Consider the following 53,325-nt stretch of genomic DNA (forward strand, 5'->3'; position numbering starts at 1 on the left):
CCAGGCGGCCATCGATGGCGGCTTCCACCAGCTCGACCAGGTCCGACTGCAGGCGCAGCATCACTGGCTGCGTTTCCGGGTCGCCAAAGCGCACGTTGAATTCGATCACCTTCGGCGCGCCGCTGGCATCGATCATCAGGCCGGCGTAGAGGAAGCCGGTGAACGGGATGCCGTCGGCGATCATGCCCTGCACGGTGGGGTTCACCACCTCGCGCATCACCCGTGCATGCACCTCCGGCGTCACCACCGGGGCCGGCGAATAGGCGCCCATGCCGCCGGTGTTCGGGCCGGTATCGCCGTCGCCGACGCGCTTGTGGTCCTGCGAGGTGGCCATCGGCAGCGCATGCACGCCGTCCACCATCGAAATGAAGCTGGCTTCCTCGCCGTCGAGGAATTCCTCGATCACCACGCGCGCACCGGCATCGCCGAACGCGTTGCCCGAGAGCATGTCACGTACCGCGTCCTCGGCTTCGGCCAGGGTCATCGCCACGATCACGCCCTTGCCGGCGGCCAGGCCATCGGCCTTGACCACGATCGGCGCGCCCTTCTCGCGGATGTAGGCCAGCGCGGCGTCCACGTCGGTGTGCACGGCGTAGAACGCGGTGGGGATGTTGTGGCGGGCCAGGAAGTCCTTGGCGTAGGCCTTGCTGCCTTCCAGCTGCGCGGCGGCGGCGGTCGGCCCGAAGATGCGCAGGCCGGCGGCGCGGAAGCGGTCTACCACGCCAGCCACCAGCGGTACTTCAGGGCCGACCACGGTCAGTGCCACGCCTTCAGCCTGGGCCAGCGCCAGCAGACCGTCGATGTCGGTGACTTTCACCGCCACGTTGCGGCACTTGTCTTCGCTGGCGGTGCCGGCGTTGCCGGGTGCCACGATCACTTCGGTGACACGGGAGGACTGGGCCAGCTTCCATGCCAGGGCGTGTTCGCGGCCGCCAGAGCCGATGACGAGGATCTTCATGGGACAGGGTTCTCGGGTACGGAAGAGATAAGCCGGGCAGAGCCCGGCTTCGTGATGCGGATCAGTGGCGGAAGTGGCGCACGCCGGTGAACACCATCGCCAGGCCATGTTCGTCGGCGGCGGCGATCACTTCGGCATCGCGCATCGAACCGCCCGGCTGGATGACCGCCTTGATGCCGGCGGCAGCAGCGGCGTCGATGCCGTCGCGGAACGGGAAGAACGCATCGGAAGCCATCACCGAACCCTCGACCACCAGGTTTGCATCGGCCGCCTTGATGCCGGCGATGCGCGCGGAATAGACGCGGCTCATCTGCCCGGCGCCCACGCCAATCGTGCGGTTGTCCTTGGCGTACACAATCGCGTTGGACTTCACGAACTTGGCCACCTTCCAGGCGAACAGCAGGTCGGTGAACTGCTTGTCGGTCGGTGCCAGCTTGCTGACCACCTTCAGTTCGTCGCGGGTCATGCCGCGGTTGTCCGAGGACTGCAGCAGCAGGCCCGAGCCGACGCGCTTGCTGTCGAAGTTGTTCAGGCCATCACCGTGCGGGATGCGCAGCACGCGCACGTTGGCCTTCTTCTGTGCGTATTCCAGCGCGGCCGGCTCGTAATCCGGGGCAATCAGCACCTCAACGAACTGGCGGTCGAGGATGACCTTTGAAGTGGCGGCGTCCAGCGGCTTGTTGAAGGCGATGATGCCGCCGAAGGCGCTGGTCGGGTCGGTGGCGTAGGCCAGCTCGTAGGCATCGCCGTTGCCGGCGCCAACCGCCACGCCGCACGGATTGGCGTGCTTGACGATGACGCAGGCCGGCGTATCGAACTGGCGCACGCATTCCCACGCCGCATCGGCGTCGGCCAGGTTGTTGTAGCTCAGTTCCTTGCCCTGCAGCTGCTGGAAGGTGGCCAGCGTGCCCGGCACCGGGTACAGGTCGCGGTAGAACGCGCCGCTCTGGTGCGGGTTCTCGCCGTAGCGCAGATCCATCACCTTCACGAAGGTGGAGTTCATCTGTGCCGGGTACTCGGCACGCACCGGCACGGCGGCGTCGGTGGCGGTGACCGCCGACAGGTAGTTGCTGATCGCCGCGTCGTACTGGGCGACGCGGTTGAACGCGGCCACCGAGAACGCGAAGCGGGTGGCGGCCGACAGTTGGCCGTTGTTGGCCGCCAGCGAGGCCAGCAGTTCGGCGTACTGCGACGGATCGGTTGCCACTGCCACGCGGGCGAAGTTCTTGGCTGCCGAACGCAGCATGGCCGGGCCGCCGATGTCGATGTTCTCGACCGCGTCGGCCAGCGTGCAGTCGGCCTTGGCGGTGACCGATTCGAACGGATACAGGTTCAGCACCAGCAGGTCGATGGCGCCGATGCCGTGCTCAGCCATCACCGCATCATCCAGGCCCGAACGGCCGAGCAGGCCGCCGTGCACCATCGGGTGCAGGGTCTTGACCCGGCCGTCCATCATTTCCGGGAAACCGGTGACGTCGGCCACGTCCTTCACGGCCAGGCCCGCATCGCGGATCGCCTTGGCGGTGCCGCCGGTGGACAGCAGCTCCACGCCGCGTGCCGCCAGCGCAGTGGCCAGCTCGACCAGACCGGTCTTGTCGGAAACGGAGAGGAGGGCCCGGCGGACGGGCAACAGATCAGCAGTCATGGGACAGAATCGGCAGCGGAGCGGGGCCGATATTGTAGGCGGTGGGGGCCGGTGGCGGGCGCTGGAAGGGGTAATTTGCCGTGGCGATCGACGCAAGGCCGGGTCGGGCACACCGATCCGGCCCGATCCGGGGGCTGGCCTGCGGACCAGAGCAGGGTTGCCGGAATCTGCCAACGATGGGGTAGGCTGTGCCCGCACTGCCAAGGATCAGCGGGTACGGATCATGTCGATCTATGCATTGAAAGGACGTTTCCAGGACCTGTTGCGTCCAGCCGTACGCCGTCTGTACCGCAGGGGGATCACTGCCAATACGGTGACCGTGGCCGCTGCCGTGGTCTCGCTGCTGGTGGCCGCCGCCGTCTGGTGCTGCGCGCCGGCCCAGCCCCTGCTGTACCTGCTGCTGCCGCTGTGGATGCTGCTGCGCATGGCGCTCAACGCGGTGGATGGCATGCTGGCCCGCGAGTTCGGCCAGCAGTCGCGGCTGGGCGCCTATCTGAACGAGCTGTGCGATGTGATTGCCGATGCGGCGCTGTACCTGAGCCTGCTCAGCATGCCGGGCGTGCGCCCCGAGATGCTGTGGCTGCTGGCCTGGACCGCGGCCCTGAGCGAGTACGCCGGGGTGCTGGGGCTGATGGTCGGTGCCAGCCGCCGCTATGACGGCCCGATGGGCAAGAGCGATCGCGCGTTCGTGATCGGTGCGCTGGGCCTGCTGCTGGCGTTTGAGTGGGTTGGCGCGATGACGGTCACTGGCGTGGCCGCGGTCATGGCGGTGCTGTGCGTGCTGACGATGGTCAACCGCGTCCGTCGGGGACTGCGGGAAGCAGCGGTTTCGCCGAATTAATCAAGCAGATACAAAAAGACAATCAGGAGATTGCATGCGTCAGGCGCAGGAACGGGAATTCCACAGCTTCGACCAGGTACCGCTGTTCTACCGGTACTGGGCGGGCACCACCGCAACGCCGGCCACCAAGGCCATCGTGCTGCTGCACCGCGGCCATGAGCACTCCGGCCGGGTCACCCACCTGGTCGATGAGCTGGACCTGCCCGACACCGCCTTCTTCGCCTGGGACGCGCGCGGCAATGGCCGTTCGCCGGGCGCACGCGGCGATGCACCGGGCTTCCCGGCGCTGGTGCGTGATCTGGACAGTTTCATCGCCCACATCGGCGCCGAGCACGGCATTGCGGTGGAAGACATCGTGGTGATCGCGCAGAGCGTAGGGGCGGTGGTCGCCGCGACCTGGGTGCACGACTACGCACCACGCCTGCGCGCGCTGGTGATGGCTTCGCCGGCGTTCAAGGTGAAGCTGTACGTGCCGTTCGCACGCCCGGGCCTGGCGCTGATGCAGAAGCTGCGCGGCAATTTCTTCGTCAACAGCTACGTCAAGCCGCAGTGGCTGACCCATGACCCGGGGCGGGTGGAAAGCTATCGCACCGACCCGCTGATCACCCGGCCGATTTCGGTGCGCGTGCTGCTGGGCCTGTACGAGGCGGCCGACCGCATCGTGGCCGATGCGCAGGCGATCAGCGTACCGGTGCAGCTGCTGGTGTCCGGCTCGGATTTCGTCGTGCACCGTGGCCCGCAGGACCGCTTCTACGAGCGCCTGTCCAGCCCGATCAAGGAGCGTGTGCATCTGCCGGGCTTCTTCCACGACACGCTGGGCGAGCGCGATCGTGCACCAGCACTGGCGCGCATCCGCAGCTTCATCCAGGCGCGTTTTGCCGAGCCGCTGCGCGAGCTGTCACGGCGCGACGCGCACCGTCACGGGCCAACCTTCGAAGAATCCGAGATCCTGGCCTGGCCACCGGAGCGCAACAGCCTGGCCGACCTGCGCTGGCGCGTGGTGCGTGGCGGCCTGCGCTTCGGCGGCACGCTGTCCGAAGGCATCGCGCTGGGCCTGCGGACCGGTTTCGATTCCGGTAGCACGCTGGACTACATCTACCGGAATGAGGCGCGCGGCAAGGGCCCATTGGGGCGGATGGTCGATCGCAACTACCTGGATGCAATCGGCTGGCGTGGCATCCGCGTGCGCGGCCAGCACCTGCAGGAACTGCTGCGCGACGCTGCCCAGCGCCTGCGCGGGCAGGGCACGCCGGTGCGTGTGCTGGACGTGGCCGCCGGCCATGGCCGGTATGTGCTGGAAGCGCTGGGCCAGGGCGAACAGCGCGCCGACCGTATCGTGCTGCGTGATTTCAGCGATCTGAACGTGACCCAGGGCCAAGCGTTGATCGAGCGCCTCGGTGCGGCCGACATCGCCCGCTTCGAGCAGGGCGATGCGTTCGATCCGGCGCAACTGGCCAAGGTCGATCCAGCACCGACACTGGCGGTGGTCTCGGGCCTGTACGAACTGTTCCCCGGCAACGACGCCGTGCTGCGCTCGCTGCAGGGTATCGCCGCAACGGTGCCGGCGGGAGGCTACCTGGCCTACACCGGCCAACCCTGGCACCCGCAGCTGGAATTCATCGCGCGCGCCTTGACCAGCCATCGCGGTGGCGCGGCGTGGGTGATGCGTCGCCGTACCCAGCAGGAGATGGATGAGCTGGTGCGCCTGGCCGGTTTCGAGAAGGTGGCGCAGCGCATCGACGACTTCGGCATCTTCACCGTGTCGCTGGCGCGCCGGACCGCGTGATGGCGACGCTCGCCGCAACCCCGCTGGCCGCGGAAGGGCGCCCCTGGCGGCGCGCCCTGCTGTGGCTGGCCCTGCTGGGTCCGTTCTTCTTCGCAAGCTACGGCTTCGCCAACTGGATGGCCGGCCGCCACGCCACCCTGCCGATGATGGCGTTCGCGTGGGAGACACGCATCCCGTTCGTGCCGTGGACGATCGTGCCGTACTGGTCGATCGATCTGTTCTACGCAATCTCGTTCTTCCTGTGCCGGCATCGCTTGGAACTGGACCGGCATGCGCTGCGGCTGTTCAGTGCGCAGGTCATCGCGGTGGCCTGCTTCCTGCTGTGGCCGCTGCGTTTCAGCTTCGAGCGTCCGGAGATCGGCGGTGTGTTCGGCTGGCTGTTCGATGTGCTGCTGGGCTTCGACAAGCCGTTCAACCAGGCACCGTCGCTGCATATCGTGCTGTTGATCGTGCTGTGGGTGAAGTTCGCGCAGTACCTGCATGGCGTGTGGCGCGGGTTACTGCATGTGTGGGCACTGCTGATCGGCGTCTCGGTGCTGACCACGTTCCAGCACCATTTCATCGATATCCCGACCGGCCTGCTGGCCGGCTGGCTGTGCGTGTGGCTATGGCCGGAGCGGGGCACGCCACCGTTGCGCGCCTGGCACACCGCGCGTGATGCCAGACGTTGGCGATTGGCAGCGCTGTACCTGCTGGGGGCCGCTGTATTGCTGGTGCCGGTGGTGTTTCTGCGTGGCGCCGCGTTGTGGCTGCTGTGGCCGGTGGTCTCGTTGCTGCTGGTGGCGATGGCCTATGCCGGGCTGGGTACGGCGGTGTTCCAGAAGCGCGCCGATGGTCGTCTGACGATGGCTGCACGCTGGCTGCTGGCGCCGTACCTGGGCGCCGCCTGGATCAATTCGCGGCTGTGGACGCGGCGTGCGCCGCAGCCGGTGCCGGTGATGGACGGTGTGTGGCTGGGGCGCATTCCCTCTGAGGCATTGCCGGCCCCCCTGGTGGGCGTGGTCGATGCCTGCGCCGAGCTGTCCTGTCGCGCGCAGGGCGCCGCGTATGCCAGCGTGCCGATGCTGGACCTGGTGGTCCCTGCACCGGAACAGCTGCGCGAAGCGGCCGAGGCCATCGAGCGCCTGCATGCGCACGGACCGTTGCTGGTGTGCTGTGCGCTGGGCTATTCGCGCAGCGCCGCCAGCGTGGCCACCTGGCTGCTGCGCAGTGGTCGTGCGGCCGATGCGGACGCGGCGGTGGCGATCGTGCGTGCTGCGCGCCCTGGCATCGTGCTGGGTACGGCCCATCTGCGTGCCATCACCGACGCGGCAGGAGTGCGCGCATGAGCACGGTTCCCGATCTGGCGACCATGCAGCTGCTGCTGCGGCAGGGGCGTTGGCCGGCATGCCTGTCGCTGGGGCTGCTGCTGGTGGCATTGCTGCTGCTCGGCACCGAGCCGGGCCTGGCGATGATCGCTGCAGGGTTGCTGCTGGCCAGCATGTCTGCAGGGGTGGCCCAGACGTACCACGCGTGGCGGGTTGCGCTGGACGCCAGCCTGCTGCAGCTGCTGCGCGATGAGCGCCTGGACGGCGATGCCGCCGCGCGCCGCACTGATCAGCTGCTGCACGACAGTGGCCTGCGCCGCCCGTCGCCCGATGCGCCCCTGCGGGGCTGGGACGCGCGCTGGGCCGGCATGCGTCGCCTGCTGCTGCGCCAGTACCTGCTGACAGCGGTGCAGTTCGCACTGCTGGTGCTGGCCGTGTTGTGGCCGCAGACGTGAACGGGAGGGACCAATGTTCGCCGAACTGATTGCCCGCGCCTGCAGTGGTGCGATCCATGTAGTAACCGGTGCCCGCGCGCTGTGGATCGGTTGCGCGCCGTCCAGCGAGCGCCGTGTGTACTACGGCAACCACGCCAGCCATGGCGACTTCGTGCTGATCTGGTCGTCGATGCCGCCTGCGTTGCGGCGCCAGGTGCGGCCAGTTGCCGCGGCCGAATACTGGCAGCGCGACGGCCTGCGTCGCTACCTGATCGATGCGGTGTTCAACGGCGTGCTGGTCGAGCGCGAGGCCGGCCATCGCCAGCAGGATCCGCTGCAGGCCCTGCGTGACGCGGTGGACGAAGACTGCTCGCTGATCCTGTTTCCGGAAGGTACCCGCAACGTGGGCGATGAGCCGCTGCTGCCGTTCAAGAGCGGCATCTATCACCTGGCACGGCAACGGCCGGAGCTGGAATTCGTGCCGGTGTGGATCGACAACCTGAAGCGGGTGATGCCCAAGGGCCGGTTCCTGCCGCTGCCGCTGCTGTGCACGGCCACCTTCGGTACGCCGCTGCGGCTGCAGGCCGACGAGGACAAGGCGGCCTTCCTGGCCCGCAGCCGGCAGGCGCTGCTGGACCTGGCGCCGAACGGGGGGCGCGCATGAGTTTCCTGATCGATGTGTCCGGCGACCTGGCAGCGCAGAGCGTGGGCCAGCAGACCGGCCTGCTGTTCGCTGGCGTCGGTGCGGTGCTGGTACTGGCCACGTTGGTGGCCGAAACGCTGCGATGGCGCCAGCGCGGCCGGCCCAGCGCGGTCATCGCCAACCTGGTGTCGCGCATCCGCGCGTGGTGGGTAATGGCGATCGTGGTCGGGCTGGCGCTGTTCTTCGGCCGCGCCGGGGTGATCGTGCTGTTCGCGATCATCTCGCTGTTCGCACTGCGCGAGTTCATCACCCTGGCGCCGACCCGCTCAGGCGATTACTACGCGCTGCTGGCCGCGTTCTACATCGTGCTGCCGTGGCAGTACTACCTGGTGTGGATCGACTGGTACGGCATGTACACGCTGCTGATTCCGGTCTACGCGTTCCTGTTCCTGCCGATCCTGTCGACCATCGGCGGCGACACCACGCACTACCTGGAGCGGACCGCTAAGGTGCAGTGGGGGCTGATGATCTGCGTGTTCTGCATTTCGCATGTGCCGCTGCTGCTGAACCTGCACGTGCCGGGCCATGACCCCTCGCGCAACGTGCTGCTGTTTGCTTTCCTGGTGATCGTGGTGCAGTCCTCGGACGTGCTGCAGTACATCTGGGGCAAGTTGTTGGGCAAGCACCTGATCGCGCCGAAGCTGTCGCCGTCGAAGACGGTGGAGGGCTTCGTCGGCGGCGTGCTGAGTGCCAGCGCACTGGGCGCGGCGCTGTGGTGGATCACCCCGTTCACGCCGCTGCAGGCGTTCGGCCTGTCGCTGCTGATCAACCTGATGGGGTTCTGGGGCGGCCTGGTGATGTCGGCGATCAAGCGTGACCGGGGCATCAAGGACTGGGGCCACATGATCGAGGGCCATGGCGGCATGCTCGACCGGCTGGATTCGGTGTGCTTCGCCGCGCCGGTGTTCTTCCACGTGGTGCGGTATTACTGGAAGGCGGGCGGCGGCGGTTGATTCTGCCGGGCTTCCATCCACGCATGGGGCGGATCTACCGGTAGTGCCGGCCGCTGGCCGGCAACTGCAACATCCTGCCACCGTTCGTGGGGTTGCCGGCCAGCGGCCGGCACTACCCGTGCGCGTTTACGCGCTGATGCCGTATTCCTTCAGCTTCTTGCGCAGGGTGGCACGGTGGATGCCCAGCATCGCGGCGGCGCGGCTCTGGTTGCCTTCGCAGTGGTTGAGCACTTCCACGAACAGCGGGATCTCCATCTCGCGCAGCACGATCTCGTAGACATCGTCCGCGTCGCAGCCATCGAGGTCACGCAGGTAACGGCGCACGGATTGGGCGACATGTTCACGCAGCGGTGGCCGGGGAGCGCCACGACTGTTGTCAGGACGAGAGAGGACAGCGTTCAAGGGGGTTCCCGATTCGGTGGGCCCGTGCGCGCGGTGCGCGCGGCCGGACGAGGTGGTGGCGGCCAGTCTAGCGCGAGCGTGCCCGGCCTGCCACGGCCGGTCGCCTTTTCACGTTCAGAGGAAGTCGAAGGTGAATGCGACGGTGGATGCGGCGGGCTCCTGCACACGGAAGGCGACGCGCGCGCTCTGGCCCGGTTCCAGCAGGGCGGCGCCGGGGTTCTCGCCAAGGTACTGCGCAGGCGTGAACACACCGCTGCCGATCACCCGGCCATCAGCATCGGACAGTGACAGGCGCAGGTCCGGCCAGGCCTGTGCCCAGCGTGCGTCGTTGCGGATGCTGGCCTGCACCTGCAGCACGCCGGCCTGCCCGGGCAGCGGCCGGATCTCGCGGCTGGTCATGGTGAAGGCGGTGGGTTCATGCCAGGCCGGCAGGCTGCAGCGCAGGAGGCCGCAGAGCGTGCCCAGCCAAGCACGGTTGCCAGCGTCGGCGGCCAGCCGCGCACGGTCGGCCAGCACGCTCTGCAGCACCAGCAGCAGCGCCAGCCCTGCAACCAGCAGCCAGTGCCAGCGCGGTGCCGGCAGGCCGCGGGGGCGCGCACTGCCAAGGAAACTCGGCGCGTCAACGGCGGCCGTCGTCGCCGGCACTGCAACCGGTGCCGACGCGATGGCCGCAATGTCATCAACGATGACAGGCGCATCGTCGTGTTGCATCTCCGCCGCCACATGCGCCGCTTCGGCGGGCCCGGCTGGCACCTGCATGGCAGGCGACGCGTGTTCTTCCGGTTCCTGCGTGCGCGCATCGGTCGCAGGCACGGGCGAACCTTCCGGGGCGGTGCGCAGGAAGGTTGCCAGAGGGCGTCGCGGTGGGTTCGGCTCGGACATGCTCAGGGTGCGGGCTCGGATCCAGCAGTCATTCAACCACGATCAGGCGCGGCGCACGCCGGTGATGCGCATCCAGTCGCCATCCTGGGTCGCCTGCAGGTCGTCGAACCATTCGGCATAGCGCTGCAGCAGTTCACCTTCCTGGCCGTGCAGGATGCCGGACAGGGCAATACGGCCGCCGGCAGCCACGCGCGCGGCCAGCAGCTCGGCCAACGCGTCCAGTGCCGAGGCGAGGATGTTGGCGACCACGATCGGGTAGGTGGCGACCGGTTCGTCCGGCGGCAGGTACACGTGCATGCGCGCCTGCTCGCCGTTGCGCTCGGCATTGTCGGCGGTGGCGACCAGGGCCTGCGGATCGTTGTCCACGCCGATGGCCTCAGCGGCGCCCAGCTTCAGCGCGGCAAGCGCAAGGATGCCGGAGCCGCAGCCGAAGTCGAGCACGCGCTGGCCCTGCAGCAGGCCATCCACGGCCAGCTGGTCCAGCCAGCGCAGGCAGAGCGCGGTGGTCGGGTGGGTGCCCGAGCCGAACGCCAGGCCCGGGTCCAGCCGCACCACGGCGGCGTCGGCAGCCTGTGCGGCCTCCGGCAGTTCATGGTTCCACGGCACGATCCAGGTGCGGCTGCCGAAAGCCATCGGCTGGAACTGGTCCAGCCAGGCGCGTTCCCAGTCCTCGTCCTCGACCGCGCGGAAACTGCCGCTGCTCCAGTCCAGTTCCGGGTCGAACGCCTCCAGCGCGGCCAGCAGCAGCAATGCGTTGCTGTCGGCGGGAAACAGCGCGCTCAGCACCAGGGTGTCCCATAGCGGGGTCTCGCCCACGCCCGGCTCGAGAATGGCCTGTTCGTTGCTGGTATCGGCCTCGGCATCAAGCAGCGTGACGGCCAGTGCGCCGACATCCTCCAGCGCATTCTCATAGCGGGGCTGGGTAGCTTCGGTGCAACGCAGGGTCAGTTCCAGGAACGGCATGGCGGTGGGAGGCAATCGCGGGAAAGGGGGCCATGCTAGACCATCGGAGCGTCTCCGTATTGCCTGAGATGCCGTTCGGAGATGAACGGAACCGATTCAGACAGGCCTGGCGGGCCTTGCTAAACTTGCTGCTTTCCTGTGCGCCATGAACGCTCACTGCCGCCAATGGCCTTTGCTCCGACCCTTAAAACCTGGTTGCTCGTGCTGCCGGCGGTGGCCGTGCTGGGCGTGGCCGGGTATCGGGCCAGCGGCCATGCCGGGTCGGTACCGGTGACCGCAGGCGAACTGCCGACGGCGCAGGTTGCGGCGGACGATGCGGCGCCCCTGCCGGTCGTGCCGGAAGCGTTGGCGCGTCGCCTGGCGGCGTTCGAGCGCGGCAACGCGCTGCCTTCGGGCCTGCCGCTGGACCTGCGCGCGGACATCGAGGATGCCACCGATCTGTACGCCTATGCGCAGCGCCTGCGCGTGCAGGCCGACGACGGCAATCACGAGGCGCGCTGGATGCTCAGCCGGGTCTACGACTACTGCGCGCAGTACGCCATCGATCCAGGCGGTTATCGGTTGGACAACAATGTGCTGGCCGGGCTGGGCCTGACCGCTGCACCGGCGATGGTGCAGGCGCGCGAGCGCGTGGCGCAGCGCTGTGGCGGCTTCGTGCCGGGCGACAAGCTGGGGTCCGCGCTGGTGCTGGCCGAGCGCCGCAAGGCGGCCACGCAGGGCAACCTCGCAGCGGAAGCATCGCTGTTTGCCGAAGGCGAGCCGCTGAATGACAGCCCCGAGTACCGCCGTGACCTGGTCGAGCGGGTGCGCACATCGCGCGATCCGGAGGCCTTCATGGCCATTGCACCGGGCATGGGCGTGCGCGCGGCGGGCGACCAGGCGCTCACTGGCCTGGTCGCGGGAGAACAGCTCAGTGAACTGGCGTGGCGGGTTGCGGCCTGCGAGCTCGGTCTACCGTGTGGTGCCGACAGCGTGCTGGTCAACAGTTTTTGCGCGAATGGAGGGATCTGTTCGCAGGATGGGACGCAGGATTTCCGGGATTTCGTGTATGACGCTGCGGTTTCGCGGCAAGGTGCGGGGAAAATGAAGCAGTGGATCAAGCGATTGGTTGGAAAGAGGGGCGGGCAATGAACTACCGTCGATTCCTGCATGGGGCCAAGTTCTGGTTCTGGGTGGCACTGTTCGTGGCCTATTCGGCCGGCGCGGTCGGGCTGTTGATGATCGACACCTATGAAGATCGTTACCGGCATCTGTCGAAAGTGGAACTGACCACGGTGAAGGCGCAGGAAGATGTGCGCCGCGTGGGTGCCAGCCAGGTCGCTGCGGTCTATCGCGCGCAGAGCGGCATGCCGTTCGCATCGTTGCCGGCAGGCAGTACCTTCCAGGTGGTGTGGCCCGATGGGTCCACCGAGACGATGGTGATCGTCGACCCGAGCTCGCCCAATGGTGTACGCCCGCTGGCGAATTCGCAGATCCCGGCCGAAGCTGCCGACAAGCGCTGATGCACCTGCCGTAGAGCCGAGCCCACGCTCGGCTCTACGGCAATGGAAAAAGGGCGGGGATATCCCCGCCCTTTTCATGTCCAGTACCTGCTGCCGATCAGGTCAGTGCGATCGGCTTGTTCTTGCGCTCGGCAAGACGCTTTTCCAGGTAGTGGATGTTCTGGCCACCGGCCTGGAAGCCCTTGTCGCGCATGATCCGCTGCTGCAGGGCGATGTTGGTCTTGATGCCGTCGACCACCATCTCGCTCAGCGCCACCCGCATGCGGGCGATGGCGGTTTCGCGGTCCGGGCCGTGCACGATCAGCTTGCCGATCATCGAGTCGTAGTTCGACGGCACGCGGTAGCCACTGTAGATGTGGGTATCCACGCGCACGCCGGGGCCACCCGGCGGATGGAAGCCGGTGATGGTGCCCGGGCTCGGCACGAAGGTTTCGGCGTCTTCGGCGTTGATGCGGCACTCGATCGCGTGGCCGGTCAGCACCACGTCGCTCTGCTTGATCGACAGCTTCTGGCCGGCGGCGATCTTCAGCTGCTCGGCCACCAGGTCGATGCCGGTGACCATTTCGGTGACCGGATGTTCCACCTGGATGCGGGTGTTCATCTCGATGAAGTAGAAGCGGCCGTCTTCGTACAGGAACTCGAAGGTGCCGGCGCCGCGGTAGCCGATGCGCACGCAGGCTTCGGTGCAGACCTTGCCGATCTGCTCGCGCTGTTCGGCGGTGATGCCCGGTGCCGGTGCTTCTTCCACCACCTTCTGGTGGCGGCGCTGCATCGAGCAGTCGCGCTCACCCAGGTGGATGGCGTTGCCCTGGCCGTCGGCCAGCACCTGGATTTCCACGTGGCGCGGGTTCTCCAGGAACTTCTCCATGTAGACCTCGCCATTGCCGAACGCGGCCTTGGCCTCGCTCTTGGTGGTTTCGATCGAGGTCTTCAACGAGGCCTCGGCATGCACCACGCGCATGCCGCGACCGCCACCGCCACCGGCCGCCTTGATGATGACCGGGTAGCCGATCTCACGGGCGATCTTGGTGTTGGCGACGATGTCATCGCCCAGCGGGCCGCCCGAACCGGGCACGCACGGCACGCCGGCCGACTTCATCGCGCGGATGGCTTCGACCTTGTCGCCCATCATGCGGATGGTGTCAGCCTTGGGGCCGATGAAGATGAAGCCGGATTCTTCCACGCGCTCGGCGAAGTCGGCGTTCTCCGACAGGAAGCCGTAACCGGGATGGATCGCCTGCGCGTCGGTGACTTCAGCGGCGGCGATCAGCGCCGGAATGTTGAGGTAGCTCTGCGGCGACGGCGCCGGGCCGATGCAGACCGACTCGTCGGCCATGGCCACATGCTTGAGGTTGCGGTCGACCGTGGAATGCACGGCCACCGTGCGGATGCCGAGGGTGTGGCACGCGCGCAGGATGCGCAGCGCGATCTCCCCTCGGTTGGCGATGACGACTTTGTCGAGCATGGCGTGCCCCTCAGCCGATCACGAACAGCGGCTGGTCGAATTCCACCGGCTGGCCGTTCTCGCCGAGGATGGCGACGATGGTGCCGGACGTGTCGGCTTCGATCGGGTTGAACATCTTCATTGCTTCGATGATGGCCAGGGTCTCGCCTTCCTTGACCTGCTGCCCAACGGTGACGAAGGCCGGCTTGTCCGGTGCGGACGACGCGTAGAAGGTGCCGACCATCGGCGAGCGCAGCACGTGGCCTTCCGGCAGTGCAGGGCCCGGCTTGGCGGTACCGCCGGTGGAGGCTTCGGTTGGCGACTGCATCGGCATTGCCTGCGGTGCCGGGGCGGCCGGAGCGGCGTACACCGGGGCGGCGACCGGGGCGGCATAGCCGGCCACCGGGGCACGCGACAGGCGCACCGACTCTTCGCCTTCCTTGATTTCGATTTCAGCCAGGTTCGACTCTTCCAGCAGGTCGATCAGCTTCTTGATTTTGCGCAGATCCATGAGGGCCTCTTTGGTTTCTATCTAGGTGAGGAGAGCGCCGTGGGCGCCCGGGTCGACAATCAGGTGGCGGATACCCGCAGCAGCGCCGCGTCCATCGCGTAGCGGTAGCTGTCGGCACCGAAGCCGCACACCACGCCCACCGCCTTGTCACTGAAGTAGCTGTGCTGGCGGAACGGTTCGCGGGTATGCGGGTTGGACAGGTGGATCTCGATGAACGGCACCGCCACCGCGGCCAGCGCATCGCGCAGGGCAACCGAGGTGTGGGTGAAGGCGGCGGGGTTGATCAGGATGAAAGCGGTTCCGTCGTCGCGCGCGGCCTGCACGCGGTCCACCAGCACATGCTCGGCGTTGGACTGCAGGCTCTCCACCGCGTGCCCGGCGGCCGATGCCTGGCTGGCCAGGGCCTGGTCGATGTCGGCCAGCGTGGTGTGGCCGTAGACCTCCGGCTCGCGTGTGCCGAGCAGGTTGAGGTTGGGGCCGTGCAGGACCAGCAGCTTCGCCATGGGATCCGGAAGACGGGAAAGGGCGGCAGTCTGGCGGAACCGGCGGATGCTGTCCAGTTCGGCGAAGTTTGCAGCGTTTCAATCGAACGTTTGAAATCTGCCGGAGCGCTTGTGGCCGTATGGCGGGCGCTGGATCAAGGCGCGCTGAATGGCTCGCAGGCCGGGGATGCATGCACGTAGGCCGACGATGGCGGCAGGCATGGGCAGGGCTGATGCTGTCATGGGTGGTGCTGCAGTAGATCCACGCCACGCGCGGATGAGGCCACCATTCAATAGATCCACGCGATGCGTGGATGGAGGACGTTCGGTACGCAGCACGCTACGCACCCACCGAGGGGCAGCCCAAGGTGCGCCGCACGCCTACTGCCCCCCGCCACGCCCCCGCTCACGTCTCCAGCGGCACCGTCGGCACCACGTTCGGGAACACCTCTTCCAGCGGTTCCCGTTCTCCAGGCTTCGGTGCCGGCCAGTTGTAGGCATTCACCGGCTGCGCGCGGTTTACCCACAACGCGTAATACAGGTGGTCGGCGCGGCCATCACCGGTATTGGGGTGGATCAGGATGGTCAGGCCCAGGCTGTTGAGCTGCAGCCAGGGCACCAGCACCGGCAGCAGGTCGTTGGTGAAGCCGAAGTAGAACGACGGGGTGACGTGCGGCCCGCGTGGTTCCAGGTTCCAGTTGCCCAGCTCCACCGGGAAGCGCTCGGCCGCCCAGCGCCGCAGCAGCGCAGCCTTCTCGAAGCTGTCCTCGTCGAAGTAGATGTGCGCGTGATAGCTCTTGATGTCGGTGTAGGCGCGTGGGGTCACGGGCAGGGTGGCCTCGCCGGGACGCACGCTGGCCGGGCGCGGGGTCGGTTCGCTGGCCGTGGCCTGGCCCCAGGGGCTGCGCCCTTCCGGTGCTGGCGGCACGATGGCACGGAAGCCGGGGCGGCCAGGCTCGGTGGTGTTCACCGCGTCGTTGCCGCGCGGTGCTGCGGCGGTGGTCGAGGCACTGGCCAGGCCGCCAGCGGCCAGACCCGCCGAAGCGATCAGGCGGCGCCGTGCCGGCGAAAGCAGGTCGGCCCAGTGGGCGTCATCATCGCCGGCGTCGGTGAGGGTCTGCGGGTCCGGGTGCATGAAGGGCTCCGTGGCGGCATCGTGTGGGCAGGCAAGCACGCTCGGGCACCCGCATCCACAGCGTCCAATAAGCAGGGGGCATCACCTCATGCAGGTGCGCCCCGTTGTCGTTGAGCGTGGCCGCTGGGCGGGCTAGGGTGCAGGTCTGCCGCCCCGGAGCCCTTCCATGATCTCGCCCGATGCCGACACACAGCAAAAGCGCGCGTTCTTCCGCCAGCTGCACGCGCAGGGTTGCTTCGTGCTGCCCAACCCGTGGGATGTGGGCAGTGCCCGCTACCTGCAGCGGCAGGGCTTCCAGGCACTGGCCACCACCAGCGCCGGCTGCGCCTGGAGCGAAGGGCGGCCGGACGGAGCGGTTTCGCTGCAGGCCACGCTGGCGCATCTGCGCGTGATGGTGGCAGCGACTCCATTGCCGTTGAATGCCGACTTCGGTGATGGCTTCGGCGCCACGCCGCAGGCGGTGCAGGAGGCGGTGGCCGCGGCGATCGACACCGGCATTGCAGCATTGTCGATCGAGGATGCCAGCGGCGTGGCCGATGCACCGCTGCGTCCGATCGACCAGGCGGTCGAGCGCCTGCGCGCTGCCCGTGCAGCCATCGACCGCGCGGGTGGCGACGTGCTGCTGGTCGGCCGCGCCGAGAACTTCTTCGTTGGCGTGCCGGATCTGCAGGACACCCTGCAGCGCCTGCGTGCCTACGCAGAGGCCGGTGCCGACGTGCTGTATGCACCTGGCATCAGCACGCGCGAGCAGATCAGCGCGGTGGTCGCCGCTGCCGGGTCGAAGCCGGTGAACCTGCTGGTCGGTGGACCGACGTCGCTGAGCCTGCAGGACATCGCCGCGCTCGGCATTCGCCGGGTGAGTCTGGGCGGCGCACTCGCCCGTGCCGCGTGGGGCGGGCTGATGCAGGCGACCCAGCCGATCGTGCAGGACGGACGCTTCGATGGCCTGCAGCAGGCGGCCTCCGGGGCTGCCTTGAACGCGCTGTTCCGCTAGATCCACGCCGTGCAAGGCGGGAGGGGCCGGCGACTACAGCGCCTCGATCTCCCGCTTGGGTAAGGTCACGTCGGGTTCCAGCGCTGGCAGCAGTTGGCGAAGCAGGTTTGGATTGCCCTGCAGCCCGGTGCCATCCAGATACGTCCAGCCGGAACCACCAACGCGGCGCACGGCCACCATGAACGTGGTGCTGCGCATTGGGGTTTCACGCACCCGTATCAGGGATTGGCGTGGCACGAAGCAGACTTCTTCCTCTCCGGCAGCATAGGTCCGGGTCGGCACACCTACATCTTCGCTGATGATCACTACACCGGCGTTGTGCTGCTTCTTCAACGCATCACGGGTGATCGCCTGGAAGGCGTCATCGCCGCCGGCCAGTCGCTTGAGGCTGGGATGGGTACGTTCGATGAGGAAGTCCGCATCGCCGCGGGCGTATGCAGCCATCATGGCGCGCACATCTTCGCGCAGAGCCTTCGCATCACTGGGACTGAGTTCACCTGCGAAGGCGGATGGCAGCAACAGCAACAGCGACAGCAGCATCAGCATCGTCAGGGGCAGGCGTCGATCCATGTTCGGGTGTCTCACAGGGCACCGCCGCACTATACGGTGGATGCGAAAACAGCGTCCCATCGATGGCGCTGGTATCCCGAAAATCACTACTTACTATTGGTAGGTATTGATTTCTGGAGACCCCCCATGCACAGCCTCATTGTCATCGCCCACCCTGAACCCGGTTCGCTGACCCATGCGATGGCGCATCGCATCGGCGATGCCATCAATGCTGCCGACGCCCGCAACACCGTGGCCTACGCCGATCTGATGGCCGAAGGCTTCGATCCGCGCTTCAACGCCCAGGACCAAGCCTTGTTCCGCAGCACCGGCGCGGTACCGGCCGACATCGCCGCCGAGCACGCACGGCTGGAGGCCACCGATACGCTGGTGCTGGTGTTCCCGTTGTACTGGTGGTCGTTCCCGGCACTGCTGAAGGGCTGGATCGACCGTGTCTTCACCAACGAATGGGCCTACGCACAGGACGCGCAGGGCAAGCTGGTGAAGAAGCTGCAGCGCCTGAACGTGCATCTGGTGGGGCTGGGCGGTGCCGACGCAGCGATGGTCGAACGACGCGGCTACGATGCGGCGATGAAGACGCAGATCGACATGGGCATCTTCGACTACTGTGGCGCACGCGTGCTGACGTCCGACCTGCTGCTGGATGCCGATACCGGTGCGGCCGGAGCGCATCTGCAGACCGCGCTGGCGATCGGCCGTAAAATAGGCACTCCGATGCGCTGATCGCCGTGTTCCGCCGATGCCCGCCAACGCCGCTCCCACGCGCCGCCGATTGACCCGCGAGCAACGCGCCCGCCAGTTGCTGGACGTGGCCTGGGCGCTGGTGGGTGAAGAAGGCACCGACGCGTTGACGCTGGGACGGCTGGCCGAGGCGGCGGGCGTGACCAAGCCGGTGGCCTACGATCACTTCGTGACCCGCAACGGCCTGCTGGCCGCGCTCTACGATGACTATGACGGGCGGCAGACGGTGGTCTTCCACGAGCGTATCGGCCGCGCCCGCGCGCAGCTGGCCGACCGTGCGGCGGCCATCGCCTCCGGCTACATCGACTGCATCCTCAGCCAGGGCAGTGAAGTGCAGGGCATCCTCGCCGCGCTGGTGGGAGCGCCGGAACTGCACGAGGTGCGGCGGCGTTACCAGCAGGACTTCATCGACAACTGCGACGTATGGCTGGGTCCGTTTGCCGCCGATGGCACGGTGCCACTTGCTGGGCGCTGGGCGATTCTCGGTGCGGCTGAAGCCCTGTCCGAAGCCGTGGCGGCAGGCGCGCTGGACAAGACCAACGCCGAGGCCGAGCTGCAGCGGCTGATCGTGGCGACGGTCAAGCGGCGCTGAGCGGCTTCGGGCGTCAGGCCCCGGCGGTGGTGCTGGCCAGCGTGGCGAATCCTGCCGCCAGCTGATCGCGCACTAGGGCATCGCGCGCGTCGCGGCTTTCAGAACCCAATACCACGGTGATCAGGCGTACCGGCTGATCCCGCCCGGGCACTGCCCGGCATGCGGTGGCGGCCAGGCAGAAGCCTGCTGCCTGGGTGTAGCCGGTCTTCAAGCCATCCACGCCGTCATCGCCAAGCAACGCGTTCTGGTTGTTGCGGCTGAAGCTGCCATGCACGAACGCGCGCTGCGCGGTGATTGCCCGTATCTGCGGATGGTCATTCAGCAGGCAGGCGGCCAGCACTGCCATGTCGCGCGCGCTGGATGCATGGCGCGGCGTGGTGATGCCGGAGACGCTGGCGAACCAGCTGCTGCGCAGGCCGAGCTGGCGTGCGTGCCGGTTCATGCGCTCCAGGAACGCAGGCTGCGATCCGTCCGGGTGGCGCGCGATGGCCAGCGCCGCGTCATTGCCGGAGACGATCATCAACCCTTCCAGCAGGCGCGCGAGCGTGACCGTTTCGCTGGGCACCAGGCCCATGCGCGTTTCATCGTCGGCGACCGCATGCACGTCGCCGGCGGCGATGGTGACTTCGGCGCCCCACGAGCGCCCGCGCTCCTCGACACATTCGTAAGCCGCGTAGGCGGTCATCAGCTTGGTCAGCGAGGCCGGCTGCCTGGCGATATCCGCGTTGTGCTGGTGAATCACCGCGAAAGTTGCCGCATCGAGGGTGATGGACGACAGCGGTGCACGCGCAGGAGCAGGAGACGGCATGGAAGCGACGATGGCAGTGGGGACCCAGGAGGATAGTGTGCGGCGGCTGCACGAAGCTGAAATAATGCAACGATATAACGTATCGCCATTGTGGGCCGCCGATGGCCCGACGGGACATCCGATGACTGCACGCATTCCACGCCGCTGGCTTCATTCTTCGTTGCTGCTCGCGCTGGCCGCACTTGGCGGCTGCCAGCCCAGCCTGCGCGCCGAGGCTGTTTCCACCGCCGAAGCCGGTCCGCTCAATGTGATCGTGATGATCAACGACGGTGCCGGCTGGGGTACCTGGGACGCCGCCGCCTACTGGCAGTACGGCAGCCGTGACGGCGCACCCTATGCGGATTTCCCACTGCGCCTGGCGGTGACCACCTTTCCGTTGAACGCGAGCAGCCAGCCGACCGGTGACAACGCGCAGACGCTTGGCTACGACCCGGGCAAGGCCTGGGATGACGCGCCGGTTCCTGCGCAGGACCTGCCCTTTGCGGGCTACCAGTACCTGGCCGCGGTGGCTACCGACAGTGCGGCGGCGGGCACTGCGCTGTCCTCGGGGATCAAGACCTACAACAACGCCATCAACTTCAACAACGATGGCCAGCCGGTCGAGTTCAATACGCTGCGCGCCAAGCGCCTGGGCATGGCCACCGGCGTGGTCACCTCGGTGCCGTTCGCGCATGCCACGCCGGCCGCGTTCGCGGCGCAGAACGAATCGCGCAGCAACTATCACGCCATCGCACACCAGATGCTGGCGCAGGGCCACATGGACCTGGTGATGGGCACGGGTGGCCCGGGCTACAGCGTCGACGGCCGCGCCTGCCATGAAGGTACGGACGCGGCGAAGGCGGAGGGCTGTGTGAGTCCATGGGAGTGGGTGTCGCAGCAGGATTGGCAGCAGCTGGAAGCGGGCAGCACCATCGGCGGCAATCCGGCGGGACCGTGGCGCCTGATCCGCAGCAAGGAAGCGTTCGCCGCACTGGCGCAGGGACGGTTGCCGGCCGACCGGCCGCTGATCGGTGTACCGCGCGTGGCCAACACACTGCAGCAGGCGCGCCAGCTGCAGGTGCTGGGCAAGGATGCAGCCACGCCTTCGGGAGTGAGGAAGATCGACAGCGTGCCCGATCTGGCGACGATGACGCGTGGCGCACTGCAGTTCCTGCAGCAGCGCTCGTCCAAGGGGCTGTACCTGATGGTGGAAGGCGGCGCCACCGACTGGGCCGCACATACCAGTGCGTGCGGCACCGAATGGCATTACGGCCAGTGCAGCGATCAGGCGCAGTATGGCCGGCTGATCGAAGAGACCGTGGAGTTCAATGACGCGGTGGCGGCGGTGGTCGACTGGATCGAGCGCAACGGTGGCTGGGAGCGCAACCTGTTGATCGTCACCACCGACCACGACAACAGCATGCCGATGGGCCCGGATGCACACAACGTGGCTTTCGCGCCGGTACGCAACAACGGTCGCGGCCGCATGCCCGGAATCAGCTTCCGCCCCACCGGCAACCACTCCAACGCGCTGGTGCCGCTGTGGGCCAGGGGCGCCGGCGCGGCGCTGCTGGGCAAACGCGTGCGGGGCGTCGATGCCGGCTACCGTCAGCACGTGCGCTGGAACGACGGCAGCTACATCGACAATACCGACGTGGCTGCCGCAGTGCAGGAAGTGCTGCAGCGTCCACGGTAACGCCCGGTTGCACGCGGGCTGTTGTCGAGGCAGCCTGCGTACATGCAGTCGGATATCCGCATCGACGGTCGTGTCTTCGCCTACGTCTTCCCCTGTGCGTGGGAAGACTACGCGAAGATTGGTTTCTCACGTGATCCGCTTGGGCGCATCAGCGCATTGCACCGGCGTTGGTTCGAGTTCTTCGATCTCGACGCCGGTGCGCTGGTGGAAGCGGAAAGCGAGCGCGATGCGCGGGATCTGGAGCTGCAGCTGCGTTCGCCGTTCAAGGCGCACCGCGCGCCGGCGCCGATGACGGTCCAGGACAAGGCTGGAGGCCGCACCGAATGGGTACGTGGTGCCAACCACGCTTTGTCGCTTGCGGTTGCCGGCCTGGGCGAACAGGGCTATCGCTGTTATCCACTGAAGGGATGGCTGCGAGCCGCGCTTCGCCTGCGCATGGACCGGCTGCACGACTGGGCGGCGGTGCAGCTTCCCGAAGAGGAAGGCCTGCGGATCCCCGGTGGCCCCGGCGAAAGAGCGCTGCGTGACACCCTCGACGGTTGTCAGGCATTGGACATCGATCCGATCCCGTGGCTGCCTGAACACGTCCAACGCTGGTATGCAGGTTGAGGAGCGTTCAACGGGCTCGCGGCGGCTGAACCGGCGCGGCCGGTTGCCGCGCGCACTGCGGGGCAGGTGTGGACGGGCTGGCCAGCTGGCGTGCCAGCTCGGCGCTGGCCACGTGGCCCTGCAGGAACAACAAGCCGCCGAAGATGTTCATGAGCGTGCCTCCACTTGAGTGGATTGCACGATACGGGCAGCATGGACGGGCAAAAAGCGACATTTCCGCAAGCATGACTTGAGAGAATTTCAAGCCTTATGTCCCGCCCTCCGCTCCATGCCCTCCAGGGCTTCGTGGCTGCCGCCCGGCTTGGCAACCTGTCGCGCGCGGCGGCGTCGATGAACCTGACCGTCAGCGCGCTCAGCCACCAGATGCGGCAGCTGGAAGAACGGCTCGGGCAGCCGCTGCTGATCCGCCAGCCGCGTGGTATCACCCTTACCCTTGAGGGGCAGCGCCTGCTCGAGCAGGTGGGGCCGCATCTGGATGCGATAAACGAAGCCTTCCAGCCCTATGCCGCGCGTGCCGAGCACGTGCTGACGATCAGTGCGGTGCCATCGATGGCATCGGCCTGGCTGGTGCCGCGCCTGGGTCACTTCGTGGCTGAGCATCCGCAGATCGAGATCAACCTGCAGTCGAGTGAGCGCCTGATTGATTTCGAGCGGCAGCGCCAGTTCGACGCCGCGCTGCGGCTGGGCAGCGGGCAATGGCCGGGCCTGGTGGTGGAACCGCTGTTCGACGAGTGGCTGGTGCCGATGGCGAGCCCCGCGCTGATCGAGCGCATGGGGGGCATCGACCGTTTACCGCTGACCCAGTGGCCGCTGCTCGGTGATCCCGACGGCGCGTGGGGCGCCTGGTTCGCGTTGAGCGGGCAGAGCCCGCCATCGCGCTTCGTGGCGGTGCTGGATGATTCGGAGGCGCACCATCGCGCCGCACTGGATGGCGTAGGCGTGGCCCTTGGCCGGGTGACCCGGGCACGCCTGCTGCTGGAATCCGGCCAGCTGGTCGCGCTGTCCAGCCAGCGCCTGAAGACGGCGTGGCCGCATTGGCTGGTGTACCCGCAGCGCTCGGCCAGCCATCGCGGCTTCCTCGCGTTCCGCGACTGGCTGCATGCGCAGGCCGCCGAGCATGTGCAGCACATGGCGGACGCGCATCTGTAACGCCGCGCGGTGCTCGATCTCGGCTCTACAGTCAATGCACCAGGGTGACCGCCTGCCCGGCACGCGCGAACGCTTCCTCCAGCAACGGGCCCGCCTTGATCGCTTCCACTTCCTCAAACAGCGCCCGCAGCGCATTGGCCGGGCGTGAGGCCGGTGCCGCCACTGCCTGCTGGATCGCGGTGAAGCGATCGGCCAGCACCCGATGGCCGGGATGTGCCTTCGCCCAGGCCGCCAGCGGCTGGCGTACACCGGCGGCGGCATCCAGGCGGTGCTGGTCGAACAGGGCGATGGCCGCTGCCGAGGTGTCCGCCCGCTCGATCGTGGCATGGCGCAGTTCCCGGCTCAGGAACAGGTCATAGGCCGCGCCACGCCCCACCGCGATGCGCAGTCCGTCGCGGTCGAGGTCGGCCACTTGCTGCGCCGGGCTGTCTTCGCGCACCAGGTAAGTGCCTTCGATCTCCACATACGGAGCGCTGAAGGCGATGCGGTCGGCACGCGCCGGATCGATCGCCAGGAAGGCCAGATCCCAGCCGTCTTCGCCCGCTGCGGCGACCACCGAGGCTGCGGCATCGTGGCAGGTGAAGCGTGCCTGCACCCCCATCCGTTGCGCCAACGCGGTAGCCAGTTCCAGCGAGGGGCCGCGCGGTGAGCGCGCATCGCCCTGTGCCAGCACCGGGTTGCCCAGGTTGATCGCCACGCGCAGGAAACCGTGCGGTGCCAGCGTACGTCGGTGGTCGGCCAGGGACATGCAGGACTCCACGGGGCAGGGGAGACCCAGCATGCCAACAACGGTGTCCGCGTGGCGTGGACTCAGCCGCGCGCGGCGAAGGTGCCGTGGAAGCCCAGTGGCACCGCATACGGCAGCCACGCCTGGGCCAGCGGACCGTCATCCACATGGCGCGCATCCAGCACGGCCAGACCGCTGCGCTGGTTCACCGGATCGAGCAGGGTGCCGATCAGCCAGCCGTCATCGGCGTTGCGGCTGCCCGGGCGCGGTACGAACACATGCTCTTCGGCCATGATGTCCGCCCCGTAGTTCCAGAGCTGGCGGCGCCCGTGCTCGATCTCGAACGCGGCCACCGCGTTGAAGTACGGCGCAGTGGCCGTGCCGTCGATGGTCGGCGCATACAGCCGTGCGCCACGTGTGTTCGCCGAGCGCGGGTCGAACAACGGGAACTCCACCGCGCTGATGCCCAACGTCTGCCAGCGGGCCTGTCCACGACGCAGGTCCAGATGCAGCTCGACCAGGCTGGCGCCACTGTTGGCCGCGTGTGCGCCATCACCGGCCATCGCTTCCTTCATCGGCGAGCGCGCCTCGTTGATGTCGTCGTGGCGCACTGCGCGCAGCACGATGCCGCCATCGCGGGTGAACGCGTCGCCGAAGTGGTAGATCGCCGCGAACGGGGCCTCGAACCATTGCGCCTTGTCCGGCGCATCCTTGGCGACCACCGCGATGCGCACCGGACGCTGCGGTGCGAACTGCATGCGCTCGAAGAAGCTGCCACCTGCGCCGGTGAAATCGAACGGCATCATCACGAACAGCAGGTGCTGGTCGGTCATCGCGAAGGCATGCAGGTAGCCATGCTCGGGTGTTTCGATCACATTGGCGCTGCGCAGCTGGCCGTCCGCACCGATGTGCCAGACCAGCAGGCCATGGCCCCCCATCAGGCTGATCGAGCCGAAGTTCCAGAGGCTGCCGTCGTGGTCGGTCAGCGGGTGCGCCGAGAACGGCAGCGCCGCCAGGTCCGGACGCCAGGTGACAGGGCCAAGCGTCTGCAGCGAATCCGGGTCCACTTCTAACGCCGAACCGGATTCGCACAGGGCGAACAGGCGGCCATTGATCATCGTCACCGAGGTGTTGGCCACGTTGGCATCATCGTTGTTGCGTACCGCCAGCGCACCGGGAACGCTGGTGCCGGCGGCCGGATATTGGAAGCGGCCGGCCTTCTGTTCACGGGTGAATTTCGGCGTGGCGACCATGCGCCCGTGATGGGTCAGGCTGCCATCACCATTGAAGCGCCAGCCATGCACCATGCCGTCGCCGTCGAACCAGTGGTCGTAGCGGAAGCCATCGCGCTCGGTCCACGCCGGACCGTTGCGGTACAGCGTGCCAGCCAGGCCTGACGGCAGCTTTCCCTGCAACTGCACGGTGGCCGGACCGAGGCTTTCGCTGCCGACGCTGCGCCAGCCGAGCAGCCACGGGTGTTCCTGCATGCCCTGCGCGAACCGCGCCGGGTCGCCGGCGAAGGCGGGAGCGCTGCGCAGCGCGGTGGTGCCCAGGGCCAGACAGGCACTGCTGCTGAGCAGGGTACGAAGGAAGCGGCGACGGTCCATGGTGGCCTCGGGTCTGGATGCAGGAATCAGCGCAGGGTGATGTCGATGGCGGTGCCGGCGGCCGGTACGTCGACGCGCGCCTCGTCGAAGGTCGGCTTGCGCATCACCTGCGGGTTGTTGCTGAAGCCGTAGCCCTCCACCGGCATGCCGACCAGGTTGGTGTCGAGCTTGCCGTTGTCGTTCTCGTCGTGGGTGAGCAGCACGGCATAGCTGCCGGCCGGAACGCCCTTGAACGTGAAGTGGGCGCTGTCGCCGCTGGGCGCCGCCTGCTGGGCCTGCACGGGCCTGGCCTTGCCGTCCCAGGCGGCGGCGCTGTCGACCAGCGCAACGCGCAGGGTGCCGGTCTGCACACGGACGTCGTGCACGGTCACGGCCAGGTCGGCGGCGTGGGCACTGCCGGCCAGGGCCAGGGCAGTCAGGGCGGTGCTGAGCAGGGCGGTGCGGATCATGGCAGTGGCTCCGGAAGTGTGTGTGGCGGTGTGGCGCCAGTCTGCGTGCGGCCCTGCACCGGGTTCAGGGCCAGTGGTCATCGATTCGACGTGCCAGAAGTCACTTTCTGCGCCGGACCCATTGCCGCCGGCGTGCGCGGCGGTCAGCATCTGGCCATGCCCAGCCTGTTCCGCCATCTGTTGCGTCCCCTCAGCCTCGCCGGCCTGGCCACCGTGCTGGTGGTGGGCCTGTCATTCGCGGTGCAGCGCAACGGTGCCGGGCTGAGCCTGCTGCTGCTTGCCGTGTTCCTGCTGCTGTTCGTGGTGCACGGCTGGGCGTCGGTGCCATCCCGCGTGCGCGCTGTCGCGGCGGTGTTGCAGGCGTTGCTGGCGGTCGTGCTGGTTGCGCTGCAGCCGCGTACCGGCACCGCACCGGTACTGCTGGTGGTGCTGGTGGCGCAGCTGGCCGAGCATTGGCCACCGCGCTTCGTGCTGGCTGTTGCACTGCTGGCCAACCTCGCCATGTATCTCGTGCTGCGCTACAGCGGCTTCAGCCAGCCGCTGCTGGTGGTGCTGCTCTATGGCGGCTTCCAGGCCTTCGCCGCACTGACCGCACACTATGCCCGCAGCACGGCGCTGGCCCGCGATGACCTGGCCCGCGTCAATGCCGACCTGCTGGCTACCCGCGCGCTGCTGGCCGACAGTGCACGCGACGCCGAGCGCCTGCGCCTGGCGCGCGAACTGCACGATGTGGCCGGGCACAAGCTCACGGCGATGCGCTTGAACCTGCGTGCCCTTGCGGCCGACCCTGTGCTGGCCAGGCGCGAAGGATTGGTGCTGGCCGAGCAGCTGTCCGGCGAGTTGCTGGCCGACATCCGCCAGGTGGTGCAATCGATGCGCGATGATCGCGGCCTCGATCTGGCCACCGCATTGCACGCGCTGGCCGCGCCGTTCCCGCGCCCGAAGCTGCAGCTGCAGATCGGCGAGTGCGTGCGCGTGGTTGACCCGCTGATGGCCGAGATCGTGCTGCGCCTGGTACAGGAAGCGCTGACCAATGCCGCCCGGCATGGCAACGCAGACACCGTATGGCTGACGATCAACGAAGAGGATTCCCGGTTGCGTATCGACATCCGTGACGACGGCCAGCGCGCCGAGCGTATCCGCGAGGGCAACGGCATCGCCGGCATGCGTGAGCGCCTGGGCGCAGTGCGTGGCCAGTTGGAACTGGCCCGCACCGCACAGGGCGGCATGCACCTGACCGCCTGGGTGCCGGCATGAACGGCAGCGCGATCCGTGTTGCCCTGGCCGACGACCAGGCGCTGGTCCGCGCCGGGCTGCGTGCGTTGTTGCAGGGGTTGGGCGTGGACGTGGCGCTGGAGGCCGAGGAGGGCCAGGCGTTGCTGGACGCGCTGTCCACCCAGCGCGTGGATGTTGTGCTCAGTGACATCCGCATGCCCGGGATGGACGGCATCGAGGCAGTGCGCCAGCTGCGCGCGCGCGGCGATGCCACGCCGTGGCTGCTGCTGACGACCTTTGATGAAAGTGACCTGCTGCTGCGTGCCAGCGAGGCCGGCGCACAGGGCTTCCTGCTCAAGGACGCCGCACCCGCAGACCTGCGCGAGGCGATCGAGCGCGTCGCCGCTGGCGAAACCCTGCTGCTGCCGGTCAGCACCGAGCCGGTACGCGCCCGCTACCGCTTCCACGATGAAGCACCGCCCACCGATACCTTCGGGGAACGCGAGGTGGCGATCCTGCGCTTGCTGGCCGGTGGCTACAGCAACAAGGAGATCGCGCGCAGCCTGTTCCTGGCCGAGGGCACGGTGAAGAACTACGTGTCCGCCATACTCGACAAGCTGGGCACCCGCGATCGCACCCGTGCGGTGCTGAAGGCGATTACCCTGCGCATCATCTGAGTGGACCGAGCAAGGAGTGCCAGTGAACCCGATCCTGCATGTGGAAATCCCGGCCAGTGACCTGGACCGTGCCATCACGTTCTACCAGCGGTGGCTGCAGGTCGCGGTGGACGAACCTGTGGTGCTGCACGACTGCCGGATGGCCTACCTGCCGTTCTCCGATGAGGCCGCCGGTGCCAGCATTGCGCTGGTGCTCGGCGCGGACTACCGGCCTTCCGAACAGGGGGCGCGCGTCTACATCGGCGTCGATGACCTGGATGCGAGCCTGGAGCGAGCACTGCAAGCGGGCGCCGAGCTGTGCTTCGGACCCGCCGATGCGGGCGACTGGCGCGTGGCCGAGATCCGCGACAGCGAAGGCAATCGCATTGCGCTGCAGGCGCGCGCTGCTCTGTAGAGCCGAGACCACGCTCGGCTGCTGTTGGCCCAGCCGCTCCAGCTCAGCCGAGCATGGGCTCGGCCCTACAAGGTCGCGGCGCGCGAGCGCTGCAGCCAGTCATTGATGGCCGGGTCCAGTCGCGGGTCGTCCGGTAGCTGCATGCCGAAGCGCTGTTGCAGCACGGCACGCACATCACCCACATCATGCAGCGGGCGCTTGTCCGGTGCCTGCCCGGGGCGATACTCGGTGTAGTTGCCGCTGCCGATGGTGCGGCGCCAGTCCGGCCCGGTCAGCGACGCGCGCAGCTGCCCGGGGAAACTGGAATCGGGATGGGTGCACACGTACCAGTTGCCCACCACGTTGTCGATCGGTGCCGGCGCCTGCAGGTCGAACCGATACATCGCCCGCCAACCATCGTTGGACTCGGCCGACAGCACGAAATCACCCTCGTCGGGCAGGCGCTGCAGCAGATAGCGTTCGTGCGGCGTGGCCTGCGGCTGCGGATCATGCAGGCGCAGCGGCACGGTCGGGGTCAGGCTGCCGAAACCGGCATCCACCAGCCAGTCGCCGCTGTCTACGTTCACGCGCAGCAGCAGGTGGGTACGCGCGGTCAGTTCGCCGTCCTGGGCGGCCAGCAGTACCCGCGCGCTCAATGGCTGCGCATCGAAGCCCAATGCCTGCAGCAGCGCCAGCAACCCGCCATTGAGTTCGAAGCAGTAACCACCGCGGCGCTCGTCGAGCAGCTTGCGCTGCACGCTGTCCAGGTCGATCGGCACCGCATCGCGCAGCAGGCAGCTGAGGGTCTCGAAGGGCAGCAGTGCGTTGTGGCGCTGCTGCAGCAGGGTCAGGCCGGCCAGGGTCCGCGGTGGCGGTGCATCCAGCTGCAGGCGCTGCAGGTAGCGGGGGACATCGAGCGTCGTCATGGAGACACCGGGCGGGGGAGGGATGTCCACTGTGCTCCCCCAACCGGGGTTGAGGTCAAGCGCGGCGGCCGTGTCATGCCTCCGTCGCCTGCACCCGGTACAAAGGCCGCGTCCACCAGCGATGGGGGGACGCAGACGAAGAAAGCGCTAAAGTTGTCCTGAGTCAGGCCGATACAGGTGCGTCTTTCCGCCTGGAGTCTGTCATGTCGGCCGTTGTCCCCCACCTCCGGTCCCTGCGCACGCGCCTTGCTGCGTTGCACTCGGCGTCCCCCGGGCTGCTGCGCTGGCTGCAGCCACATCGGCTCAGCGTGGCCAACAAGCTCAAGGCCACACTGTGGATCTGCGGCCTGGGCCTGGTGGCGATCGCTGCTGTCTACGCCTGGACTGGCCATGCCAACGCACTGGCTGCGCGCAGCCAGGCCAGCTACCAGCGCGGCAGCGATCTGGCTGCCAGCCTGTCCACGCGGGTGGCCGAAGCGCGTCGCCTGCAGACCCAGTATGCACGCAGTTTCGATGATGCCGACCGCGCGCAGCTGTTGGCCACGCAGAAGGCGTTGCAGACCGATCTGCAGGCGCTGCGCGCGATGCCGATGGATGCGGGCCGGCGCAAGGCCCTGCAGGCGCTGACCGAAGCCGCCGACGCGTTCTCGCAGGGTGTGGCCGCCCTGTTCGAACGGGTCGACGAGATGGGCCGTGGTGATGCCGGCCTCGCTGCGCAGCTGCAGCAGGCCGCCGACACCCTGCAGGCGCAGGTGGATGTGCAGCAGCGGCCCGCGCTGGCGCTGTCCCTGCAGAAGATGCGAAGGCAGGAGGCACTGCTGCTGCTCGACGGTGATTCCACCCACGCCGACCGCGCCAGCGAGGAGAAGCTGCCGTTCGACCTCGCGCTGGCGGGCCTGCCTGCGGATGTGCAGGACACCCTGCGCACCGGGATGGAGGCGTATCAGGCCGCACTGCTGGGGTATACCGCTGCCCGCGTCGGCCTGGATGTGGAAGCGCAGTCGCTGCTGGATACCGCCACGGGCGTAGCGCCGGCGTTGGCCGCATTCCAGCAGGCACAGGTGGCGGCGCTGGGCAGGGCGCAGGCACGCCAGCAGGCCGGCGCGCGCACCATGAGCGTGGTGTTCGCACTGACCCTGCTGCTGGTGGCCGGCGTGCTGATCACCAGCCTGGTGCTGGTGCTGCGTGCGGTGCGCCAGCCGATCCAGGACACCCTGCGTTTCGCCAGCGACATCGCCGACGACCGTCTCGAAACCACCCTGCGCGTCTACAACGCCAACGATGAAATCGGCCAGCTGGCCCAGCGCCTGGTCGACATGCAGCAGCGCCTGCGCGCGCGCATCGAGACCGAGCGTGCGGTGGCCCGCGTCAACACCCGCGTGCGCCAGGCATTGGACAGCGCACAGGCCGGCTTGATGGTGATCGATGCCGAAGGCCTGGTGGCGTACGCCAATCCGGCGCTGCTGCAGCAGCTTGCACTCCGGCTTGAAGATCTGGTGGGGAGCGATGCGGTACGCCTGCATCCGGCACTGGCCAGTCTGGCTTGCGTGCGCCAGCGCGAGGAGCGCGAGATCGGTCATGCCGGCGTCCGCTACCAGTTGATCGCCAATGCCATCACCGACGAAGGGCATTTCCTCGGCGTGGCAGTGGAGTGGCGCAGCCGCGCGCTGGAAACGCTGCTGGAAACCGAAGTGGCAGCACTGGTCGACGCCGCCGCACATGGCGACCTGCACGGCCGCATCGCGCTGGAGGGAAAACAGGGCTTCGTGCGCACGTTGTCGACCAGCATCAACCGCCTGCTGGCGACCTTCGAGACCAACCTCGGCGATCTGCAGGCGCTTCTGGCGGCGCTGGCCCGTGGTGACCTCAGCGTGCGCATGGAAGGTGAGCTGCAGGGCGTGTTCGCACGCATGCGCGACGATGCCAACGCCACGGTCGCGCAACTGGGCCGCATCGTCACCCGCATCCAGCAGGCGACGTCCAGCCTCGACACCGGTGTGGGTGAGATCGTTGCCGGTCACCATGATCTGTCGCAGCGTACCGAACAGCAGGCGGCCAACCTTGAAGAGACGACAGCGTCGATGCACGAGTTGACCGACACCGTTGGCCGCAACGCCGATGCCGCGGGCCGCGCCGATGCCCTGGTGCAGGGGGCGGCCGCGGTGGCCCAGCGCGGTGGCGAGGCCGTCGGCCAGGTGGTCGCGACCATGCATGGCATCAGCGAGGCCTCGCGGCGGATCGGCGACATCACCCAGCTGATCGATGGCATCGCTTTCCAGACCAACATCCTCGCGCTGAATGCCGCGGTGGAAGCAGCGCGCGCAGGTGAGCAGGGCCGCAGCTTCGCCGTGGTGGCTGCGGAAGTGCGCCTGCTGGCCCAGCGCAGTGCCGAAGCGGCCAAGCAGATCAAAGGACTGATCGAGGATTCGGTGGCGCGTGTTGGCCAGGGCAACCAGCAGGTCGAGCAGGCGGGCATCACGATGGGCGAGATCGTTGGCAGCGTGCAGCAGCTGGCCGAGCTGCTGGCCGGTATCCGCAGTGCATCGCAGGACCAGCATGCCGGCATCGCGCAGGTGAAGCAGACCATCGTGCAGATGGAAGCCAGCACCCAGCGCAACGCCAGCCTGGTGGAAGAGGCTGGTGCCTCCACCGCGCAGATGCAGGCGCAGGTACACGCGCTGGCCGAAGCGGTGGGCGCGTTCCAGTTGCAGTCGATGCCACAGGCGCGCGCTGCGGCCTGATCGTGCTCCGGTAGTGCCGGCCGCTGGCCGGCACTACCCTTGTGGCTCAATACACGTCGCGACGGTAGCGCCCGGTCTCCAGCAGCGTTTCCACTTCTTCATCACCCAGTGCTTCGCGCAGCACCTGGTCCACGCCTTCGGCCATGCCCAGCAGCGAACCGCAGACGTGGATGACCGCACCACGCTGCATCCAGTCGCGCAGGGCATCGGCTGCTGCACGCAGGCGATCCTGCACATAGCCGCCCTCACCATCGCGCGAGAACGCCAGGTCCACCCGCGCGAGATGGCCATCGGCCTGCCACGCTTCGATCTCATCGGCGAACAGGAAGTCGTGCGCGCGCTGGCGTTCGCCGAACAGCAGCCAGTGCCCGTGTTCACCTGCATGCGCGGCTTCGCGCAGCAGGCTGCGCAGGCCCGCGATGCCGGTGCCATTGCCGATCAGCACCATCGGCGCACCGCCAACGCGATGGAAACCGGGGTTGCGGTGCACGCGGGCCACGATGCTGGCACCGACCGGCGCATGCAGCGACAGCCAGCCCGAACCCAGGCCGGTGCGTCCGGTTTCGTCATGGACCAGCCGCACCACCAGTTCGACCGCACTGTTATCCGTACAGGATGCGATGGAGTACTCGCGCCCCGGCAGCAGTGGCAGCCCTGCCAGCCAGAGGCACGCATCCTGCACCGCCAGCGCAGCATCGGCATCGGGCAGCTCGCGCTCGCTGGCCAGCGCCAACAGCGTGCGCGGCTGGCCGTCAATCAGCAGCGGCTGCTGGGGATCCAGCCCATGTGCCTTCAGCACCGCAGCGGCGTGCCGCGCGTTGTGGCGGGGCGCGATGTGCAGGATGTCGCCCGCCTGCCACTGCACATCGGCCGGTGGCGCAAGACGGATGCGCCAGATGGCGCCGCCCATGCTGCCTGGATTGAGGCGGTCACGGCCGAGCAGGCGCCACTCGTGCATCTGCGTCGCGGCCGGCAACACGCTGTCATCGGTGGCGATGCCGGTCAGCGCGCCGAGATGTTGCTGCCACTGGCGCAGCGCCGGTATCGCGGCGGCATCGACATCGATGCGCTCGAACAGCGCACGTGCGCCGTTGCCCAGCAGCCAGCCATCGAATTGGCGGCCAAAGCCGCAGTAATGCGGGTACTGGCGGTCACCCAGGGCGAGCAGGCCGAACTGCAGGCCCGACAGATCGGGCGCTTGTGCCAGCAGCCGCCGCGCAGCGCCCCGTGCCGCATCCGGCGGTTCGCCATCGCCGAAGGTGCTCAGCACGAACAATGCCTGCGCAGTGCGCGCGAGCTGCGTGGCATCGACCCGGGCCAATGGCAGTACCTGCACGCCATGGCCAGCGGCCTGCAGCTGCGCGGCGGCACGCCAGGCCAGCTGCTCGCCCAGCCCGCTCTGGCTGGCATGCACGACCAGCCAAGGTGCGCGGCCATCATCGGTGGCAACCGGCAGCGACCGGCGCAGCCCGCGCGCGGCACGCTGGCTGCGGCGGCGGTCCAGGTACAGCATCCAGCCGGTGATGAAGAACAGGCTCATGGCCAGACTGCTGAGCATCACCACGACACGCCCGGGCATGCCGAAGTAGCTGCCCGAGTGCAATGCGAACACGCTGGTGGCCAGCTGCGCGCCGGCGCCCTGGCGCGCGTAGGGGCGCGAATCGAGGATTGCCCCGCTGGCCGGATCCAGCTGCAGCAGATCATGTGCACGGTCATGGTGGCCACCGCGCTGTGACGGATCGCCAGCCATCACCCGCACGTTGAGCGCCTGGCCAGGCTTTTCCGGCAGGCGCAGGTCGATGTAGCCGGTGTGCACGCCGGGCAGGGCATACAGCGTGGCTTCGATGCGCTCCAGGTTCAGGGTGGCGCCGGTGGCGACCTTGTGCTTGGCGGCCGGTGCGACGCCAAGCAGCGTATTGGCGGCACTGCGATACCAGTCGAAGGACCACCACAGGCCGGTCAGCGCACTCATCAGGTAGATCAGCAGCACCCAGGTGCCGACCACCGAGTGCAGGCTCCACAGGAAGCCACGGCCGCTGCGTTTCCATTCCACCGCCAGCCAGCTGCGCCAGTGCCACCAGCGGCGCGGCCAGCGCAGGTAAAGACCGGACAGGGTGAAGAACAGCAGCGCGATCGCACAGCTGCCGGTGATCCACTTGCCGCGCTCGCCCGCGGCGAGGTGGCGGTGCAGGTCCTCGACGAAGTCGAAGAACGCCTGCCCACGCAAGGCACTGAAGCGCTCGCCGCTGTACGGGTCGAAGTAGACCCAGTGTTCCTTGCCACCAGCGAAGCGTGCCACCGAGGGCCGCTGCCCGGTGGCGTCCACGCGCAGGCGCTGCAGGGGGCGATCACCGCCGGCCTGCAGCAGCGGCACCAGTTCGCTGAGCGCAAGTGGAAGCTGGCCATCGGCATGGTGCTCGGCGATCTCGGCGAAGCCGGGATTGGCCGCCCGCAGCAGTTCGTCCTCGAAGGACAGCGCGGCGCCGCTGAGGCCCATCACGGCCAATACGGCACCGGCGGTGATGCCCAGCAGCCAGTGCAGTTGGAACAGGACGTTCTTGAACATGGAAGGAGGAGGGCCTGGAAGGCTGCCGCCCGCATCCTGCGCAACAGCAAATGAGAATTAGTCGCGGAATTCTCCGTGGCGGACGGGCTACGGTCAAGGAGGGTTTTGTTGCAGGGCTTTGCAGCCCTGCACCCGCTACAAGCCGGAGCAACGTCAACGTCAAAAGCTGGCTTCCCGTGGGTTGGCGGGGTGGGTCCGGTTGAGGGGGACGCTGCAAGTCCCCCTCCGGGGCCCGGCCCAGCCGCTGGCGGCTGTGCGTTCGGGCGCTTGCGAAGCAGTGCTTCGCAAGCAAAGCGCCCTCACCCATGTAAGCTCGGTCGCCGCATCCATGCGGCTCACGCCCCCTCAACCGGACCCACCCCGCCTTCGACAGTTTCCTGCGATCTGTCGGAACGGCGTTCTGCTTTGGTAGGTGCCGACCGTTGGTCGGCACGGGGTCTGATTCCGTTCTGAATATCGATATCTGACAGATGTGTCGACCAAGGTCGACACCTACCAACAGCCGCCGGAATCTGTCGAAGGTGGGGCGGTGTGGCTGTGCAGGACCGTTGGCGCCATGGATGGCGCCATCGAGCCCCCACGGACGGGTTTACGGCGTGTCCTGCACAGCCACAGCGCCCCGCCATCCCACGGGAAGCCCGCTTTGGCTTTGGCTCTGGCTGTTGCCGTTGCATTGAGCAGGGTGCAGGGCTGCAAGCCCTGCAAAAAACACCCTCACTTCACCCAGCTGTCGATCTCGCCGTGGGCGAACGGTCCCAGCTTTGCCTTCACCAGCCGCCCCTGCGCATCGAACAGCACGCTGTAGGGCAGCAGGCCCTGGGTATTGCCCAGCTGCACGCTGGCATCGCGCGGCCCCGGGGTCTCGATCACGATCGGATAATCCACCGGTACCCGCTGCAGGAAACCGCGCACGTCCTCCGGCGTATCCAGCGCCAGTCCCAGCACCTGCACACCGTGCTCGCCCTGGATATGTGCGAAACGCGCCAGTTCGGGCATTTCTTCAACGCAGGGCGCGCACCAGCTGGCCCAGACATTGATCAACAGCGGGCGACCGCCAGCGTGCTGGCGCAGGTCCAGCGGCCGGCCTTCAAGATCGGGCAGCGACAGCGCGGGCAGGCTGTCGCCGACCTGCAGGGCAGGTGCCGCAGCCGCCACAGCAGGCGCCGCTGGCATGGCCTCAGGCGCAACCGGCGCAGGAGCCAATCGATGCCCGGCCCACAGGCCGAGGCCGGCGGCCAGCACCGCTGTCCACAGCAGCGCTGGCCGTTGCCACTTCATCGTGCGGTGCGCAGCAGCGCTTCCTCCACCACCGCCTGGGTCAGCAGGGTCGGCAGCACGGTCGGCGGCGCGCCGGGGCCGTACACCACGTACAGCGGTACGCCGACGGCCTTGTGCTCTTCCAGGAACGTGGTGATCTGCGGATCGACGTTGGTGTAGTCACCGCGCATGTACACCGCGTTGGTGCGCTTGAGCAGGTCCTTGAACTCCGGCCGCGACAGCACGGCACGCTCGTTGGCCTTGCAGCTCACGCACCAGTCGGCGGTCATGTTGACGAACACCACGCGGTTGTCGGCGCGCAGGCGGTCCAGCAACTGCGGCGAATACTCCACCACGTTGTCGCTGGCGGCCTGTGCGGCGCGTGCCGGCGCTGCCAGCTGGGTCACGCCCCAGGCCGGTACCAATGCGCCGATCGCCAGCAGCACGCCGAGCAGGGTTACTGCACGCGAGCCGGTCCAGCGGTTGCGCTCGAACAGCCACAGGCCGAAGGCGAACAGCAACAGGCCACCCAGCACCAGCGCCATGCCGTCCACGCCGCGCTGCTTGCCCAGCACCCACAGCAGCCACAGCGCAGTGGCGTACATCGGGAAGGCCAGCACGTGCTTGAGCGTTTCCATCCACGGGCCGGGCTTGGGCAGGCGGCGCGCCAGCGCCGGCACGAAGCCGATCAGCAGGAACGGCAGCGCCAGGCCCAGGCCGAGGAACAGGAACACGGTCATCGCCTTCAGCGGCGGGGCAATGAACGCGTAGGCGATCGCGCCACCCATGAACGGGCCGACGCAGGCACTGCCGACCACGCAGGCCAGCGCACCGGTGAAGAAGTCACCGGCCGGGCCGCTGCGGCTGGCCAGCGACTGGCCCAGGTTGCCGATGCCGCCGCCCAGGGTGAACACGCCGGACAGGCTCAGGCCTACCGCGAACATGATGTAGGCCAGCGCCGCCACCACGCCCGGGTGCTGCAGCTGGAAGCCGATGCCGACGGCGTTGCCGATTGCGCGCAGGCCCACCATCAACGCACCGATCACCGCGAATGCGACCAGCACGCCCAAGGTGTACCAGAGCGCGTGGCTGCGTGCGCGCTGTGGGCTTTCGCCACTCTGCGCCAGGCTCAGGACCTTCAGCGACAGGATCGGCAGCACGCAGGGCATCAGGTTCAACACCAGGCCGCCGGCCAGCGCCAGCAGCAGCACCCAGACGAACGAACGGTCCGGGTTCGGTGTGGTCGCCGGCGGGCGCGTACGCAGCGCGTTGTCACCGCGCGCATCGGCGGCGAATTCATTGCCGTCCACGGTGCCTGCGACGGCCGGGGGGGCGGCATCCGTATTGGGCACCGTCGGCAGCAGGCGCAGGGGGGCGCCGTTGGCGCCTTCGCGTGGCGCCGCAGCCAACGGGCTGATTACCTCGTTGCGCGGCGGTGCCTGGTCGGCGCTGGCGCTGACCTTGCCGGCCGGGATCGACAGCTTCACCCGGCGGGTCATTGGCGGGTAGCAGATGCCATCGGTCTGGCAGCCCTGGAAGGTCACCACGAGGGTGCCGTCAACCGCGTCGGCAACCGTGCGCCGCAACGGCAGCGGCACTTCCACCTGGTTGAAGTACACCGAGACATCGCCGAAGTGCTCGTCGCGATGCGACTGCGCGGCTGGCCAGCGCGGCGTGCCGGCCTGCACGCCGGTGCTGCCTTCCAGCTTCAGCGAGGTGCGGTCGCGATACAGGTAGTAGCCCGGTGCCGGACTGAAGCGCAGCAGCAGGGTGTTGCCGTCGCTGGCGATGGCATCGAAGCCGAACGCCTGCTCCGACGGCAGCGGCAGCGCCTGGCTGTTGCTGGCCGCACCCGGCAGGCGCAGGCCGCCGCTGTTGCCGGCACCGGCCAGTGGGTTGTTGAACGGACTGGCCGCACCGGCGCGCGCGGCAGGGGCCGCGGCCTGTGCACCGCTGCCGGGCAGGGTGACCTGCACCACGCGCTTCTGCGGCGGGTAACAGACACCGGCATCTGCGCAGCCCTGGTAACGCACTTCCAGGCTGATGGTGCTGGCGGCCTCGGTCGGCGTGCCGGGCAGGGTGGCCTGCAGGCGCTCGCGATAGGTTTCGACCTCGCCGAAGAAATCGTCGTGGTGCTTGTCGCCCTTGGGCATCTGCAGCGCGCCGGCATTGAAGGCCGGGTCGGCCCTGACGCTGGTGCGGTGGCGATACAGGTAATAGCCGGGCGCGATCTTGAACTGCAGCTGCACCTGGCCCCGTTCGGGGGCACTGGCGGTCAGCGCGAACGCCTGGTCCACCGGCAGCAGATCCTTCTCATCCAGGGCGAAGGCGGGCAGCGAGAGCCACATCAGGGCGCACAGGGCGGCGCCACGCGCAAACAGAGTCTTCAATCAGTGTCCTCCCGGGTCTGTGCCCGGATCCAGTCCAGATACGCCGGCAGGCCGGCCCGGGTTTCGACCGCGATGCACTCCGGGAGTTCATACGGATGCAGTTCGACGATCCGGGCGATTGCGTCATTGACGCGACTCGCGGTGGTCTTCACCAGCAGCTGCAGCTCGGCGTCGGTGGTCACCTCGCCCTGCCAGCGGTAGGTCGACTGCGCGCCATCGAGGCGGGTCACGCACGCGGCCAGGCGCTCGCCAACCAGCGCGTGCGCGATGCGCTCGGCACTGGGCCGGTCCGGGCAGGTGGTCAACAGCAGTAGGACGGGATCGACGGTCGACATGGCCGTCGAGTATAGGGCCGCCGCCGGGTCAGGACCCGGCGGCGGCCGTGGACCGCTGCGTTGCGCGGTCAGTTGGCCAGCTGGCAGGTGGCCGGCTTGGCCGAGGTGAACAGGCCAGGGGTCGCCCACTCGGGGTGGTCGATGAACGGGTTGCGGTTGCCCTGGAAGCTGTAGATCACGTCATTGCGCGCACGCTCGGCATCATCCGGCGGGTCGGACAGGTGCCAGTCGATCAGCGTCGACAGCAGGCCCATGTAGGCCGGCGAGCTGCTGGTCTTGACGATCCTGCTGCGGTCGTCGGTCAGCTCCAGGTCCGGCTCGGACTGGCCAGTGGCTGCATCCTTGCCGCCCTCGTAGCGGATCGCCATGTACATCACCGCACGCGCCATGTCGCCCTTGCGCTTGCCCCACACCTCGAACGTGCCGGTGTTGCCGTCCGGCGTGCGCACCCAGTTGGAGTTGCCCGGATAGCCACCACTGCCGCCACCCTGGCCGTTGTTGGCCTCGGTGGCGCGCTCGCCGCAGCTGGCGTCGCACTTGCCGAACGGCTTGTTGCCACGGTCGGCGTTCCACTGTGCATCGGTCAGGTACAGCATGTGGGTGTCGGTATACGGCGCGTACGGCAGGCCCTTGTCACCCGTAGTGGTGGCAAAACCCAGCGAGTTCGGCCAGGTGTGCTCGCGGTTGTACTTCAGGCCACTGCCGCTGCCGGCGCGATCGGTCACCTTGGCGTAGCTGCGGTTGCGATACGCGTCGAGGATGCGGTTCGGGTTGTTCGGGTCCTCGTCGGCGATCTCCAGGATGGTCCAGGTACTGGTGCCCGAGCCGCTGTACGGGTAGGCGGTGTGGCCCTTGATTGTCGCGTGCAGCGAGCAGCGCAGCTGGCTCGGGCTGCTGGTGTTGACCTTGGAGTAGTAGCCGGCCGGCACACCCGGGTTGCCCGGGTCCGGATTGCCGCCGGTGCTGGCCACGGTGAAGGCGATGCGGCTGTCGGCCGCCGGGTGTGCGCCCTGCAGGTCGGTGATGCGCGCGGCGCGGATGTCGAAGCGGCAGGCTTCACCGGCCACCAGCGCGGTGTTGGTGGACAGCTTCACGCTGCGTCCGCTGGCCGGGAAGGTCAGCGGCACGCTGCCGGAGGTACCGCAGCTCAGCGCGAACGCGCCGCTGGCCAAGTTCACCGTCTCGCTGAACACCACTTCCAGATCGGCGGCGGCCGGGAAGGTGCTGCTGCCCTGCGCCGGGGTGGTGGTGGACACCGACGGCGGCGTGTTCGGGCCCGGGGTGCCGCCGCCACTGAAGGTCTGGCCGTTGTTGCAGCTGCCGAAGGTCTGCCTGGCCGACTCGGCCCAGGTGAAGTGGGCGTACTGGCTGCCGCTGCCGGTCAGCTGCAGCGAGGTGCCGGGAGCCGTGCTGTTGGTCTCGGCCACCGGAATGTTCTGGCTGGTCATGCCGGCGGCAGGGCCACCGGAGGCGGTGATGGCGCCCTCGTAGCTGAGGAACTGGACCACCTTGCCGCTGGCGTCGACCAGGGCGACGCCGTCGTTCGGGCCGTTCTGGATGCCGTTGGTCGGGTAGTTGACCACGGCGATGCTGGCGCTGCCGCAACCGGCGGCGGTGCCGGCCGGGACCGGGTTGTTGGCGTAGACCGTGGCGGCCGAAGGATTGCTGCCGTTGTAGAGGTAGAGGCGGTAGCCGGACAGGTCTTCACCTGCGGTAGCGACCACTTCGATGGCTTCGCCGACGTCACCGGCGGCGGTGCTGTCGTCGTAGTGCAGTTCGTTGATGAAGACCTCGGCCTGGGCCGGCGCCGCGGCCAGTGCCAGCAGGCAGGCGGCGGCAAGCGGGGACAGCAATCGCATCGACTACTCCTTGTGATTGGGAATGCCTGACCGAGCCTAAGGCCGATCCAGTGACACTTTGTCGTAAATGAACGTCAGATATCTGACAGTGCGACGCTTGTCACCGAAATTGTCCAGGACCGACGCCTTGGCCGAGGCGCGCGGGTGGAAAAATTTTTTTCATTCCGCCCTTGAAAGGGGGCGGCGGGGCTCCATCTCTGCCCTGCTCCCGACGTTGTCGGGTTTCTTCACGTGCGGTTCTGGCACTCGCCTGGGGTGAGTGCTAACATCGCCGGACTTTTTTAGACCAATCAATCACTTAAGAGGTCTCCTATGAGCATCAAGCCGCTGCACGACCGCGTTGTGGTCAAGCCGATCGAAGCCGACGAAATCTCCGCCGGTGGCATCGTCATCCCCGACTCGGCCAAGGAAAAGTCCACCAAGGGTGAGGTCGTGGCCGTCGGCCCGGGCAAGCCGCTGGACAACGGCAACGTGCGCGCGCCGTCGCTGAAGGTCGGCGACAAGGTCATCTATGGCCAGTACGCCGGCAGCTCGTACAAGAGCGAAGGCGTCGAATACAAGGTCCTGCGCGAAGACGACGTGCTCGCCGTCATCGGCTGAGCCTCGGCGCGACCTGTTTCAACCTGATCCCAAACTCCCAGCCGCCGGGCATCGTCCGGCGCTACCAATGAGGTAAATGCAATGGCTGCCAAGGATATTCGTTTCGGTGAAGACGCCCGTTCGCGCATGGTGCGCGGCGTCAACGTTCTCGCCAATGCCGTCAAGGCCACCCTGGGCCCGAAGGGCCGCAACGTCGTGCTGGAAAAGAGCTTCGGCGCCCCGACCATCACCAAGGACGGCGTCTCCGTCGCCAAGGAAATCGAACTGGCTGACAAGTTCGAGAACATGGGCGCGCAGATGGTGAAGGAAGTTGCTTCGCGCACCAACGACGATGCCGGCGACGGCACCACCACCGCCACCGTGCTGGCCCAGGCCCTGATCCGCGAAGGCGCCAAGGCCGTTGCCGCCGGCATGAACCCGATGGACCTCAAGCGCGGTATCGACAAGGCCGTTTCGGCCGCCGTCGCCGAGCTGAAGAACATCTCCAAGCCGACCGCCGACGACAAGGCGATCGCCCAGGTCGGTACCATCTCGGCCAACTCGGACGAGTCGATCGGCCAGATCATCGCTGACGCGATGAAGGAAGTCGGCAAGGAAGGCGTCATCACCGTTGAAGAAGGCTCGGGCCTGGACAACGAGCTGGACGTGGTCAAGGGCATGCAGTTCGACCGCGGCTACCTGTCGCCGTACTTCATCAACAACCAGCAGTCGCAGACCGCTGACCTGGATGACCCGTTCATCCTGCTGCACGACAAGAAGATCTCCAACGTCCGTGACCTGCTGCCGGTGCTGGAAGGCGTCGCCAAGGCCGGCAAGCCGCTGCTGATCGTGGCCGAGGAAGTTGAAGGCGAAGCGCTGGCCACCCTGGTCGTCAACACCATCCGTGGCATCGTCAAGGTCGTGGCCGTCAAGGCTCCGGGCTTCGGCGACCGTCGCAAGGCGATGCTGGAAGACATGGCCGTGCTGACCGGCGGCACCGTGATCTCCGAAGAAGTCGGCCTGTCGCTGGAGAAGGCCACCATCAAGGACCTGGGCCGCGCCAAGAAGGTGCAGGTCTCCAAGGAGAACACCACCATCATCGACGGCGTCGGCGACAAGGCCAACGTTGATGCACGCGTGGCGCAGATCAAGACCCAGATCCAGGACACCTCCTCGGATTACGACCGCGAGAAGCTGCAGGAACGCGTGGCCAAGCTGGCCGGCGGTGTTGCCGTGATCAAGGTCGGCGCCTCGACCGAAATCGAAATGAAGGAAAAGAAGGATCGCGTCGACGACGCCCTGCACGCCACCCGTGCGGCCGTTGAAGAAGGCGTGGTTCCGGGCGGCGGCGTTGCCCTGGTCCGCGCGATCACCGCGCTGGCCGGCCTGAAGGGCGCCAACGAAGACCAGAACCACGGCATCCAGATCGCCCTGCGTGCGATGGAAGCCCCGCTGCGCGAGATCGTTGCCAACGCCGGTGACGAGCCGTCGGTCATCATCAACAAGGTCAAGGAAGGCACCGGCAGCTTCGGCTACAACGCCGCCACCGGCGAGTTCGGCGACATGCTGCAGTTCGGCATCCTGGACCCGACCAAGGTGACCCGTTCGGCGCTGCAGAACGCGGCCTCGATCGCTGGCCTGATGATCACCACCGAAGCCATGGTTGCCGAAGCTCCGAAGAAGGACGAGCCGGCCATGGGCGGCGCCGGTGGCATGGGCGGCATGGGTGGCATGGGCGGCATGGACTTCTAAGGTCCACGCCCGCGTCGGACGTTGCCGGCCCTGGCCGGCGCGTCTCCCCGATGCAAGGAAAAACCCCGCCGCGAGGCGGGGTTTTTTTGTTGCCCGGTTGCCGCCATGGCGCCGCGTCGCTACGCTCGCAGACCATGCCTACCTCGTTCATCGTCGTCGACGACTTCCTTTCTCCAGCCGATGCACACGGCCTGCGCCAGGCCGGCCTGGGCCTGACCTACCCGGCGCAGGAGGGGGCATTCCCCGGGCGTAATTCGCTCGAACGGCTGGAGCTGGACGGCCTGTCCGAGGCCGCGTCGCGGTTGGTCAACGAGCCGCTGCGGCCGGTCAATCCGTTGCAGTCGCACGGCAAGTTCCGGCTGACCCTGGCCAGCGATGTGGGTCGCGCCAAGGTGCACACCGACCATTCGCACTGGTCCGGCATCCTCTACCTCAGCGCCCCGGAGCACTGCGAAGGGGGTACCGAGTTCTTCCGCCATCGCCGCACCAACACCGAGCGCATGGCGCTGAACGCCCACGAGCTGGCTGCGCTGGGCTACGCCAACGGCGGCGACATGCATCGGGACATCATCGAGCGCGACAGCGTCGACGACAGCCAGTGGGAAATGACCATGCGCATCCCGATGCGCTTCAACCGTCTGGTGCTGCTGCGCCCGTGGTTCTGGCATACCGCCGGCCCGGCCTTCGGCGACCGGCCGGAGAATGGGCGGCTGGTCTACCTGATGTTCTTCGAGCAGGCGCGTTGAAGGGAGGTCATCCACGCATGGCGTGGATCTACTTCACGAATGCCTTCGCTGCGCCGTACTCCCACTGCCACGGTACGCCGATGTCGCCGAGCACGAAGGCCACCAGCGCCGGGAAGGTCGCCTCGGCGCGCACATCGTTGCCCAGGATCACCACGCAGCGCTGCTGCTGCTCGACGCACACCAGCGTATTACCGACCGCATCATCGTGGCCGCCCTTGTAGAAGCCCGCGCCTTGCGGGCCACGGAACGTCACCACTCCCAGGCCGGCCGCCAGGTCCTTGCGCTGCAGCGCCTTCGGCAGCTCCGGCTGCAGGGTGGGGAACTGGCTGGCGGTGGTGATCGGCAGCTGCGGCCGCACCAGCTCCTTGCGCATCGTCGCTGACAGCCCATCGCCGCGCACGTAGCCGGCGGCGAAACGGGCCATGTCGGCGATGGTGGTATCCATCGAACCGGCCGCGCGCACGCGGCTGCGCTCATCGTGCGGCTCGGCGGTGCCCTCCATGGTCCAGCCGTCGGCCAGGTTGGTGGCGAAGTCCCCGCGCCACATCATGCTGGTGCGGGTCATGCCGAAGCGGTCGAATACCCGCTGCTGCATCAACGCACCCACATCCTCGCCCAGCCGTCCGCGTTCGATCACGAACTGCAGCAGGATCAGCCCTTCGCCGGAATAGCCGTAGCGGCTGCCTGGATCGAAGTGGAACTTCAGCCGGCCGTCCGGTTCAAGAAACCCGAAGTTGGCAAAGCCACTGGCATGGTTGAGCAGCAGGCGAGGGGTGAGCTGGCGCCAGCGCGCATCATCGGCCAGCACGCGGTAGTCGGCGTACTTCTTCGTTTCGGGCGGATAATCCGGCAACGGCTTGTCCAGCGCTGTGGCGATGCTGGCATCCAGATCGATCCTGCGGTCCTGCGCCAGCTGCGCGACCAGATGGCCGAATGCCATCTTGGTCAGCGAGGCGGCGTACATCACCGTATCGGTGCGCAGTGGTTCGCCTGCGGTATTGCGCTCGCCGTAGGCGGCGACGTGCACCACCTTGCCGCCGTCGATCACCGCCAGTGCCATGCCGCGCGCCTGTGCGGCCTGCATCAACCGCTGCGCTTCGGCGTCGATGCGGGCCGGCGAGGGTACCGGGGGAGGTGCAGCCAGCACGGCCAGCGGGAACAGCGTCAGCAACATCAGGGCAGCACGGCACATGCGTGGAACTCCTGGTGGGGCGCACGGCGATGCTACGCCAGGCTGCCGCTGGCGTCATTGCCGGATGTCAGCTGGCCTGCGGCCGGCGCAGGCAGATCCGGGACGCGCCGGCACCAATGTCCACCTGGCCGCCGCGCATTGCATCCGCACCAAGGATCAGCGCCGGCCGGCCCTCCAGGCCGATCGCCTTGAACACTGGCAGTTCGCTGATGCGGACCTCCATCGAGGGGTGCTGCCAGCCGTTGCCGGCCATGCCGGGCAGGGTGTACAGCCAGGTTGCCTGCTTTCCGCCGCCCAGGCCTTCGGTGCCCTTTTCACGCACCCGCACCCGTGCGTCGCTGCCGTCGGTGCGCAGCCCCAGTGCGCGGGCTGCTTCGGCGTTGAGGACGGTCTGCGCGGCACCGGTGTCGACCACGGCGATGGCGTCCACCGAGGGCGCGCCCAGTGCAAGCATGATGAAGCCGAACTGGCGCAGGCCGTCAGTGCGTCCGGGCAGCGCATTGGGCTGGCAACCCGGTCCTTCCAGGTTCAATCCGCCGGGTGTCCACAGCGCCAGTTGATTGCGGCCGAAGTCCCAACGGGTGTCCCAGCGTCCGGTCAGATCGTTGCCGATCAAGCCGTCAATGGCCGGATCATCGTCCTTCGGCAACGACGACAGATCGACCTTCATGGCTTGGGCCTGCAGCTGCCAACTGCCCAGCTGCCAGGACGTTCTGCGTATGCGCTGCAGCCGCGCGGAGGCTGCACTTGCCCCTTGGGCCTGTGATACCTCCGCATCCGCATCTCCCAGACCGTAGCGCCGCACGACGCGGTCATCGACCAGCGTGGCGCCTGCCGCGCTGTCGACCACGAAGCGCAGCGGTTCGGCACGCCCGTCCAGCGACACGGCCACGGCCGGATGACCGCCCTGCATCCACATCGGCAGGATGTGTTCGGGGGAATCGGACGCCAGCGCAGCCAGCGGGGCAGCAAGCAGGACGAATGGGATGAGGCGCAAGGCAGGTCTCCGCAGTGATCATGGGTGACCATTGGCGCGCAGTGGCGTATCGCGGGAATATCGGCGTTGATACCGTCCTGATACAGACCTGCCTGATACTGCCTGCATGACGACTCCCGCCCGTGTCATCGTTGTCGATGACGACGCCAGCATCCGTGATGCCATCGCCGATTGCCTGTTGCTGCATGGCTACCAGGTACGGGTGGCAGCGGACGCGACGGCGCTGGACGTGCTGCTGCAGGTCGATCGCCCGGACGTGATCATCCTCGACTGGATGATGCCCGGTGAGGATGGCCTGTCGGTCTGCCGCCGGCTGCAGGCACGGGCCATTCCGATCCTGATGCTGTCGGCGATGGGCAGCGCACCGGACAGGGTGATCGGCCTGGAGATGGGCGCGGACGACTACCTGGCCAAGCCGTTCGACCCGCGCGAGCTGCTGGCGCGGGTACGCGCGCTGCTGCGCCGGCAGGACAAGCTGCGCGCGCAGGTAGCCAGTGAACTGCGCTTTTCTGGTTGGCGGTTGCTGCCGGAACAACGTCGCCTGCTGGCGCCGGATGGGAACGAGCTGGTGCTCAGCCGTGGTGAATTCAGCCTGTTGCTGGCGCTGGCCGAACGCCCCGGGCGGGTACTGGGGCGCGAGCAGCTGCTGCAGCTGAGCCGTGGCGAGCCGAGTGACAGCGTCGACCGCGCGGTCGACCTGGCCATCAGCCGCCTGCGCCGCAAGCTCGGGCAGGCCTCGCCCGGTGCGGAAGCCCTGGTGCAGACATCGCGTGGCGAAGGCTATCGCTTCCACGCCGAGGTACAGGTGCTGTGAACAGCCGGTGGCCGACCGCGCGTTGGATCACGATGCTGGCCCTGGCCAGCCTGCTGCTGGCGACACTGGTCAGCGTGGCCGTGGTTGGCTGGATGCCTCGGCCCGCGCCGCCACCGATGCGGTTGGACCAGGCCGTGCAGGTGCTGCGGGGGGAGCAGGCCGCGGCACCACTGGGCCTGCATCTGGCGACGCAGGATGCGCCACCAAAGGGCAATGCCAGTGACTGGCTCAGCCAGTTGGCGGCGCTGCAGATGGGTTTGCCGGCGAAGGAGGTGCGCCTGGTCTGGAGCGGACAGGGCAAGGCGCCTGATGTGCAGGTCATCGAAGGCGGCGAGGTGCTCGACGGCACGGCGCGGGTCGGTGTACTGAAGGCGCAGGCCGCGCTGCTGACCGCGATGCAATGGCCGCCGTTTGAACTGGGCGTGCGCCAGGCCGATGGCCGCTGGCGGGTGGTCGGCAGCGATCACAGTGATCTGGCAGCTTGGCGGCGACAGGTGATACTGGCGCTGCTGGGCGGTGCCGTGTTGCTGGCGCCGCTGGCGGCGTGGGCATCGATCCGGCTGGGGCGTCCACTACGACGCTTGGCCGATGCCAGTGCACGCGTGGACCTGCAAGCCGACACGCCCCTGCCGGATGATGGCCCGCGCGAGGTACAGATGCTGGCCGCCGCGATCGGCACCGGTCGAGAGCGCCTGCGTGCGCAGGCCCAGGACATGACCCATATGCTGGCTGCAGTGGCGCACGACCTGCGCACACCATTGACCGGCCTGCGACTGCGCGCCGAGTTCGCGCCCACACCACAGGCGGCCCGGATGGTGGCGGACATCGAGCGCATGGACACGATGATCGAGCAGGTGCTCGATTACGCACGCGGTGAACTGCAGCCGTTGCAGATGCGCCCGCTGGATCTGGCCGCGCTGCTGGAGGAGTGCGTGCAGGCAGCGTTGCTGCGCGGTGTCGAGATCTCCATCCAGGGGCCGGACAGTCTGCCCTGGCACGGCGACGCGCTGCTGCTTCGGCGCGCGTTCGACAACCTTATCGACAATGCCGATCGCTATGCCGGGGCGGTGGAACTGCGACTTGCCGTGGTTGAGCGAGGGGTCCAGCTGGAGGTGATGGATCGGGGCCCAGGTATCGCCGAGGGCGACCGAGTACGCCTGCTGCAACCGTTCCAGCGCAGCGAGCGTTCTCGTAGTCGCACCACCGGTGGAGCGGGACTTGGGCTGGCAGTGGCCGCCAATGTGGCGAGGCGGCACGCGGGCGAACTGCAGCTGCTGCACCGGGAGGGCGGCGGGCTGATTGCGTGCCTGCTGCTGGGAAAGTTCACCTGATATCGGCTGTGGTTTACAGGCAGCGGCTGTTCGGCTGTATGATTAGGCGCCTAACCATATCGCGTGCGTGAGATGATCGAAGCCAAGCACCATGCCCTGATCGAGGAAGCGCAGCGACGCGGTCACGCCAACATCGCGCCGCTGCGCCTGTGTTTCCAGCTGCTCTCGCTGTCCTCGTCGATCGATCGCGACTGCGCCGCGCGGCTGGCACCGCATGGGCTCAGCGAGGGTCGCTTCATCGTGCTGTTCCTGTTGCACGGGGCCGGTGGCGCACTGCCGCCGCATGTGCTGGCCGAGCGCGCCGGCGTGACCCGCGCCACCATCAGCGGCCTGCTCGATGGCCTGCAGCGCGAAGGCCTGCTGCAGCGTCGCAACGATGACGGGGATGGCCGCCGCCTGCAGATCGTGCTGACCGCACCGGGAAAGCGTTTGGCCGAATCGCTGTTCGAGCAGCACACGCAATGGATCGGTGGGCTGTTCAACGGCCTGGATGCTGATGAACAGCAGCAGCTGTCACAGCTGCTGCACAAGGTCTGGCAGCACACGGACGCCGGGCGGGAATCCGCAGCATGAGCACGGCCATTCCTGCGGAACGCCGGCAAGCACTCAACACCGGCCGCGTCCCCGCCACCCATCTGGCAGAATGCCTGGCAGTGGATTTTGCCGCGCTGCTGCAGGTGGTGGCGCCTGCGCTTGCACCGGAGGCGCTGCAACGCATGCGGGACGCCTCAGGCAAGGGCATCACGCTGCGCATGGCCCTGGCTGCGCAACTGCTGCGTGAGGCGGGGCAGGGGGCGCCTGCGCTCTGGCAGCATCACAGCTCCGATACAGTGCGCGGCTGGGCCTGCTACCTGATCGGCAGAGATGCCCGCGCAACGCTGGCAGGGAAGCTGCAGCAGATGCGCACACTGGCCGATGACCCCCATTTCGGTGTGCGCGAATGGGCGTGGCTGGCACTACGCACGGACATCGTTGCCGCACCACTGCAGGCGCTGGAGCACCTGCAACCGTGGTCACAGGAAACATCGCCGTACCTGCGCCGCTTCGCCTGCGAAGCACTGCGTCCGCGCGGTGTCTGGGCCACGCACATCGCACTGTTCAAGCAGCACCCGGAACATGCATCCGCGCTGCTGGAAGCACTGGCCGACGATCCGGAACGCTATGTGCAGGATTCGGTCGGAAACTGGCTCAACGATGCCGGCAAGACTCAGCCGCAGTGGCTGCGCCAGCTGTGTACGCGTTGGCAGCATGAGCGCCACAGCGACGCCAACGCCTACATCCGCAAACGCGCGCTGCGCTCGCTCCGGTAGTGCCGGCCGCTGGCCGGCAACCCCCGAACCCTCAAGGAAGAACCACCATGTCGCACACCTTCATCGAGCTCTACACCGCCACCCCTGCCTGGACCACACTTCCGCCCGAGCAGCGGAACGCCTTCTTCGCCCGTATCGGCGCCGGCATGCAGCAGTTCGATCCGGTCCGCATCACGCCGCTGGCGATGGGCCGCATTGCCTCGGGCGTACCGCACGGCAGCGATGAGCAGTTCTATGCGGTCTGGCGCTGCGCAAGCCGCGAGGAGGTCGACGCGTTGATGGCCGGCATTGCCGCTACCGGCTGGCATGAGTACTTCACCACCACCCAGGCGGTAGGCGCGATGGACAGCATGGCCCAGCACCTTGCCGACCTGGCCGCCTTGTAGCGGGGCGGCAGACGCCGGCAGATCCCGGTGCTGGGCATGGGTGGCACATGCGCCTGTCACCCAGACGCGGTAAACAGGACATTGCCCATTTCCATCCGCAGGAAGGTCGATCATGCAGAGCACGCTCCAGGTCACGCTGTTCGGCCCTCTTGGCGACAGCCCGGCGTTGCAGTTGCCGGGGCTGGAGGGGCCGTCGGTGGCCATCCAGGAATCGGCCCTGCGGCGCTTGGTTTCCGATCTTTACACCGCGCGTTCCCTGCTCAACCCCGAGCAGCTGGACGAGGCCCGGCAGGAACTGGATCGCGTGCTGGAACGCTGGGCCGACATCCATGAGGGCCTGCTGCTGGACGTGGAAGTGCATGGCAAATGAGCGACGTTGCGTGGTTGCCGCCGCGTGGGCAGGGCCGGCGCGCATCTCGCTGAACCGCGTCCCCAGTTGCGGATGAAACATTTTGCACTGCGCAAAAGCTGTGCTATCAATACAACCCATGAACGCAGCCGCCACCCGCTTTTACTGGTATTACTTTCCGAAGCCACTGGCGGAGGAAGGACTGCGCTCACCCTGAAGAAAGCTTCAGACGCATTCCCGAAAGCCGCCAGCGAACCTGGCGGCTTTTTTCATGCCGCCACGCTGGGGACCCCCAACGTTCCGGAGACCTCCCCCAATGCCCCCGCACACCGACGACCTGCGTATCCGCACCATCGAACCGCTGACACCGCCTGCCCAGCTGCTGGCGATGCTGCCGTGTGACGATGAAGCCTCCGACACCGTCAGCGCCTCGCGCGCGGCCCTGCACCAGATCCTGCATGGCCGTGACGACCGCCTGGCAGTGGTGGTTGGCCCATGCTCGATCCACGACCCGAAGGCCGCCATCGAGTACGCCCAGCGCCTGAAGCCGCTGCGTGACGCGCTGGCCGGGGAACTTGAAATCGTGATGCGCGTGTACTTCGAGAAGCCGCGCACCACGGTGGGCTGGAAGGGCCTGATCAACGACCCGGACCTGGATGGCAGCTTCAGGATCGACAAGGGCCTGCGCATCGCCCGTGGCCTGCTGCGCGACATCAACAAGCTCGGCCTGCCGGCCGGTGTCGAGTTCCTCGACGTGATCTCGCCGCAGTACATCGCCGATCTGGTGGCCTGGGGCGCCATTGGTGCGCGCACCACCGAAAGCCAGGTGCACCGCGAACTGGCCTCGGGGCTGTCGTGCCCGGTCGGCTTCAAGAACGGCACCGATGGCAACGTGAAGATCGCCGCCGACGCGGTGGGTGCGGCCTCCAATCCGCATCACTTCCTGTCGGTCACCAAGCAGGGCGGCACCGCCATCGTGTCGACCACTGGCAACCCGGATTGCCATGTGATCCTGCGCGGCGGCAAGCAGCCGAACTACGATGCAGGCAGTATCGCCGAGGCCTGCCAGGCGCTGGCCAAGGCCAAGCTGCCGACGCGCCTGATGATCGACGCCAGCCATGCCAACAGCCTGAAGAACCCGGACAACCAGCCGAAGGTGATCGAGGACATCGCCGTTCAGTTGGAAGACGGTGAACAGCGCATCGTCGGTGTGATGATCGAGAGCCATCTGGTCGGTGGTCGCCAGGAACTGGTGGAAGGCCAACCGCTGGTCTACGGGCAGAGCATCACCGATGGCTGCATCGACTGGGACACCACCGTGACGGTGCTGGAGCGACTGGCCGCGGCCGTGCGCGCCCGTCGCGACGTGAAGGTGTCCGAAGCCGCTTGAGTGCGGCACGTGTGTGGATGGCGGCCAGCGCCTGCGGGGGTGCGGCCGCGATCAGGGCCGGTCGGAGTTGGAGACCGGCCCATCTGCACCGGCGATGCGCCTGGCGCTGCGCATGAGCGACAGCGCCAGGTACATCGCCGGGGTGGTGCGGATTCCGCCGCGCGAACCTCAATGCACTTCGTCGTGGTACACGAACTTCGGCATTTCCCAGCGGTAGTGGATCGCCAGCAGGCGCAGCGCGAAGCCGCCGCCGAGGCAGCACAGGATCGCGGTGGCGTCGGCCACGCCCCAGTGCAGCAGCAACAGGTAGGCCGCGCCGGTCAGCAGCGCGATGATCGCGTACAGCTCCTTCTGGAAGATCAGCGGCACCTCGTTGCAGAGGATGTCGCGCAGCACGCCGCCGAACGCGCCGGTCAGCATGCCGGCGATCAGCACGATCGGCATCGCATGGCCGGCTTCGCGCGCAATCGAGCAGCCGATCAGGGTGAAGGCGATCAGGCCCAGGCCATCGAGCACCAGGAAGGTGCGGCGGAAGTGGTGCATCCAGCGCGCCACCCAGGTGGCGATCAGCGCCGCGCACACGGTGAAGCCCAGGTACTCGGGATGCTTCACCCAGCCCAGCGGGTAGTGGCCGAGCAGGATGTCGCGCAGTGAACCACCGCCGAGGGCGGTGACGCAGGCGATCATGACCACGCCGAACAGGTCCATGCGGCGGCGGCCGGCGGACAGCGCGCCGGTCATGGCTTCGGCGGAAATGGCGATCAGGTAGATGATGGACAGCAACATGGGGCAGGCTCCGGGCGCGGTGGGGCCGGCCATGCGCGGACGCCGCCATTGCCTGCGCAATGACGGAATGACGATGACCGGTGCCGCTCCCGCTGTCCTTTTGCCTGAGAGTTCAGCGGCATGGGCCGCGTGCCCCTTCGGCGGATCGTCCCGGGCATGCCCGGTGACCTCTCTCCAGCTCGGCGAGTCGAATGCATGGTTGGTGGGATTCCAGCCCACCGGCCTGAGCGATCATGGGAGCCTGCGCCTTCGGCGGGCGCCAGCGCGGCGCCTCTCTCCTGCATTCGGGCGCCAGTATATCCGCTGCAGTGCAGCACGGCATAATCCGGGCATGGCCCCGTCCCTCCGCCCGTGGTTCCTGTACCTGCTCGAATGTCGCGATGGCAGCTATTACGCCGGCATCAGCACCGACGTGGACGCGCGTTTCGCCGCCCATCAGGCTGGCAAGGGCGCGCGCTACACCCGGGCCCGGCCGCCGCTGCGGGTGCTGGCCGTGCGCGAGTACCCGGACCGGGCCGCCGCCTCGCGGGCCGAATGGCAGCTCAAGCAGCAGCCGCGCGAACGCAAGCTGGCCTGGCTGCAGGCGCCGGATCCTGCGCTTCTGTAAAGCCGAGCCCACGCTCGGCTGTTGTTGCTGCTGCCTGATGGTGAAGCCGAGCATGGACCCGGCTCTACAGTAGATCCACGCCATGCGTGGATGGGCGCTTCCAGTCATGCCATGATCGCCACACCCATCGACACATGGATCCGTCCGATGAAGAACTGCGGGATACTGCTGTTGACTGCCTGCGCGGCCCTTCTGGCCTGCACCCAAGCACCGTCGCCACCGCCACCGCAGCATGGGCAGATCGGCACCGCTGCTGAGCTGGCTGCGTATGGCCCGAGGACACCCGAACCGATCCACCTGCGTCGTGACCGGGTCCCTCCCGATCTGGTCGATCTGATCCCGTTCGCGGAAAAGTGGGGGATCGGCGATGACGTGCTTCGCAATGAAATGCGGGAGCGCGCCACTGACGCGGAAAAGCAGGCATTGATGAATGCGCTGGCGGGGCGCCATGCGCGCATCACCGCCTGGTTGGACAGCTTCCCGCAGGGGCAGCCCATGTCTGAAGAAGCCGCTGCGTTCATGTACATGCAGCTGGGCACCGACGAAATGGGCCTGATGCCGTAGATCCACGCCATGCGTGGATGCGGCTTGCATATGCCATGATCGCCCAGCCCTCAGCGCTGGAGACCCGGATGTCCACCGTCGCCCTGTTGTTCGCTCTCTCCGCGTCAACCAGTCCCGCTGCCGACCCGGCCACCCTCGCGGCCATCGAAGCCACCTGCCATGACTACGTCGACGGCCAGCTGGAGGCCGACCCGCAGCGCGTCGCCCGCTCCCTGCACCCGGACCTGGCCAAGCGCGCGGTCCTCGGCGATACGCCCGACGAGCGGCTGGGCCTGCGCCGCATGTCGAAGGAAGAACTGGTCGCGCTGACGAAG

55 protein-coding genes and 2 riboswitches (2 of these 57 only partly in view) are annotated in these 53,325 nt (G+C 67.7%); of the genes, 31 read left to right on the top strand and 24 right to left on the bottom strand.

Annotated elements, in window-relative coordinates; all coding sequences use genetic code 11:
• Both purD and purH read right to left on the bottom strand, forming a co-directional pair.
• Window positions 1–958 carry the 5' portion of a phosphoribosylamine--glycine ligase gene (gene purD, locus AC5P6S_RS12605; protein ID WP_005411266.1) on the bottom strand. It extends 326 nt beyond the left edge of the window, so 958 of the gene's 1,284 nt are visible here — the first part of the coding sequence; the start codon lies at window positions 956–958; its stop codon lies off the left edge, out of view.
• A 61-nt stretch (window positions 959–1,019) separates the two neighbouring features.
• On the bottom strand, window positions 1,020–2,603 hold the full coding sequence (purH, locus tag AC5P6S_RS12610) for a bifunctional phosphoribosylaminoimidazolecarboxamide formyltransferase/IMP cyclohydrolase (RefSeq protein WP_495204626.1): 1,584 nt from the start codon (window positions 2,601–2,603) through the stop codon (window positions 1,020–1,022).
• Between the two features lie 223 nt (window positions 2,604–2,826).
• Here purH and AC5P6S_RS12615 point away from each other — a divergent pair, with 223 nt between their 5' ends.
• The 6 genes from AC5P6S_RS12615 to AC5P6S_RS12640 are packed head-to-tail and all read left to right on the top strand — an operon-like array spanning window position 2,827 to window position 8,627.
• Complete coding sequence (locus AC5P6S_RS12615; RefSeq protein ID WP_043034541.1) at window positions 2,827–3,444, top strand: CDP-alcohol phosphatidyltransferase family protein; 618 nt, start codon at window positions 2,827–2,829, stop codon at window positions 3,442–3,444.
• A gap of 34 nt (window positions 3,445–3,478) precedes the next feature.
• A complete protein-coding gene (locus AC5P6S_RS12620) occupies window positions 3,479–5,230 on the top strand; it encodes a bifunctional alpha/beta hydrolase/class I SAM-dependent methyltransferase (RefSeq protein WP_495204627.1) in 1,752 nt (583 codons plus the stop codon).
• Window positions 5,230–6,558: a phosphatase PAP2/dual specificity phosphatase family protein gene (locus AC5P6S_RS12625; protein ID WP_049395356.1), complete on the top strand. Its 1,329-nt coding sequence runs from the start codon at window positions 5,230–5,232 to the stop codon at window positions 6,556–6,558. The genes AC5P6S_RS12620 and AC5P6S_RS12625 overlap by 1 nt, the downstream gene beginning before the upstream one ends.
• Window positions 6,555–6,992: a hypothetical protein gene (locus AC5P6S_RS12630; protein ID WP_049395357.1), complete on the top strand. Its 438-nt coding sequence runs from the start codon at window positions 6,555–6,557 to the stop codon at window positions 6,990–6,992. The genes AC5P6S_RS12625 and AC5P6S_RS12630 overlap by 4 nt, the downstream gene beginning before the upstream one ends.
• A 13-nt stretch (window positions 6,993–7,005) precedes the next feature.
• A complete protein-coding gene (locus AC5P6S_RS12635) occupies window positions 7,006–7,635 on the top strand; it encodes a lysophospholipid acyltransferase family protein (protein ID WP_005411260.1) in 630 nt (209 codons plus the stop codon).
• Entirely contained in the window at window positions 7,632–8,627 is a 996-nt protein-coding gene (locus tag AC5P6S_RS12640; protein WP_005414654.1) for a phosphatidate cytidylyltransferase, read from the top strand. Before AC5P6S_RS12635 ends, AC5P6S_RS12640 begins: the two co-directional genes overlap by 4 nt.
• A 126-nt stretch (window positions 8,628–8,753) precedes the next feature.
• Here the strand turns inward: AC5P6S_RS12640 and fis are convergent, their stop codons facing one another.
• The 3 genes from fis to prmA form a co-directional block, all read right to left on the bottom strand.
• Entirely contained in the window at window positions 8,754–9,029 is a 276-nt protein-coding gene (gene fis / locus AC5P6S_RS12645) for a DNA-binding transcriptional regulator Fis (protein ID WP_005419706.1), read from the bottom strand.
• A gap of 114 nt (window positions 9,030–9,143) precedes the next feature.
• A complete protein-coding gene (locus tag AC5P6S_RS12650; RefSeq protein WP_049395358.1) occupies window positions 9,144–9,911 on the bottom strand; it encodes a DUF3426 domain-containing protein in 768 nt (255 codons plus the stop codon).
• Window positions 9,912–9,953: 42 nt separating this feature from the next.
• Window positions 9,954–10,874, bottom strand: a complete 921-nt coding sequence (prmA, locus tag AC5P6S_RS12655; protein WP_012481409.1) for a 50S ribosomal protein L11 methyltransferase — start codon at window positions 10,872–10,874, stop codon at window positions 9,954–9,956.
• Between the two features lie 165 nt (window positions 10,875–11,039).
• On the opposite strand from prmA, the gene AC5P6S_RS12660 reads away from it, so the two are divergent.
• A complete protein-coding gene (locus tag AC5P6S_RS12660) occupies window positions 11,040–12,005 on the top strand; it encodes a hypothetical protein (protein WP_032967023.1) in 966 nt (321 codons plus the stop codon).
• Entirely contained in the window at window positions 12,002–12,376 is a 375-nt protein-coding gene (locus AC5P6S_RS12665) for a hypothetical protein (protein ID WP_005411254.1), read from the top strand. Before AC5P6S_RS12660 ends, AC5P6S_RS12665 begins: the two co-directional genes overlap by 4 nt.
• Before the next feature lie 97 nt (window positions 12,377–12,473).
• Here the strand turns inward: AC5P6S_RS12665 and accC are convergent, their stop codons facing one another.
• The 4 genes from accC to AC5P6S_RS12685 all read right to left on the bottom strand — a co-directional run bounded on the left by accC (window position 12,474) and on the right by AC5P6S_RS12685 (window position 15,948).
• A complete protein-coding gene (accC, locus tag AC5P6S_RS12670) occupies window positions 12,474–13,841 on the bottom strand; it encodes an acetyl-CoA carboxylase biotin carboxylase subunit (RefSeq protein ID WP_005411253.1) in 1,368 nt (455 codons plus the stop codon).
• A 10-nt stretch (window positions 13,842–13,851) separates the two neighbouring features.
• Window positions 13,852–14,331, bottom strand: coding sequence for an acetyl-CoA carboxylase biotin carboxyl carrier protein (accB, locus tag AC5P6S_RS12675; protein WP_005411252.1), 480 nt, complete (start codon window positions 14,329–14,331; stop codon window positions 13,852–13,854).
• Between the two features lie 59 nt (window positions 14,332–14,390).
• Window positions 14,391–14,834, bottom strand: coding sequence for a type II 3-dehydroquinate dehydratase (gene aroQ / locus AC5P6S_RS12680; RefSeq protein ID WP_005411251.1), 444 nt, complete (start codon window positions 14,832–14,834; stop codon window positions 14,391–14,393).
• Window positions 14,835–15,219: 385 nt separating this feature from the next.
• Complete coding sequence (locus AC5P6S_RS12685) at window positions 15,220–15,948, bottom strand: DOPA 4,5-dioxygenase family protein (protein ID WP_049418041.1); 729 nt, start codon at window positions 15,946–15,948, stop codon at window positions 15,220–15,222.
• Window positions 15,949–16,114: 166 nt separating this feature from the next.
• On the opposite strand from AC5P6S_RS12685, the gene AC5P6S_RS12690 reads away from it, so the two are divergent.
• Window positions 16,115–16,942, top strand: a complete 828-nt coding sequence (locus tag AC5P6S_RS12690) for an isocitrate lyase/PEP mutase family protein (protein WP_065183227.1) — start codon at window positions 16,115–16,117, stop codon at window positions 16,940–16,942.
• 33 nt (window positions 16,943–16,975) lie between these two features.
• Here AC5P6S_RS12690 and AC5P6S_RS12695 read toward each other — a convergent pair whose 3' ends face one another.
• Window positions 16,976–17,512: a hypothetical protein gene (locus AC5P6S_RS12695; RefSeq protein ID WP_005414649.1), complete on the bottom strand. Its 537-nt coding sequence runs from the start codon at window positions 17,510–17,512 to the stop codon at window positions 16,976–16,978.
• Between the two features lie 126 nt (window positions 17,513–17,638).
• Between AC5P6S_RS12695 and AC5P6S_RS12700 the strand changes: the two genes are divergently transcribed.
• Window positions 17,639–18,235: an NAD(P)H-dependent oxidoreductase gene (locus AC5P6S_RS12700; protein WP_049418037.1), complete on the top strand. Its 597-nt coding sequence runs from the start codon at window positions 17,639–17,641 to the stop codon at window positions 18,233–18,235.
• Between the two features lie 16 nt (window positions 18,236–18,251).
• The gene (locus tag AC5P6S_RS12705; protein WP_005414647.1) at window positions 18,252–18,845 is read left to right on the top strand and encodes a TetR/AcrR family transcriptional regulator; all 594 of its coding nucleotides are present in this window, start codon (window positions 18,252–18,254) and stop codon (window positions 18,843–18,845) included.
• Between the two features lie 13 nt (window positions 18,846–18,858).
• Here the strand turns inward: AC5P6S_RS12705 and AC5P6S_RS12710 are convergent, their stop codons facing one another.
• Window positions 18,859–19,653, bottom strand: a complete 795-nt coding sequence (locus AC5P6S_RS12710) for a D-alanyl-D-alanine carboxypeptidase family protein (RefSeq protein ID WP_495204628.1) — start codon at window positions 19,651–19,653, stop codon at window positions 18,859–18,861.
• Between the two features lie 121 nt (window positions 19,654–19,774).
• Between AC5P6S_RS12710 and AC5P6S_RS12715 the strand changes: the two genes are divergently transcribed.
• Window positions 19,775–21,328 (top strand): alkaline phosphatase, encoded by a 1,554-nt coding sequence (locus AC5P6S_RS12715; RefSeq protein ID WP_495204629.1) that lies wholly within the window; start codon window positions 19,775–19,777, stop codon window positions 21,326–21,328.
• A 42-nt stretch (window positions 21,329–21,370) separates the two neighbouring features.
• Window positions 21,371–21,937 (top strand): GIY-YIG nuclease family protein, encoded by a 567-nt coding sequence (locus AC5P6S_RS12720; RefSeq protein ID WP_049418031.1) that lies wholly within the window; start codon window positions 21,371–21,373, stop codon window positions 21,935–21,937.
• Window positions 21,938–21,944: 7 nt separating this feature from the next.
• On the opposite strand, the gene AC5P6S_RS12725 is transcribed toward AC5P6S_RS12720, so the two are convergent.
• Window positions 21,945–22,088 carry a hypothetical protein gene (locus AC5P6S_RS12725; RefSeq protein ID WP_164281572.1) on the bottom strand — a complete coding sequence of 48 codons (144 nt, stop codon included), beginning with the start codon at window positions 22,086–22,088 and terminating at the stop codon, window positions 21,945–21,947.
• Between the two features lie 98 nt (window positions 22,089–22,186).
• On the opposite strand from AC5P6S_RS12725, the gene AC5P6S_RS12730 reads away from it, so the two are divergent.
• Complete coding sequence (locus AC5P6S_RS12730) at window positions 22,187–23,086, top strand: LysR substrate-binding domain-containing protein (protein ID WP_049418029.1); 900 nt, start codon at window positions 22,187–22,189, stop codon at window positions 23,084–23,086.
• 31 nt (window positions 23,087–23,117) lie between these two features.
• Here AC5P6S_RS12730 and AC5P6S_RS12735 read toward each other — a convergent pair whose 3' ends face one another.
• From AC5P6S_RS12735 to AC5P6S_RS12745, 3 genes are all read right to left on the bottom strand, one after another.
• Window positions 23,118–23,834, bottom strand: coding sequence for an ABC transporter substrate-binding protein (locus tag AC5P6S_RS12735; protein WP_049418027.1), 717 nt, complete (start codon window positions 23,832–23,834; stop codon window positions 23,118–23,120).
• Between the two features lie 62 nt (window positions 23,835–23,896).
• Entirely contained in the window at window positions 23,897–25,420 is a 1,524-nt protein-coding gene (locus tag AC5P6S_RS12740; RefSeq protein ID WP_111193779.1) for a carotenoid oxygenase family protein, read from the bottom strand.
• 26 nt (window positions 25,421–25,446) lie between these two features.
• Window positions 25,447–25,869 carry a DUF2141 domain-containing protein gene (locus AC5P6S_RS12745; RefSeq protein ID WP_012481398.1) on the bottom strand — a complete coding sequence of 141 codons (423 nt, stop codon included), beginning with the start codon at window positions 25,867–25,869 and terminating at the stop codon, window positions 25,447–25,449.
• 156 nt (window positions 25,870–26,025) lie between these two features.
• Here AC5P6S_RS12745 and AC5P6S_RS12750 point away from each other — a divergent pair, with 156 nt between their 5' ends.
• The 3 genes from AC5P6S_RS12750 to AC5P6S_RS12760 are packed head-to-tail and all read left to right on the top strand — an operon-like array spanning window position 26,026 to window position 28,155.
• The gene (locus tag AC5P6S_RS12750) at window positions 26,026–27,126 is read left to right on the top strand and encodes a sensor histidine kinase (protein ID WP_495204630.1); all 1,101 of its coding nucleotides are present in this window, start codon (window positions 26,026–26,028) and stop codon (window positions 27,124–27,126) included.
• A complete protein-coding gene (locus AC5P6S_RS12755; protein ID WP_005411236.1) occupies window positions 27,123–27,761 on the top strand; it encodes a response regulator transcription factor in 639 nt (212 codons plus the stop codon). Before AC5P6S_RS12750 ends, AC5P6S_RS12755 begins: the two co-directional genes overlap by 4 nt.
• Before the next feature lie 22 nt (window positions 27,762–27,783).
• Entirely contained in the window at window positions 27,784–28,155 is a 372-nt protein-coding gene (locus AC5P6S_RS12760) for a VOC family protein (RefSeq protein ID WP_005411235.1), read from the top strand.
• A 65-nt stretch (window positions 28,156–28,220) separates the two neighbouring features.
• Here AC5P6S_RS12760 and AC5P6S_RS12765 read toward each other — a convergent pair whose 3' ends face one another.
• The gene (locus AC5P6S_RS12765) at window positions 28,221–29,060 is read right to left on the bottom strand and encodes an arylamine N-acetyltransferase family protein (protein ID WP_043034554.1); all 840 of its coding nucleotides are present in this window, start codon (window positions 29,058–29,060) and stop codon (window positions 28,221–28,223) included.
• Window positions 29,061–29,263: 203 nt separating this feature from the next.
• Between AC5P6S_RS12765 and AC5P6S_RS12770 the strand changes: the two genes are divergently transcribed.
• Entirely contained in the window at window positions 29,264–31,801 is a 2,538-nt protein-coding gene (locus AC5P6S_RS12770; protein ID WP_138970059.1) for a methyl-accepting chemotaxis protein, read from the top strand.
• Window positions 31,802–31,847: 46 nt separating this feature from the next.
• Here AC5P6S_RS12770 and AC5P6S_RS12775 read toward each other — a convergent pair whose 3' ends face one another.
• From AC5P6S_RS12775 to AC5P6S_RS12795, 5 genes are all read right to left on the bottom strand, one after another.
• A complete protein-coding gene (locus AC5P6S_RS12775; protein ID WP_138970060.1) occupies window positions 31,848–34,367 on the bottom strand; it encodes a PepSY domain-containing protein in 2,520 nt (839 codons plus the stop codon).
• Between the two features lie 714 nt (window positions 34,368–35,081).
• Window positions 35,082–35,645 carry a TlpA family protein disulfide reductase gene (locus AC5P6S_RS12780; protein WP_005411231.1) on the bottom strand — a complete coding sequence of 188 codons (564 nt, stop codon included), beginning with the start codon at window positions 35,643–35,645 and terminating at the stop codon, window positions 35,082–35,084.
• Window positions 35,642–38,014 carry a protein-disulfide reductase DsbD family protein gene (locus AC5P6S_RS12785; protein WP_049419062.1) on the bottom strand — a complete coding sequence of 791 codons (2,373 nt, stop codon included), beginning with the start codon at window positions 38,012–38,014 and terminating at the stop codon, window positions 35,642–35,644. Before AC5P6S_RS12785 ends, AC5P6S_RS12780 begins: the two co-directional genes overlap by 4 nt.
• Window positions 38,011–38,349: a divalent-cation tolerance protein CutA gene (gene cutA / locus AC5P6S_RS12790; RefSeq protein WP_012481391.1), complete on the bottom strand. Its 339-nt coding sequence runs from the start codon at window positions 38,347–38,349 to the stop codon at window positions 38,011–38,013. The genes AC5P6S_RS12785 and cutA overlap by 4 nt, the downstream gene beginning before the upstream one ends.
• 68 nt (window positions 38,350–38,417) lie before the next feature.
• Window positions 38,418–40,208, bottom strand: coding sequence for an endonuclease (locus tag AC5P6S_RS12795; protein WP_049419065.1), 1,791 nt, complete (start codon window positions 40,206–40,208; stop codon window positions 38,418–38,420).
• A gap of 312 nt (window positions 40,209–40,520) precedes the next feature.
• Here AC5P6S_RS12795 and AC5P6S_RS12800 point away from each other — a divergent pair, with 312 nt between their 5' ends.
• From AC5P6S_RS12800 to AC5P6S_RS12810, 3 genes are all read left to right on the top strand, one after another.
• On the top strand, window positions 40,521–40,808 hold the full coding sequence (locus tag AC5P6S_RS12800; protein WP_005411227.1) for a co-chaperone GroES: 288 nt from the start codon (window positions 40,521–40,523) through the stop codon (window positions 40,806–40,808).
• 81 nt (window positions 40,809–40,889) lie between these two features.
• Complete coding sequence (gene groL / locus AC5P6S_RS12805) at window positions 40,890–42,539, top strand: chaperonin GroEL (RefSeq protein ID WP_005411226.1); 1,650 nt, start codon at window positions 40,890–40,892, stop codon at window positions 42,537–42,539.
• A 134-nt stretch (window positions 42,540–42,673) separates the two neighbouring features.
• Entirely contained in the window at window positions 42,674–43,285 is a 612-nt protein-coding gene (locus tag AC5P6S_RS12810; protein ID WP_005411225.1) for a DUF6445 family protein, read from the top strand.
• Window positions 43,286–43,313: 28 nt separating this feature from the next.
• On the opposite strand, the gene AC5P6S_RS12815 is transcribed toward AC5P6S_RS12810, so the two are convergent.
• Entirely contained in the window at window positions 43,314–44,477 is a 1,164-nt protein-coding gene (locus AC5P6S_RS12815) for a serine hydrolase domain-containing protein (RefSeq protein ID WP_049419067.1), read from the bottom strand.
• A 67-nt stretch (window positions 44,478–44,544) separates the two neighbouring features.
• Entirely contained in the window at window positions 44,545–45,474 is a 930-nt protein-coding gene (locus AC5P6S_RS12820) for an aspartyl protease family protein (RefSeq protein ID WP_099527347.1), read from the bottom strand.
• Between the two features lie 106 nt (window positions 45,475–45,580).
• Between AC5P6S_RS12820 and AC5P6S_RS12825 the strand changes: the two genes are divergently transcribed.
• The 7 genes from AC5P6S_RS12825 (at window position 45,581) to AC5P6S_RS12855 (ending at window position 51,054) form a co-directional block, all read left to right on the top strand.
• On the top strand, window positions 45,581–46,288 hold the full coding sequence (locus tag AC5P6S_RS12825) for a response regulator (RefSeq protein WP_005411222.1): 708 nt from the start codon (window positions 45,581–45,583) through the stop codon (window positions 46,286–46,288).
• Window positions 46,289–46,320: 32 nt separating this feature from the next.
• Entirely contained in the window at window positions 46,321–47,619 is a 1,299-nt protein-coding gene (locus AC5P6S_RS12830) for a sensor histidine kinase (RefSeq protein ID WP_049419115.1), read from the top strand.
• A 72-nt stretch (window positions 47,620–47,691) separates the two neighbouring features.
• Window positions 47,692–48,192, top strand: a complete 501-nt coding sequence (locus tag AC5P6S_RS12835; protein ID WP_005414623.1) for a MarR family winged helix-turn-helix transcriptional regulator — start codon at window positions 47,692–47,694, stop codon at window positions 48,190–48,192.
• The gene (locus tag AC5P6S_RS12840) at window positions 48,189–48,929 is read left to right on the top strand and encodes a DNA alkylation repair protein (RefSeq protein ID WP_049419075.1); all 741 of its coding nucleotides are present in this window, start codon (window positions 48,189–48,191) and stop codon (window positions 48,927–48,929) included. The genes AC5P6S_RS12835 and AC5P6S_RS12840 overlap by 4 nt, the downstream gene beginning before the upstream one ends.
• 47 nt (window positions 48,930–48,976) lie before the next feature.
• On the top strand, window positions 48,977–49,315 hold the full coding sequence (locus AC5P6S_RS12845; protein WP_005411218.1) for a DUF6616 family protein: 339 nt from the start codon (window positions 48,977–48,979) through the stop codon (window positions 49,313–49,315).
• Between the two features lie 112 nt (window positions 49,316–49,427).
• Complete coding sequence (locus AC5P6S_RS12850; protein ID WP_005411217.1) at window positions 49,428–49,685, top strand: hypothetical protein; 258 nt, start codon at window positions 49,428–49,430, stop codon at window positions 49,683–49,685.
• A 295-nt stretch (window positions 49,686–49,980) separates the two neighbouring features.
• On the top strand, window positions 49,981–51,054 hold the full coding sequence (locus AC5P6S_RS12855; RefSeq protein WP_201863714.1) for a 3-deoxy-7-phosphoheptulonate synthase: 1,074 nt from the start codon (window positions 49,981–49,983) through the stop codon (window positions 51,052–51,054).
• A gap of 168 nt (window positions 51,055–51,222) precedes the next feature.
• Here AC5P6S_RS12855 and AC5P6S_RS12860 read toward each other — a convergent pair whose 3' ends face one another.
• Entirely contained in the window at window positions 51,223–51,840 is a 618-nt protein-coding gene (locus AC5P6S_RS12860; RefSeq protein WP_005411215.1) for a trimeric intracellular cation channel family protein, read from the bottom strand.
• A gap of 82 nt (window positions 51,841–51,922) precedes the next feature.
• Window positions 51,923–52,028, bottom strand: a riboswitch (glycine riboswitch).
• Window positions 52,029–52,041: 13 nt separating this feature from the next.
• A riboswitch (glycine riboswitch) is annotated at window positions 52,042–52,131 on the bottom strand.
• A 40-nt stretch (window positions 52,132–52,171) separates the two neighbouring features.
• On the opposite strand from AC5P6S_RS12860, the gene AC5P6S_RS12865 reads away from it, so the two are divergent.
• The 3 genes from AC5P6S_RS12865 to AC5P6S_RS12875 form a co-directional block, all read left to right on the top strand.
• Window positions 52,172–52,447 carry a GIY-YIG nuclease family protein gene (locus AC5P6S_RS12865; RefSeq protein ID WP_012481382.1) on the top strand — a complete coding sequence of 92 codons (276 nt, stop codon included), beginning with the start codon at window positions 52,172–52,174 and terminating at the stop codon, window positions 52,445–52,447.
• 21 nt (window positions 52,448–52,468) lie between these two features.
• Window positions 52,469–53,011 carry a hypothetical protein gene (locus AC5P6S_RS12870; protein ID WP_323157168.1) on the top strand — a complete coding sequence of 181 codons (543 nt, stop codon included), beginning with the start codon at window positions 52,469–52,471 and terminating at the stop codon, window positions 53,009–53,011.
• Between the two features lie 68 nt (window positions 53,012–53,079).
• Window positions 53,080–53,325: the 5' portion of a nuclear transport factor 2 family protein gene (locus AC5P6S_RS12875; protein ID WP_005411213.1), read on the top strand. It continues 186 nt past the right edge of the window; 246 of the gene's 432 nt are visible here — the first part of the coding sequence; its start codon is at window positions 53,080–53,082; its stop codon lies off the right edge, out of view.

It is taken from the genome of Stenotrophomonas sp. YJH_SMC_119 (assembly GCF_059368315.1).

What these genes read in the sequence shown, in the direction of transcription:
- purH (WP_495204626.1), bottom strand. Translation starts at nt 2,603, where the DNA reads ATGACTGCTGATCTGTTGCCCGTCCGCCGGGCCCTCCTCTCCGTTTCC.
- AC5P6S_RS12615 (WP_043034541.1), top strand. Translation starts at nt 2,827, where the DNA reads ATGTCGATCTATGCATTGAAAGGACGTTTCCAGGACCTGTTGCGTCCA.
- AC5P6S_RS12620 (WP_495204627.1), top strand. Translation starts at nt 3,479, where the DNA reads ATGCGTCAGGCGCAGGAACGGGAATTCCACAGCTTCGACCAGGTACCG.
- AC5P6S_RS12625 (WP_049395356.1), top strand. Translation starts at nt 5,230, where the DNA reads ATGGCGACGCTCGCCGCAACCCCGCTGGCCGCGGAAGGGCGCCCCTGG.
- AC5P6S_RS12630 (WP_049395357.1), top strand. Translation starts at nt 6,555, where the DNA reads ATGAGCACGGTTCCCGATCTGGCGACCATGCAGCTGCTGCTGCGGCAG.
- AC5P6S_RS12635 (WP_005411260.1), top strand. Translation starts at nt 7,006, where the DNA reads ATGTTCGCCGAACTGATTGCCCGCGCCTGCAGTGGTGCGATCCATGTA.
- AC5P6S_RS12640 (WP_005414654.1), top strand. Translation starts at nt 7,632, where the DNA reads ATGAGTTTCCTGATCGATGTGTCCGGCGACCTGGCAGCGCAGAGCGTG.
- AC5P6S_RS12650 (WP_049395358.1), bottom strand. Translation starts at nt 9,911, where the DNA reads ATGTCCGAGCCGAACCCACCGCGACGCCCTCTGGCAACCTTCCTGCGC.
- prmA (WP_012481409.1), bottom strand. Translation starts at nt 10,874, where the DNA reads ATGCCGTTCCTGGAACTGACCCTGCGTTGCACCGAAGCTACCCAGCCC.
- AC5P6S_RS12660 (WP_032967023.1), top strand. Translation starts at nt 11,040, where the DNA reads ATGGCCTTTGCTCCGACCCTTAAAACCTGGTTGCTCGTGCTGCCGGCG.
- AC5P6S_RS12665 (WP_005411254.1), top strand. Translation starts at nt 12,002, where the DNA reads ATGAACTACCGTCGATTCCTGCATGGGGCCAAGTTCTGGTTCTGGGTG.
- accC (WP_005411253.1), bottom strand. Translation starts at nt 13,841, where the DNA reads ATGCTCGACAAAGTCGTCATCGCCAACCGAGGGGAGATCGCGCTGCGC.
- accB (WP_005411252.1), bottom strand. Translation starts at nt 14,331, where the DNA reads ATGGATCTGCGCAAAATCAAGAAGCTGATCGACCTGCTGGAAGAGTCG.
- aroQ (WP_005411251.1), bottom strand. Translation starts at nt 14,834, where the DNA reads ATGGCGAAGCTGCTGGTCCTGCACGGCCCCAACCTCAACCTGCTCGGC.
- AC5P6S_RS12685 (WP_049418041.1), bottom strand. Translation starts at nt 15,948, where the DNA reads ATGCACCCGGACCCGCAGACCCTCACCGACGCCGGCGATGATGACGCC.
- AC5P6S_RS12690 (WP_065183227.1), top strand. Translation starts at nt 16,115, where the DNA reads ATGATCTCGCCCGATGCCGACACACAGCAAAAGCGCGCGTTCTTCCGC.
- AC5P6S_RS12695 (WP_005414649.1), bottom strand. Translation starts at nt 17,512, where the DNA reads ATGGATCGACGCCTGCCCCTGACGATGCTGATGCTGCTGTCGCTGTTG.
- AC5P6S_RS12700 (WP_049418037.1), top strand. Translation starts at nt 17,639, where the DNA reads ATGCACAGCCTCATTGTCATCGCCCACCCTGAACCCGGTTCGCTGACC.
- AC5P6S_RS12705 (WP_005414647.1), top strand. Translation starts at nt 18,252, where the DNA reads ATGCCCGCCAACGCCGCTCCCACGCGCCGCCGATTGACCCGCGAGCAA.
- AC5P6S_RS12710 (WP_495204628.1), bottom strand. Translation starts at nt 19,653, where the DNA reads ATGCCGTCTCCTGCTCCTGCGCGTGCACCGCTGTCGTCCATCACCCTC.
- AC5P6S_RS12715 (WP_495204629.1), top strand. Translation starts at nt 19,775, where the DNA reads ATGACTGCACGCATTCCACGCCGCTGGCTTCATTCTTCGTTGCTGCTC.
- AC5P6S_RS12720 (WP_049418031.1), top strand. Translation starts at nt 21,371, where the DNA reads ATGCAGTCGGATATCCGCATCGACGGTCGTGTCTTCGCCTACGTCTTC.
- AC5P6S_RS12725 (WP_164281572.1), bottom strand. Translation starts at nt 22,088, where the DNA reads ATGAACATCTTCGGCGGCTTGTTGTTCCTGCAGGGCCACGTGGCCAGC.
- AC5P6S_RS12730 (WP_049418029.1), top strand. Translation starts at nt 22,187, where the DNA reads ATGTCCCGCCCTCCGCTCCATGCCCTCCAGGGCTTCGTGGCTGCCGCC.
- AC5P6S_RS12735 (WP_049418027.1), bottom strand. Translation starts at nt 23,834, where the DNA reads ATGTCCCTGGCCGACCACCGACGTACGCTGGCACCGCACGGTTTCCTG.
- AC5P6S_RS12740 (WP_111193779.1), bottom strand. Translation starts at nt 25,420, where the DNA reads ATGGACCGTCGCCGCTTCCTTCGTACCCTGCTCAGCAGCAGTGCCTGT.
- AC5P6S_RS12745 (WP_012481398.1), bottom strand. Translation starts at nt 25,869, where the DNA reads ATGATCCGCACCGCCCTGCTCAGCACCGCCCTGACTGCCCTGGCCCTG.
- AC5P6S_RS12750 (WP_495204630.1), top strand. Translation starts at nt 26,026, where the DNA reads ATGCCCAGCCTGTTCCGCCATCTGTTGCGTCCCCTCAGCCTCGCCGGC.
- AC5P6S_RS12755 (WP_005411236.1), top strand. Translation starts at nt 27,123, where the DNA reads ATGAACGGCAGCGCGATCCGTGTTGCCCTGGCCGACGACCAGGCGCTG.
- AC5P6S_RS12765 (WP_043034554.1), bottom strand. Translation starts at nt 29,060, where the DNA reads ATGACGACGCTCGATGTCCCCCGCTACCTGCAGCGCCTGCAGCTGGAT.
- AC5P6S_RS12770 (WP_138970059.1), top strand. Translation starts at nt 29,264, where the DNA reads ATGTCGGCCGTTGTCCCCCACCTCCGGTCCCTGCGCACGCGCCTTGCT.
- AC5P6S_RS12775 (WP_138970060.1), bottom strand. Translation starts at nt 34,367, where the DNA reads ATGTTCAAGAACGTCCTGTTCCAACTGCACTGGCTGCTGGGCATCACC.
- AC5P6S_RS12780 (WP_005411231.1), bottom strand. Translation starts at nt 35,645, where the DNA reads ATGAAGTGGCAACGGCCAGCGCTGCTGTGGACAGCGGTGCTGGCCGCC.
- cutA (WP_012481391.1), bottom strand. Translation starts at nt 38,349, where the DNA reads ATGTCGACCGTCGATCCCGTCCTACTGCTGTTGACCACCTGCCCGGAC.
- AC5P6S_RS12795 (WP_049419065.1), bottom strand. Translation starts at nt 40,208, where the DNA reads ATGCGATTGCTGTCCCCGCTTGCCGCCGCCTGCCTGCTGGCACTGGCC.
- AC5P6S_RS12800 (WP_005411227.1), top strand. Translation starts at nt 40,521, where the DNA reads ATGAGCATCAAGCCGCTGCACGACCGCGTTGTGGTCAAGCCGATCGAA.
- groL (WP_005411226.1), top strand. Translation starts at nt 40,890, where the DNA reads ATGGCTGCCAAGGATATTCGTTTCGGTGAAGACGCCCGTTCGCGCATG.
- AC5P6S_RS12810 (WP_005411225.1), top strand. Translation starts at nt 42,674, where the DNA reads ATGCCTACCTCGTTCATCGTCGTCGACGACTTCCTTTCTCCAGCCGAT.
- AC5P6S_RS12815 (WP_049419067.1), bottom strand. Translation starts at nt 44,477, where the DNA reads ATGTGCCGTGCTGCCCTGATGTTGCTGACGCTGTTCCCGCTGGCCGTG.
- AC5P6S_RS12825 (WP_005411222.1), top strand. Translation starts at nt 45,581, where the DNA reads ATGACGACTCCCGCCCGTGTCATCGTTGTCGATGACGACGCCAGCATC.
- AC5P6S_RS12830 (WP_049419115.1), top strand. Translation starts at nt 46,321, where the DNA reads ATGCTGGCCCTGGCCAGCCTGCTGCTGGCGACACTGGTCAGCGTGGCC.
- AC5P6S_RS12835 (WP_005414623.1), top strand. Translation starts at nt 47,692, where the DNA reads ATGATCGAAGCCAAGCACCATGCCCTGATCGAGGAAGCGCAGCGACGC.
- AC5P6S_RS12840 (WP_049419075.1), top strand. Translation starts at nt 48,189, where the DNA reads ATGAGCACGGCCATTCCTGCGGAACGCCGGCAAGCACTCAACACCGGC.
- AC5P6S_RS12845 (WP_005411218.1), top strand. Translation starts at nt 48,977, where the DNA reads ATGTCGCACACCTTCATCGAGCTCTACACCGCCACCCCTGCCTGGACC.
- AC5P6S_RS12850 (WP_005411217.1), top strand. Translation starts at nt 49,428, where the DNA reads ATGCAGAGCACGCTCCAGGTCACGCTGTTCGGCCCTCTTGGCGACAGC.
- AC5P6S_RS12855 (WP_201863714.1), top strand. Translation starts at nt 49,981, where the DNA reads ATGCCCCCGCACACCGACGACCTGCGTATCCGCACCATCGAACCGCTG.
- AC5P6S_RS12860 (WP_005411215.1), bottom strand. Translation starts at nt 51,840, where the DNA reads ATGTTGCTGTCCATCATCTACCTGATCGCCATTTCCGCCGAAGCCATG.
- AC5P6S_RS12865 (WP_012481382.1), top strand. Translation starts at nt 52,172, where the DNA reads ATGGCCCCGTCCCTCCGCCCGTGGTTCCTGTACCTGCTCGAATGTCGC.